Source organism: Lacticaseibacillus casei DSM 20011 = JCM 1134 = ATCC 393 (assembly GCF_000829055.1).
GTDB classification, from domain to species: domain Bacteria; phylum Bacillota; class Bacilli; order Lactobacillales; family Lactobacillaceae; genus Lacticaseibacillus; species Lacticaseibacillus casei.
In genome coordinates, this window is sequence record NZ_AP012544.1 from 2,191,517 (window position 1) to 2,249,187 (window position 57,671).

The 57,671-nt window shown below is 48.2% G+C and carries 51 protein-coding genes and 3 pseudogenes (2 of these 54 running past the window's edge); 10 read left to right on the forward strand and 44 right to left on the reverse strand.

Annotated features, from left to right (window positions below; genetic code table 11):
• The 8 genes from LBCZ_RS10575 to mgtA all read right to left on the reverse strand — a co-directional run.
• A protein-coding gene (locus tag LBCZ_RS10575) for a pectate lyase-like adhesive domain-containing protein (protein ID WP_039639314.1) crosses the window boundary here: on the reverse strand, positions 1-187 show its beginning. It extends 215 nt beyond the left edge of the window; the window shows 187 of its 402 coding nt (coding positions 1-187); the start codon lies at positions 185-187; its stop codon lies beyond the left edge, outside the window.
• A 26-nt stretch (positions 188-213) separates the two neighbouring features.
• The gene (locus LBCZ_RS14990) at positions 214-801 is read right to left on the reverse strand and encodes a KxYKxGKxW signal peptide domain-containing protein (RefSeq protein WP_025013299.1); all 588 of its coding nucleotides are present in this window, start codon (positions 799-801) and stop codon (positions 214-216) included.
• Positions 802-934: 133 nt separating this feature from the next.
• Positions 935-2,431 carry a glycosyltransferase gene (locus LBCZ_RS10585; protein ID WP_025013298.1) on the reverse strand — a complete coding sequence of 499 codons (1,497 nt, stop codon included), beginning with the start codon at positions 2,429-2,431 and terminating at the stop codon, positions 935-937.
• A complete protein-coding gene (locus LBCZ_RS10590) occupies positions 2,428-3,981 on the reverse strand; it encodes a glycosyltransferase family 4 protein (RefSeq protein WP_025013297.1) in 1,554 nt (517 codons plus the stop codon). The genes LBCZ_RS10585 and LBCZ_RS10590 overlap by 4 nt, the downstream gene beginning before the upstream one ends.
• 425 nt (positions 3,982-4,406) lie before the next feature.
• Entirely contained in the window at positions 4,407-5,780 is a 1,374-nt protein-coding gene (locus LBCZ_RS10595; protein WP_025013296.1) for an NAD-dependent succinate-semialdehyde dehydrogenase, read from the reverse strand.
• A 189-nt stretch (positions 5,781-5,969) separates the two neighbouring features.
• Positions 5,970-6,659, reverse strand: coding sequence for a 50S ribosomal protein L1 (rplA, locus tag LBCZ_RS10600; RefSeq protein ID WP_025013295.1), 690 nt, complete (start codon positions 6,657-6,659; stop codon positions 5,970-5,972).
• Positions 6,660-6,757: 98 nt separating this feature from the next.
• Complete coding sequence (gene rplK / locus LBCZ_RS10605) at positions 6,758-7,183, reverse strand: 50S ribosomal protein L11 (RefSeq protein ID WP_005688081.1); 426 nt, start codon at positions 7,181-7,183, stop codon at positions 6,758-6,760.
• Between the two features lie 171 nt (positions 7,184-7,354).
• Positions 7,355-9,985, reverse strand: coding sequence for a magnesium-translocating P-type ATPase (mgtA, locus tag LBCZ_RS10610; protein ID WP_039639381.1), 2,631 nt, complete (start codon positions 9,983-9,985; stop codon positions 7,355-7,357).
• A 424-nt stretch (positions 9,986-10,409) separates the two neighbouring features.
• Between mgtA and LBCZ_RS10615 the strand changes: the two genes are divergently transcribed.
• Entirely contained in the window at positions 10,410-11,885 is a 1,476-nt protein-coding gene (locus LBCZ_RS10615; RefSeq protein WP_025013294.1) for an amidase, read from the forward strand.
• Between the two features lie 70 nt (positions 11,886-11,955).
• On the opposite strand, the gene LBCZ_RS10620 is transcribed toward LBCZ_RS10615, so the two are convergent.
• The 13 genes and pseudogenes from LBCZ_RS10620 to pplA form a co-directional block, all read right to left on the reverse strand.
• Positions 11,956-12,507, reverse strand: a complete 552-nt coding sequence (locus LBCZ_RS10620; RefSeq protein ID WP_025013293.1) for a cob(I)yrinic acid a,c-diamide adenosyltransferase — start codon at positions 12,505-12,507, stop codon at positions 11,956-11,958.
• Positions 12,458-13,073 (reverse strand): annotated as a pseudogene (locus tag LBCZ_RS10625) (ECF transporter S component). Before LBCZ_RS10625 ends, LBCZ_RS10620 begins: the two are co-directional and overlap by 50 nt.
• On the reverse strand, positions 13,070-13,459 hold the full coding sequence (locus LBCZ_RS10630; RefSeq protein WP_025013291.1) for a DUF4430 domain-containing protein: 390 nt from the start codon (positions 13,457-13,459) through the stop codon (positions 13,070-13,072). Before LBCZ_RS10630 ends, LBCZ_RS10625 begins: the two are co-directional and overlap by 4 nt.
• Positions 13,460-13,485: 26 nt before the next feature.
• Positions 13,486-15,732 carry a ribonucleoside-triphosphate reductase, adenosylcobalamin-dependent gene (gene nrdJ, locus LBCZ_RS10635; protein ID WP_039639318.1) on the reverse strand — a complete coding sequence of 749 codons (2,247 nt, stop codon included), beginning with the start codon at positions 15,730-15,732 and terminating at the stop codon, positions 13,486-13,488.
• A 194-nt stretch (positions 15,733-15,926) separates the two neighbouring features.
• Positions 15,927-16,370, reverse strand: coding sequence for a nucleoside 2-deoxyribosyltransferase (locus LBCZ_RS10640; RefSeq protein ID WP_025013290.1), 444 nt, complete (start codon positions 16,368-16,370; stop codon positions 15,927-15,929).
• A 53-nt stretch (positions 16,371-16,423) separates the two neighbouring features.
• The gene (locus tag LBCZ_RS10645; protein ID WP_025013289.1) at positions 16,424-17,269 is read right to left on the reverse strand and encodes an alpha/beta fold hydrolase; all 846 of its coding nucleotides are present in this window, start codon (positions 17,267-17,269) and stop codon (positions 16,424-16,426) included.
• Positions 17,270-17,278: 9 nt separating this feature from the next.
• A complete protein-coding gene (gene nusG, locus LBCZ_RS10650; protein WP_025013288.1) occupies positions 17,279-17,833 on the reverse strand; it encodes a transcription termination/antitermination protein NusG in 555 nt (184 codons plus the stop codon).
• Positions 17,834-17,935: 102 nt separating this feature from the next.
• Positions 17,936-18,106, reverse strand: coding sequence for a preprotein translocase subunit SecE (gene secE / locus LBCZ_RS10655; protein WP_010492112.1), 171 nt, complete (start codon positions 18,104-18,106; stop codon positions 17,936-17,938).
• Positions 18,107-18,125: 19 nt separating this feature from the next.
• The gene (gene rpmG / locus LBCZ_RS14995; RefSeq protein WP_080769608.1) at positions 18,126-18,275 is read right to left on the reverse strand and encodes a 50S ribosomal protein L33; all 150 of its coding nucleotides are present in this window, start codon (positions 18,273-18,275) and stop codon (positions 18,126-18,128) included.
• 121 nt (positions 18,276-18,396) lie between these two features.
• Positions 18,397-19,356: a UbiA family prenyltransferase gene (locus tag LBCZ_RS10660; RefSeq protein ID WP_025013287.1), complete on the reverse strand. Its 960-nt coding sequence runs from the start codon at positions 19,354-19,356 to the stop codon at positions 18,397-18,399.
• Complete coding sequence (gene menA / locus LBCZ_RS10665) at positions 19,353-20,291, reverse strand: 1,4-dihydroxy-2-naphthoate polyprenyltransferase (protein ID WP_025013286.1); 939 nt, start codon at positions 20,289-20,291, stop codon at positions 19,353-19,355. Before menA ends, LBCZ_RS10660 begins: the two co-directional genes overlap by 4 nt.
• A gap of 96 nt (positions 20,292-20,387) precedes the next feature.
• A pseudogene (locus LBCZ_RS10670) lies at positions 20,388-21,456 on the reverse strand (FAD:protein FMN transferase).
• Positions 21,457-21,634: 178 nt separating this feature from the next.
• On the reverse strand, positions 21,635-22,546 hold the full coding sequence (gene pplA / locus LBCZ_RS10675) for an extracellular electron transfer flavoprotein PplA (RefSeq protein ID WP_025013285.1): 912 nt from the start codon (positions 22,544-22,546) through the stop codon (positions 21,635-21,637).
• 287 nt (positions 22,547-22,833) lie between these two features.
• Here pplA and LBCZ_RS10680 point away from each other — a divergent pair, with 287 nt between their 5' ends.
• The 5 genes from LBCZ_RS10680 (at position 22,834) to LBCZ_RS10705 (ending at position 28,592) form a co-directional block, all read left to right on the forward strand.
• A complete protein-coding gene (locus tag LBCZ_RS10680; protein ID WP_025013284.1) occupies positions 22,834-24,732 on the forward strand; it encodes an NAD(P)/FAD-dependent oxidoreductase in 1,899 nt (632 codons plus the stop codon).
• 186 nt (positions 24,733-24,918) lie between these two features.
• Positions 24,919-25,365: a NusG domain II-containing protein gene (locus LBCZ_RS10685; protein ID WP_025013283.1), complete on the forward strand. Its 447-nt coding sequence runs from the start codon at positions 24,919-24,921 to the stop codon at positions 25,363-25,365.
• Positions 25,362-25,928, forward strand: coding sequence for a Gx transporter family protein (locus LBCZ_RS10690; RefSeq protein WP_032958837.1), 567 nt, complete (start codon positions 25,362-25,364; stop codon positions 25,926-25,928). Before LBCZ_RS10685 ends, LBCZ_RS10690 begins: the two co-directional genes overlap by 4 nt.
• Positions 25,925-26,902, forward strand: a complete 978-nt coding sequence (locus LBCZ_RS10695) for a polyprenyl synthetase family protein (protein ID WP_039639322.1) — start codon at positions 25,925-25,927, stop codon at positions 26,900-26,902. The genes LBCZ_RS10690 and LBCZ_RS10695 overlap by 4 nt, the downstream gene beginning before the upstream one ends.
• 637 nt (positions 26,903-27,539) lie before the next feature.
• The gene (locus LBCZ_RS10705; protein ID WP_039638840.1) at positions 27,540-28,592 is read left to right on the forward strand and encodes an IS30 family transposase; all 1,053 of its coding nucleotides are present in this window, start codon (positions 27,540-27,542) and stop codon (positions 28,590-28,592) included.
• A gap of 543 nt (positions 28,593-29,135) precedes the next feature.
• Here LBCZ_RS10705 and LBCZ_RS10710 read toward each other — a convergent pair.
• From LBCZ_RS10710 to LBCZ_RS10810, 20 genes and pseudogenes are all read right to left on the reverse strand, one after another.
• On the reverse strand, positions 29,136-29,822 hold the full coding sequence (locus LBCZ_RS10710) for an NADPH-dependent F420 reductase (protein ID WP_025013919.1): 687 nt from the start codon (positions 29,820-29,822) through the stop codon (positions 29,136-29,138).
• Positions 29,819-30,874: pseudogene (locus LBCZ_RS10715) on the reverse strand (LLM class flavin-dependent oxidoreductase). Before LBCZ_RS10715 ends, LBCZ_RS10710 begins: the two are co-directional and overlap by 4 nt.
• A gap of 623 nt (positions 30,875-31,497) precedes the next feature.
• Positions 31,498-32,100: an ATP-binding cassette domain-containing protein gene (locus LBCZ_RS10725; RefSeq protein WP_025013921.1), complete on the reverse strand. Its 603-nt coding sequence runs from the start codon at positions 32,098-32,100 to the stop codon at positions 31,498-31,500.
• A 129-nt stretch (positions 32,101-32,229) separates the two neighbouring features.
• Positions 32,230-33,561: a hypothetical protein gene (locus LBCZ_RS10730; protein WP_025013922.1), complete on the reverse strand. Its 1,332-nt coding sequence runs from the start codon at positions 33,559-33,561 to the stop codon at positions 32,230-32,232.
• Between the two features lie 6 nt (positions 33,562-33,567).
• Positions 33,568-33,915, reverse strand: coding sequence for a stage II sporulation protein M (locus tag LBCZ_RS10735; RefSeq protein WP_225423326.1), 348 nt, complete (start codon positions 33,913-33,915; stop codon positions 33,568-33,570).
• A 79-nt stretch (positions 33,916-33,994) separates the two neighbouring features.
• Entirely contained in the window at positions 33,995-35,047 is a 1,053-nt protein-coding gene (locus LBCZ_RS10740; RefSeq protein WP_039639232.1) for an IS30 family transposase, read from the reverse strand.
• Positions 35,048-35,315: 268 nt separating this feature from the next.
• Entirely contained in the window at positions 35,316-36,200 is an 885-nt protein-coding gene (locus tag LBCZ_RS10745; protein WP_025013694.1) for a nucleotidyl transferase AbiEii/AbiGii toxin family protein, read from the reverse strand.
• Positions 36,200-36,796 carry a type IV toxin-antitoxin system AbiEi family antitoxin domain-containing protein gene (locus LBCZ_RS10750; protein ID WP_025013695.1) on the reverse strand — a complete coding sequence of 199 codons (597 nt, stop codon included), beginning with the start codon at positions 36,794-36,796 and terminating at the stop codon, positions 36,200-36,202. Before LBCZ_RS10750 ends, LBCZ_RS10745 begins: the two co-directional genes overlap by 1 nt.
• A gap of 649 nt (positions 36,797-37,445) precedes the next feature.
• On the reverse strand, positions 37,446-37,985 hold the full coding sequence (locus LBCZ_RS10755) for an NYN domain-containing protein (protein ID WP_010492225.1): 540 nt from the start codon (positions 37,983-37,985) through the stop codon (positions 37,446-37,448).
• A 2-nt stretch (positions 37,986-37,987) separates the two neighbouring features.
• Positions 37,988-38,770 carry a 23S rRNA (guanosine(2251)-2'-O)-methyltransferase RlmB gene (rlmB, locus tag LBCZ_RS10760; protein WP_010492226.1) on the reverse strand — a complete coding sequence of 261 codons (783 nt, stop codon included), beginning with the start codon at positions 38,768-38,770 and terminating at the stop codon, positions 37,988-37,990.
• On the reverse strand, positions 38,739-39,170 hold the full coding sequence (locus LBCZ_RS10765) for a Mini-ribonuclease 3 (RefSeq protein ID WP_025013696.1): 432 nt from the start codon (positions 39,168-39,170) through the stop codon (positions 38,739-38,741). Before LBCZ_RS10765 ends, rlmB begins: the two co-directional genes overlap by 32 nt.
• A complete protein-coding gene (gene cysS / locus LBCZ_RS10770; protein ID WP_025013697.1) occupies positions 39,167-40,573 on the reverse strand; it encodes a cysteine--tRNA ligase in 1,407 nt (468 codons plus the stop codon). Before cysS ends, LBCZ_RS10765 begins: the two co-directional genes overlap by 4 nt.
• 356 nt (positions 40,574-40,929) lie before the next feature.
• Entirely contained in the window at positions 40,930-41,190 is a 261-nt protein-coding gene (locus LBCZ_RS10775) for a helix-turn-helix domain-containing protein (RefSeq protein ID WP_025013698.1), read from the reverse strand.
• A gap of 46 nt (positions 41,191-41,236) precedes the next feature.
• The gene (locus tag LBCZ_RS10780; protein WP_025013699.1) at positions 41,237-42,631 is read right to left on the reverse strand and encodes an FAD-binding oxidoreductase; all 1,395 of its coding nucleotides are present in this window, start codon (positions 42,629-42,631) and stop codon (positions 41,237-41,239) included.
• Positions 42,632-42,802: 171 nt separating this feature from the next.
• Positions 42,803-44,296 (reverse strand): glutamate--tRNA ligase, encoded by a 1,494-nt coding sequence (gene gltX, locus LBCZ_RS10785; protein WP_039639326.1) that lies wholly within the window; start codon positions 44,294-44,296, stop codon positions 42,803-42,805.
• A gap of 146 nt (positions 44,297-44,442) precedes the next feature.
• Complete coding sequence (locus LBCZ_RS10790) at positions 44,443-45,270, reverse strand: YhfC family intramembrane metalloprotease (protein WP_025013700.1); 828 nt, start codon at positions 45,268-45,270, stop codon at positions 44,443-44,445.
• Between the two features lie 149 nt (positions 45,271-45,419).
• Positions 45,420-46,607, reverse strand: coding sequence for a MucBP domain-containing protein (locus LBCZ_RS10795; protein WP_025013701.1), 1,188 nt, complete (start codon positions 46,605-46,607; stop codon positions 45,420-45,422).
• Positions 46,608-46,830: 223 nt separating this feature from the next.
• On the reverse strand, positions 46,831-47,607 hold the full coding sequence (locus LBCZ_RS10800) for an ABC transporter permease (protein WP_025013702.1): 777 nt from the start codon (positions 47,605-47,607) through the stop codon (positions 46,831-46,833).
• Positions 47,608-47,632: 25 nt separating this feature from the next.
• Positions 47,633-48,511, reverse strand: coding sequence for an ABC transporter ATP-binding protein (locus LBCZ_RS10805; RefSeq protein ID WP_025013703.1), 879 nt, complete (start codon positions 48,509-48,511; stop codon positions 47,633-47,635).
• Positions 48,512-48,843: 332 nt separating this feature from the next.
• Positions 48,844-49,896: an IS30 family transposase gene (locus LBCZ_RS10810; RefSeq protein ID WP_010620018.1), complete on the reverse strand. Its 1,053-nt coding sequence runs from the start codon at positions 49,894-49,896 to the stop codon at positions 48,844-48,846.
• 172 nt (positions 49,897-50,068) lie between these two features.
• Here LBCZ_RS10810 and LBCZ_RS10815 point away from each other — a divergent pair, with 172 nt between their 5' ends.
• Entirely contained in the window at positions 50,069-50,959 is an 891-nt protein-coding gene (locus LBCZ_RS10815) for a helix-turn-helix domain-containing protein (protein ID WP_025013300.1), read from the forward strand.
• Positions 50,960-51,062: 103 nt separating this feature from the next.
• Here the strand turns inward: LBCZ_RS10815 and LBCZ_RS10820 are convergent, their stop codons facing one another.
• Genes LBCZ_RS10820 through LBCZ_RS10830 form a run of 3 tightly spaced genes read right to left on the reverse strand, consistent with a single transcriptional unit; the run spans position 51,063 to position 54,122 of the window.
• A complete protein-coding gene (locus LBCZ_RS10820; protein WP_025013301.1) occupies positions 51,063-52,178 on the reverse strand; it encodes a PIN/TRAM domain-containing protein in 1,116 nt (371 codons plus the stop codon).
• Between the two features lie 20 nt (positions 52,179-52,198).
• Complete coding sequence (gene radA / locus LBCZ_RS10825; RefSeq protein WP_010492253.1) at positions 52,199-53,563, reverse strand: DNA repair protein RadA; 1,365 nt, start codon at positions 53,561-53,563, stop codon at positions 52,199-52,201.
• 19 nt (positions 53,564-53,582) lie between these two features.
• The gene (locus LBCZ_RS10830) at positions 53,583-54,122 is read right to left on the reverse strand and encodes a dCTP deaminase/dUTPase family protein (RefSeq protein WP_025013302.1); all 540 of its coding nucleotides are present in this window, start codon (positions 54,120-54,122) and stop codon (positions 53,583-53,585) included.
• Between the two features lie 266 nt (positions 54,123-54,388).
• Here LBCZ_RS10830 and LBCZ_RS10835 point away from each other — a divergent pair, with 266 nt between their 5' ends.
• From LBCZ_RS10835 to LBCZ_RS10845, 3 genes are all read left to right on the forward strand, one after another.
• Entirely contained in the window at positions 54,389-54,679 is a 291-nt protein-coding gene (locus tag LBCZ_RS10835) for a GNAT family N-acetyltransferase (protein ID WP_025013303.1), read from the forward strand.
• Between the two features lie 360 nt (positions 54,680-55,039).
• Positions 55,040-56,359, forward strand: a complete 1,320-nt coding sequence (locus LBCZ_RS10840) for a C1 family peptidase (RefSeq protein WP_025013304.1) — start codon at positions 55,040-55,042, stop codon at positions 56,357-56,359.
• A gap of 130 nt (positions 56,360-56,489) precedes the next feature.
• Positions 56,490-57,671, forward strand: partial view of a C1 family peptidase gene (locus tag LBCZ_RS10845; protein ID WP_025013305.1) — the 5' portion only. 165 nt of this gene lie beyond the right edge of the window; 1,182 of the gene's 1,347 nt are visible here — the first part of the coding sequence; it begins with the start codon at positions 56,490-56,492; its stop codon lies beyond the right edge, outside the window.

Below are 57,671 nucleotides of genomic sequence, written 5' to 3' on the forward strand. Positions count from 1 at the left end.
TCGTAAGACTTTCACTCTCATTGGCCTTTGCATCTAGCTCGTACCAGTGTTTGCGAAAATCAATCGTGTTTCCGTTACCATTGATGACAAGGTTCGGGCGATAAGCATATGACTGTCGATCAGCACCTGATACGTCATCAACGAAACTAGACTTAACATTGATCTCGCTGACAGCTGAGTTCGCCATAGCCGCATTAAAATCAGAAGCCGTGCTTACGTCAACGCTGGAGCCTGAATCAGTTGCATCTGAACTTGCTGCAGTGTGCTCTGTGCAGCTTTTGCAGCACTAGCACTGCTTGCGCTGGCGCTTGATGCACTGGCAGCACTCTCAGCGGCACTTGTCAGACTGGCACTGCTGCTGTTCGCGCTATTACTGCTCTTACCATCGCTGGCAGAACTGCTGCTACCTTGACTAGCACTGCCATCGCTGGCGTTGCTCTTGCTGCTGCTTGAAGCACTGGCGCTAGCATCGCTCTTACTGCCCTGGCTGGCGCTGGCTACGCTACTGCTACCTTGACTGGCGCTCGCAACGCTTGCACTGCCTTGGCTAGAACTTGCAACGCTGCTGGTTTGGCTGCTACTGGCGCTACTTTGGCCGCTACTAGCTCCCGATGAAGACGCTTCAGTATAGACGGAACTGCTGGGCGTTTGAACATCAGCTTTAACTTCGTTTGGTTCGAAGGCTGTTCCCAACCCGACGCCAAGGAAGAAGAGTGGTGCAATTAACCACTTTTTCTTCGACTTGAACATCTTGTATCGTTTCTTCTCGACCAAAACATTCGTTCTCTTTACCTTTTTCATACTCAAGATCCTCTCAAAAATAATTGAGCAAGCTAAAAAATGCTTAGTTTCCGACCCATTCTCCTCAAAGCAGTTCCCCCTTGGCACCATCTCCTTTCCGGAATATGCTGCTCACAACTACCTGAACATTGACTTAAAGAAATTCAGAAAGCCCTGATTTCCATTCATCAACAAATGCTTTTTCTGAGTGTTGGGCTGCGGTCTTCAACGCGCCAGCCTGTAACCGGTGATACAGCTGCTCATCTTGCAATACCGAAAGTGCCGCCTTGCCCAAATTGCTTGGCGTCATGTTGTCGACGGCCAATCCGTTCTGATCATTGATCAAAAGGTTGTTCTTCAGGAAGAGGCAGCCATACGCGACAACCGGTACTCCGGCCGCCATCGCTTCAAGACTGTTCATCCCAAAAGCCTCCGACTTTGCCGCTGAAACAAACACGGTGGTTTTCGCCAAAATGTCGTGATTGTCATTGCTGTAATTGACCAAGTGAACGGCATCATCGAGCTTTTTCTTGTGAATCTTATCGGTAATCTCGTGATGGTAATCATCATCGGAGAAATAACCTTTAAGGAACAATTCGGCGTCCGGACGGGCTTGGTGGACCTGTTCGAATGCATCAATCAACTCAGCAATGTGTTTGTCTGGGAAAAGCCGACCGATATAGGTTAAATGTGGATGCTCAGGCTCTGACTGATTATCGGCTTGTACTTCAGCAAATGTGTCCGGTGATGACTTAATCGTTAAATGCGGCCACTTAGAACTCAGGCTCTTAGCCTGTTCGCGGGTGGCGAAGAAGACGGCATTGAATGGCTTTTGTTCGTCCAGTGCTTCGTCGTAAATATGGTTAGGTACTTTCTTCTTGCCTTCACCTTCACTAAACAGATCACCTTCATGAATATAAGCAATGGTCCCTGTTGCATGCGCCACCTGCTTCACGGCTGCATCAAGTGTCCGCCGATCCGAAATCATGAGTCCCGGCGTTGTCTTGGTAATTTCGTTCATGAAGAACAGGAACAAGCTGTCTTCAGAATCAAACGCGTAGTCATGACCGTGATAGTTCATTAATTTCCAGAGCGTCGGCGCCAGCTTGCCATTCTTGTTCATGTGCACGATTTCCAGCACCACATGGCCCTGCCGATCGAAGAACTTCTGGGCAGCAACCGTTTCGTCAGGATTGTAATTCTGCTCCATCGATTTGAACCCGCGCCAATCCCAGAACTCAGTCAGTTCCTTATTACCAAATCGATCAAAATAATCGATGCTGCCAACCAAGCCCACGGTTTCCGGCATAACAGCAATCTTGGCAATGGTTCGACCCAGAAGATCAATCGTTGTCAAATTGTTATCGATGCCGACAACGTGGTATTTCGTCAACGGAATGGAATCCAGCAAGCGGAGCTCCTGCTTTTTGCGTTCAAGGCCAACAACTCCTTGAAAATAGTCATACATATTGATGTAGTCATCTTTGGCCAAGCCAGCTCGGGAAGCATCGCGATATAAGAATCGGTTATAGTTTCGCACCAACAACTTTGCTTCAATCCCGTTGCGTTTAAAAGCCTTGAGCCGCTGCATCTGGGAGAATTCAGTGCCGGAGTTAAAAGTGAAGACATTTTCGCCAACCATGTAAATCATTTCGCGACACCTCCTTCCGTCTTTTCTGCGTCTTGTAGGAGATTTTGCCATTTGTGCCAAACGTTTTCTTCCGAATAGCGTTTAGCCGACTCGTAAGCGTTGGTGCTCATTTGTTGCATTTTGTCCTTATCAGCGAATAACGACTGAATCTTCTCGGCTAATGCCTTGATATCGCCATACGGAGTGACATAGCCGTTCACACCGTCCTCGACAATTTCGTTCGGGCCGTAATTGACATCATAAGTGACACCAACAACGCCGTGCGAAATGGCTTCCAGCAGGGAGAGATCAAAGCCTTCCATGATCGAGGTCAAGCCAAAAATCTGTGCCGTGTTATAAGCGCTCTCCAGGTTCTCCGTATAACCCTTGAAGGTAACGACATCTTCTAGCGACAGTTCCTTAATCGTCTTTTCGATCTTCTTCTTCTCCGCATAGTTATTTGTTGCGTCGGGGTAACCATACAGGTCAAGCGTCACTTCTGGCGTTTGTTTATGCACAATCGCAATCGCCCGGACTAAGTTATCCAGATTCTTTTCCGGTGCAATTCTGGCAACCGCAATGACCTTGCCAAAAATACGATTCTTGGACAAAATGCGTTGCCGATTGAGAACATCATCCCGAACAATACCAACCGGAATATCGAAGGACTTGGTGATATATGGAAAACGTTTCGTAACATCAACGGCTTGTTTCTTAGTTGCCGATACAAAGGCCGAATACTTAGCACCATTGACTAAGGCGTATTCGTAGTTGTTATTCATAACTGAATCCATCGGCCGCTGGGCATCGCCGGCATGTGAATTGTGCAGATGCATGACTGTATATGCCGGCTTGTCTAAGTGAATGAGGGCTTCATCCGCAAGTAACGAGCGATCTAAAATAAAGACATTCTCGCCACTTTCATTGACGTCATTGATGAAGTGCTCAAAGAACGCATCAATCGTGTCAAACTGGAAACGTTTGCCTTTACGATCGGTCAGGATCCATCCGGTTTGCTTAATTTTGCCGTCCTCACCTTTCTTGTTAAATGCCTTAATCACCGGGCGGCCATCCAATGTCAGCCACTCTTCATTGCCTATCTTGTTGTCTGGCGTGTACCACTGAATTAATGACTTGAACCCGCGTGAATCATAAAATGCAACCTGATAAAGGTTTTCAACGCCATCAAAAAGTTCAGTTGAAACAACCTGTCTAGTTTCACGGACATAGTTAATTCGCGCAGCCAACCGACCATCAGCTCGAGAAACCAAAACGCGGTTACGTTTATACTCGTCGTCGTACTTAAGATCTTTAAGACCTAAGTCAACCTCTTCAGGCAAAAGCTGAGCCTGATCAACATGACAGGTGTCCTGGTAATAATCAAACATGTTAATCAGATGTTCGTCTGTAATCCCTGCGTTAGCTGTATTTGTATGTAAATCCCGCGACCAGTCCCGCAGCAAAAAGCAGTAGGCCTCCTTGTGCTTATCAAAAAGACTCTTGCGCTTAAGTTCAGCATGCTCAATCCCGGATTTACTAGCGGGCATACCGAAGTTGATGAAATAGTTCACTCACAACCACTCCTTATTTGAAAAGCTCCTCCGTCAGTAAAAGGGCAAATACGATCAAAAAAATCTAAAAACGTGATTATATGCTCTCCTGCCAAAGGCAACGAAAGTCCTATGAAAGCCACTGGACCAATCTTTCAAAGGACTTCTTTTCATAAATATTTAAATAGTGACACACATACTACATTTATATAATACTATTATTGTCAAAAATATTAACACACCACTGTCATGAAAACGGTTCCAATTTTTGACTTTTTAACTTTCATGCTGACTTTCGCGCGTTACGAACCCGAATTTCTCTCACGGTGACAAGCAAAAACGCCATCGCAACAAAATTGCGATGGCGTTTTCTGGAAATATTTAAAAGCTTCTTTGGCTCAACCTGCCACGGTGCAATGACCACCTAACACACATGGAAATAACGATTACTTGCGCAGTGCCCGCGTAACGGTTTGTTCATTAACAAATGTAAATAGCCCCAAATCGCCAAGTTCCCGACCGTAACCGGAATTCTTGACGCCGCCAAATGGCAATTCGGCATTGTAACTCTGGCTTTGATTAGCACCGACCATACCGGTTTCAATCTGCGCGGCAACTTCTGCGGCATGATTGGTATCGCCGGCAAAGACGGCACCGCCAAGGCCATAAGGTACATCATTGGCAAGCTCAATAGCTTCCTTTTCAGAATGTACCTTGTAGACACAGGCAACTGGGCCAAATAATTCGGTGTGGTAAGCAGGGTTATCCTTGTCGATGTCTGTCAAAATTGTCGGTTGGAAGAAGGCGCCCGGCAGATCGACTGGCGTATTGCCGTAAACGACCTTGGCACCGTGCTCGATCGCCGTGTCAACCTGACCTTGAAGCTTATCCTTGGCCTTTTGACTGTTCAATGGGCCAACGTCAACTGAAGGATCGCTTGGATCGCCGATTTTGACACTTTCAAAGCCCTTCTTCAACCCGGCTACAAAATCGTCATAGTACTTATCTAGCACAATAAACCGTTTGGAACTGGTGCAGACCTGGCCACAGTTCATCAGTCGCGTCTTGACCGCTTCCGGAATGACGCTGCTAAGATCGGCGCCGTCTAAAACCAGAAAGGCATCCATCCCGCCTAATTCCATCAACGATTTCTTTAAGTATTTGCCTGCAAGCGCCGCAACATGCGAACCGGCACCTTCAGAACCCGTCAGACAAACACCGGCAACCCGCGGATCCTTGATGAAGGTCTCGGTATCATCGTGCCCGATTAAGGCAATTTGGAAAGCGCCTTTATCTGCGCCGCCTGCCAGTACGGCCTTTTCAAATTCGAGCCCGCTGGCCGGTACGTTGCTTGCTGGTTTGATGATGACGGCATTGCCAACCATGAAGTTCGGTGCAAAAACCCGCATTAACTGATAATACGGGAAGTTCCAGGGTTCGACACCAAACACGATTCCGGTAGCAACGTGATTCGTCACTGCAGCGCCAGCCGTGCTGTCAATCGGCTGCGGCTTCAACAGTGCCGGCGCCCGGTCAGCGTACATGTCCGCAATTTCAGCACAAAGTTCGACTTCACCTAAAGCCTCTTCCGTGCGTTTGCCCATTTCTTTGGTGATAATCGCAGCCATTTCATCTGCATTATCCCGGAAATAAGCGGCAACTGCGTGTAATGTTGCAGCGCGCGTTGCCGGATCAAGATTACGCTGTTCCTTATAAAACGCATGCCCGGTTGTCAGCATCTCGCCGATTTGCACAGGCGTTGTGTTCGCATAAGTCTTCTCTAAAGTGTTCGTGTTCGGATCAACGGTTTGATAAGCCACTTTTGTAAACGCTCCCTTCGTGTCCTTACTTAATCATAGCGTATTCCCTTGATAGATGCCAACTACATACCGTTCCCGCGGCCGGCAAAATTGGCAAATCCCTTGCATCCCAAGGGCATACGCCGACTTTAATTTAACGCAAAAGAAAAAGACCCGCCAGTTTCAGCGAGTCTCAAAATAATCATTATTTTAGAAGTCAGTCGGGTTAACCTTGATACCAGGCGCCATGGTGGACGTCAGGGTCAGGCTCTTGATGTAGATACCCTTCGTACTTGCTGGGCGTGCCTTCAAAACGATGTCGTTCATGGCTTTGAAGTTTTCAAGCAGCTTGTCAGCATCGAAGCTCTTCTTGCCGATTGGGGCATGGATAATACCAGCCTTGTCAACACGATAAGCAACCTGGCCGGTTTTGATATCATTGACAGCTTTGGCAGTGTCCATGGTAACGGTGCCGGTCTTCGGGTTAGGCATCAAGCCTTTCGGGCCAAGTACCCGGCCTAAACGACCAACCTGAGCCATCATCGGTGGTGTTGCAACCGCAACATCAAAGTCCAACCAGCCGTCTTGAATCTTTTGTACCAAATCTTCGGCACCGACAATGTCAGCACCGGCGTCTTCGGCAGCCTTGGCTTGGTCGCCTTGGGCAAAAACGATGACCTTCGACGTCTTACCGGTTCCGTTTGGCAGCACAACTGCGCCACGGATCTGTTGGTCAGCCTGCTTTGGGTCAACGTTTAAACGATAGGCAACTTCAACGGTTTCGTCGAACTTGGCATAGTCGATTTTCTTCAGCAGATTAACCGCTTCTTCAGGGGTGTACTGCTTGTTTGAATCAACCGCTTTAGCAGCCTCTAAATACTTTTTACCTTTTTTAGCCATTCTGGGTTTTCCTCCTTGCAAATGTGGTCACTGGGAGATCAGTTTTCTCCCTTCCACCTGATTACCTCAGTTTTCACTGAGAATCCGAACAGTGCGTCTTAGTCCTCGACTTCGAAGCCCATCGAACGAGCCGTTCCTTCAACCATGCGCATAGCCGCTTCAACATCGGCAGCGTTAAGGTCTTGCATCTTTGTTTCGGCGATTTCCTTGACCTGAGCCTTGGTTACCTTAGCAACCTTCTTAGTATTCGGTTCGCCGGAACCATGTTCAACACCAGCAGCTTTCTTCAAAAGAATTGCAGCCGGCGGGGTCTTGGTTACGAAATCAAATGAACGATCTTCATAAACCGTGATGACAACCGGGATAATCATGCCGGCTTGATCAGCCGTACGTGCATTGAAATCCTTGGTGAACCCCATAATATTGATACCGGCTTGCCCAAGTGCAGGGCCAACCGGAGGAGCTGGGGTTGCTTTCCCAGCAGGAATTTGGAGTTTGACAATGTTTGCTACTTTTTTAGCCACGAGACATACCTCCTTAAGTCCGTGATGTGGTTATGATGGCCAGAAGTTTTGGCCTCCCACGCGTATGCTGAAAACATACTTATTTAGCGTAGCACGCCCATCTATAAAAGGCAAGAGCGTTGAAAAAGAATCCCTGCAGATCCTGAACCCTTTCCGACAAGCAAACCGTGTTCATAACCATGGCCAGCCGTGCTTTAAATATAACCGTTTAACGCATTCAACAACGATTAGGTAAGTCAATACGATGAGTGCCGCCCCCGGCCAATAGCTAAGTGGCAACACCGCAAAGTCAAAGGCACGATGCAGCGGCGAGAGGATGAGGAACAACCCCACCAACAAGGCCAACATGGTCGACAGAATGACCACTGCGGATGCCGGAGACCGCCAAAACGGGGTCACCCGTGTCCGCAAAACGTGCACGACTAATGATTGGGTGAACAGGCCGACAACAAACCAACCTGCCTGAAAAACATGTTGTGCCGGCAAACTGGCCGCATGGGCACCGATTCCGAGCCCAAACCATAAGAATAGGAACGTTGTGATGTCAAACAACAAACTTAACGGCCCAAATGTCAACGTATACCGCAACAGGCCCTTAGCGCGCCATGGCGTCGGCTCGGCTAACGTTGCATCATCCACATTGTCCCAGGGAATGGTCATTTGCGACGTATCATAAATCAGATTTTGAACCAGCAGCTGAATCGCCAGCATCGGCAAAAATGGCAGAAAAATGCTGGCAACCAAAACCGAAAAGGCATTCCCAAAATTCGAGGCGATCGTCATTTTAATGTACTTCATGGCGTTGGCATAGACCCGTCGTCCTTCAAGAATGCCATCTTCAAGCACCAGCAGACTTTTTTCCAGCAAAATAATGCCGCTTGCGTCTTTGGTGATATCTGCAGCCGTATCCACACTGATGCTGACGTCGGCTTCGCGCAGTGCGGCGGTGTCATTGATACCATCGCCCATGTACCCAACCGTATGTCCGGCAGCCCGCATGGTTTTAATAATCCGCGCTTTTTGCAGCGGGCTCAGCTTCACAAACAGATCCGTCGACTCGACAGCCTGCTGTAATGCCTTATCGTCCATGGCCTCGACATCATTTTCCGTGACAACAAGCTGATTGGCAATGCCCACTTCTTCGGCAACATGTTGCGTAATAATGGCGTTATCACCGGTCAAAACTTTCACCCGGACGCCGTGGTTCCGCAATAAGCCAACCGCCTCTTTGGCATCTGGCTTGGCTGGATCCAGAAAGCCCAGAAAACCGGCGATCACCATATGCTGTTCGTCAGCGGTTGTATAAATTTCCTGTTGATGGACGTCTTGCCGGTAAGCCACCACAATCATCCGCATCCCCTGACCTCTCATGGCCGCGTTCGTATGTTGAAGTTGCTTGAGCCGCTCCGGGGTGATCGGCAGCACTTCACCATGCAGCTCGACCCGATCACACACCGCCAGCATTTCCTCAAATGCCCCTTTGGTGATCATCCACTGGTGGTCCTCATTGGCGACGACGACCGTCAGCCGCCGCCGCTCAAAATCAAACGGAATTTCATCGATTTTGGTTAATCCCGCGGGCAAGTCCGCCAAAATTGCCTCGTGCTCGTGCGCGTAATTCACCACTGCCGTATCCATCAGGTTGTGCCAGCCGGTCTGATAATTGGCATTCATATACGCCATCCGCAGCACCGCCGGATCAGTGGCCCCAGTCGCGTCGACATACCGCATCACGACCACGCGATCTTCGGTGATTGCCCCGGTTTTGTCGGTGAAAAGGGTATCGATGGCCCCGAGATTTTGGATCGCATGCAGTCGTTTCACAATAACTTTTCGTTTCGACGTGGCAAGCGCGCCTTTTGCCAGGTTGCTATTGACGATCATCGGCAGCATTTCCGGCGTCAGCCCCACCGCGACCGCAATCGCAAAAAAGAACGCCTGGGACCAATCCTGCTTGGTGATACCGTTGATCACGAACACCACCGGCACCAACACCAGCATCATACTGATCAAAACCCGGCTGATGGCCCGCATCCCTTGTTCAAAACTTGTCGGCGCGGGTTTATGGCCGATTTGATTCGCCATATCGCCAAAATAAGTGGCATCCCCGGTTTTCAAAATCACCGCGGTACCGGAACCTGAAATCACGTCCGTTCCCATAAAGACCAGATTCGGCGCATCAAAAAGGCTTTGATCCGTTTCTAAAGTGGCTTTGCCGGCCGTTTTCTCCACCGGCATCGCTTCACCGGTAAAAGACGATTGATTGACGAACAAATCGTGCGTCGCAATCAAATAAGCATCAGCCGGAATCATATCTCCCGTCGCCAGTTGGACAATATCGCCCGGCACGACTTCATCCATCGGCCGCTCCTGCGTTTGCCCGTCACGCGTCACCGCTGTCGTATTGGCAATCAAGGCAGCCAGCGCATGGCTTTCTTTTTGCGACCGATACTCCTGCCAAAAGTGAATCGAAACAGAGAGCGTAATCATCAGCCCCATCATTCGAGCGCCGTCATAATCCGCTGTCATGATGGAAACGATGCATAATAAAAGCAGCACCCAGACAAACAGTTCATTAAATGCTGCAAATAAAATCAAATACCACGGCCGCGGATGTTGGGTCACGACGGTGTTGGATCCCGTTTCTTCCAGACGATCGGCGGCCTCGGCAGGCATCAGACCTGCTTCACGGGTTCTCAGTGTCGCCAGAACCTCATGTGGCTGATGCTGGCTATACTGCATCAGCGCCGCCGTTTTTTCCTGCGTGGAAGCGTTATGCCTTGTTATGGTTTTCTTGAACATCATCTCTTATTATATAAAATGTGGAAGTATGCCGCTTTGGCATCAATAAACTTTTATATAGTTCCTTTCTTGATTGAGTGGCTGTCTTCATTAAGCCTCGTGATGACGCAAGGCCGGCCAGCGGACAGATGGTTTCCAGAAAACATTTGTCAGCTAGTCATGAATACATTTCGCTATTTTCACGATGATAACCACATGAGCCCCTTCCACTTAATTATTGCGTTCATGTCTTCGTGGGTGCCTCGTCACTATTATCTTGTTCCATAAGCCGCTTGTTTTCACCCCTTTTTGTATACCTAGCAAAAAAATCATGAATCATTGCAGGCAATTAGCTTTACTCAAAGAATAACTTGACAGTAAGATGGTTGTCAAAGATAACTAAAGTAGCATTGTTGTCAGGAAGACCTTATTGGAGGAAAAATTAATGATTTCCTCAGCATTAGCCCAAGCTGCCGCGATTCGTGCCGGCGCCATTACAAGCGCTGACTTAATCGATACGGCGGCCAATAAAATTGCCAAGCTCAATCCCAAACTGAATGCCATCACCTGGACAAGGTTTGCGGCTGCCAAACACGATGCCGCGCAACTGAAAGACACCGGCCAACCATTCTTGGGTGTGCCGCTGGTCTTGAAAGGTCTGGGGCAAAACTTCGCCGGCGCACCGGCCACAGCCGGCAGTCGGCTATTCAAAGATGCCAAAGCTACCAGCACCAACAACTTTGTCAAGGCATTACAGGCACTGGGTTTTGTGATCATCGGTCAAAGTAATGTACCGGAGTTCGGCTTCAAAAATATCACTGATGCTACGCTTTACGGTCCGGCTCGGAATCCATGGAATCTGGACTATTCGCCAGGTGGCTCTTCCGGCGGCGCGGCGGCGTTGGTCTCGGCTGGCATCAGTTTGCTTGCTACCGGATCTGACGGTGGCGATTCGATTCGGATCCCCGCTTCTTTTTCCGGCTTAATCGGCTTAAAACCTACCCGTGGTCGCGTGCCGACCGGGCCTGGTGAGTGGCGCGGGTGGCAAGGTGCCTCCATTAACTTTGCCTTGACCCGCACCATGGCCGATACCGAAGCCTTGTTACGTGGACTTGCAACGACCCAGTTAGCCGCACCGTTTAACGCGCCACCGTTGCACCTCGAAGACGTTAATGATCCTCGGCCGTTAAAAATCGCCTACACCACGCAATCGCCTGTCGGTACGCCGGTTACCGCCACGGCAGTCAAGGCAGTCAAGTTAGCCGTGGATGACTTGCGCGCGGCTGGCCACACTGTTGTTGAAGCGCAGCCGGATGTGGATGGCACAGCCTTGATGAAGGCTTATTATTTGATGAACGGCGGCGAAACCGCGGCCATGTTCCAAGCCTATACCGAGCAATCCGGCCGCGCGGTCACTGCGGAAGACGTCGAACCCGTCACGTGGGCCATTTATCAAGCCGGATTGCACACAACGGCCGCTGATTACAGCCGTTCGCTGGGCGTCTGGGATCAGGCAGCCGAAGCTTACAGTCATTTCCACGACAGCTATGATCTGCTGTTAACGCCAACGACAGCCAAAACGACGCCGCGCATTGATGCCGAGTTACAATCACCTGCCATCGTCGACAAAATGAAACACGCAGCCGATCTTGCGCCGGATGAGCAAAAGCAGCTCGTCTGGGATTTATTTGAGCCCAGCCTCGCATACTCGCCGTTCACGCAACAAGCCAACTTAACCGGCGCCCCGGCCATTAGCCTCCCCACCGCTATATCATCGGATGGTCTACCACTGGGCATCCAGTTTGTGGCTGCTAAGGGTCGCGAAGATCAGTTACTGCGGCTTGGCTATTGGTTCGAGCAGCACAACCTGTTACAAATGTATCCACTAACCGAGTCCAACGACATTTCACACTCCGAATAAACCATTCTCAATGACAATTTGCGTGCAAACGAAAAGCCTTAGTCCAGCGAAAACCGGATTAAGGCCCTTTCTATCCCTTATGTGCTTTCTTACTCTTCACTTCAGGAACGCCTGCCTTGAAATTGACGTAACGAGCTAATGCGAAAAGGTAATCAGATAGCCGATTGCTGTATTGCAAAACCACCGCAGTGACCGTCTTGTCTCCCTCAGCCAGCAGATCCAGCGAACGTTCCGCTCGGCGTGCCACGGCGCGGCCATATTGCAACGCTGCTGCCAGCGGATGGCCGCCGGGTAACACAAAAGCGGTGATGCGCGGCACCTGTGCCATCATGTCATCAATCGCATCTTCCAGTGCCTTGACATGCGCTTCGGTAATCGTTTGATGCCGCGGCACCGCAACGTCTGTCAGTAACTCATAAAGCTCCCGCTGCCGGTCTTCCAACGCCTGCGCAAGCCAATCAAACCCCGGCGTCGCCGTTGCCTGCGAAGCGACATAGCCAAGCCATGAATCAAGCTCGTCCAAATCGCCCAGCGCGATAATCTGCGGATCATATTTCGGCACTTTCTTACCATTAATTTGTTTCGTGGCACCGTGATCGCCGACTTTTGTGTAAAGTTTCATGACTAGTCCTCTTTTCCGTAAGCGCGTTATCCGCGGTTAAACCGTTTCAACCCTTGCTGTAACACCACCAGAACGATTGGGTAAAAAACAAGATTCCCGATTGCGTGATAAGTGTCAAACAACAAACCACTGATATAATACGCCCAAAAGCCGAGTCCATTCAAACTGCCAATGACCGCCATCCCCAGACTGACAACAAACCCATAAAGATAGCCCAGCAACCCGGCCAAGCCGATTTGGAGCCAGAGCTGGCGCCGGACGACCGGCAACATCAGCACAATCGCCTGCAACACGAGCATGCAAATCATATAAGCCGCGATTTGCGGCAGCGTCCACAAGCCGAACCCTAAGACAAGGTTGGAGACCACCAGCGTACTGACAGTTAAACCGAGTCCCCAACGCAGTCCGAGTAACAACGTCACGACCATCAAAATATCCGTCACTGACTGAACGTTGGGAATCGGCACCTTAACGATTCGCAAAACCGTGCACAAAGCCGTCAATAGACCAAGCAAAGCCACCGCCCGAACAGGCGATGGCTTTTTGGCTGACGTTGGCAGCTTCATTTGGTAACACTCAGGTCAAAAACAACTTTATCGTGGTTCTTGACCGGTTGCGTTGTGGCACCTTTTTTCGCCATCTTGCCGTTGATGGTGTATAGCCAGTAAGTCTTCTTGGCAACATTTTGCTTCTTGCCGGCAATCTCAGTGATAAACCCTTTCGAAGCCTTGACCGACCAACCTTTTTTCAGACCGGTCATCACCACTGACTTTTTCGGTTGGGTAATTTTTTTCTTGGCAAACGCCTTGCCATTTTGCTTCAGCTGATAAGTGACCACAATCTGATTCGGCTTGCTGCTGGATTTGGCAGCGCTGCTCGAACTGTTGCTGCACCCAGCCAGCACAAACATTGCTGCAAAAAAGACAACCAGTGAACGTAAAGCTTTCTTCAACATAACCTTCAATTTCCTCCGCATTTTTACTTAATCGGGCAAGCGCCGCCAGCACAATCCGTCTGGTCAACTAATTCCAGATCCTTTTGATCATGATTGGCATTTTGGGCGGCAAAAACAGCTGCGACCGATCCGTGAATCTTGGCGCACTTTTGCGTATAGGTGTCAGCATCAATCGGCTCTTTTGGCGCCTGCTTGAAACCTGAACCAACGTACGGCAACATGGATGTTGACTTGATTACGTGCCGATACTGTGACAACAAGCCGGCAATCTGATCGGCTTCTTCCGGCTGGAAGGTGACCGTGCAGCTGACCGCATTATCAGACCAGTATGTCTGCAAGAATGCCTGGGTCGCAATCTGTTCGGCAATCGAAACCGTTCCGGCTGAAGCAAATGCCGGATCGTCAGCGTGCGCCGCGCGAATCGGGAACTCGACGACCATCGTGTTCTTGGTGTAAACATCCGGCTCAATATGATAACCGCATGCTTTCAAGGCAGGCAGCAACGGGTCGTTGGCCTGGAACCGAATGCGCTGAATCAGGTAGCCGGCATAATGGAAATGCATGCCTTCTGAAACACCTGCCAGCTTAGCGACGGTTCCCGATGGCTTAACGGTGGTGTGTTTGCGGGAAGGCTCACAGCCCAATGCATCGGAATAAGCCTGATCCGCATCAACAACCGCGTGATACAGGCCATCCACCGCTTGCTTGATTTCCGGATTATAAATCGGCTTCTCAAGCATTTTGCCCGTGTGCGGATCCACAACCGGTTCAAACCCGGACACGACACGATGACCGAAATCATCCAGGAACCAATCCTGAATTCCGGACATCGAAATGCCGATGCGGCGATTCTTCCTAATAATATCACGGGAAACCTGCCAGTCGTAATTGCTGAAGGTTACTCGCTTGGCATAACGCGTTGCCAACGCAAAGGCCTGCTTCAATTTCCAACCTTGTTGCACCGCAACGACCGGAAAGAGTTCAAACAAGTTGCATGGTTCACCATTGGCCAACGAAATCTCTCCACATGGGTTGGTGCCTTCCACATCCGGATCGTTAGCTGCATTTTCACCATCGACAATCCGGCCGAAGCGGCGTGATAAATCGAGGTTCACAACGCCCGGTTCACCGTTTTTGGCAATGGCTGTCGCAATCGGTGCGTAAGCGTCAAACTGCGTATCAATCGCGACACTGTTGTTAGATGCCCAGCGGTGATGATAAAGCTTTTTTTGATCCTGCTTCATCGTGATGAACGCGTCATCATCGGCCGAGCCTAACGACATTTCCGCGGAACGCCGCACATTGCCGGCCACCACTGTCTTGCCGATCAAGTTGCCGATATCCGTAGCGTCAACCGCGGTCAACCGCTGGCCAACCCGCGCATTGAGCACCTTGTTGATATCCAGCAACATCTCGACTAATGGCATCGGGCCGGAAGCCGTGCCGCCAAAGCCATGAATCCGGGCGCCTTTTGGCCGAATCCGACTGATATCCAGCACCAGTTTGGTCTGACCACTAGGATTAGTCGTCGCAAAATGATGATCAATCACCTTGGCGTTGGCTAAAACCCAGCCTTCACGGGTATCCGGCAAAACGTAGCGGTCATTGTGCTCGGCCGCATGCGCCTGTTCCCAGGCTTCCCGATCAACTGCGCCCATTTTCAGTGATTCCGCATAGCTGGCACTGCTGTGATCAATCACAATCGTCAAGTCAACGGCGTTTGCGACCGGCGGCAACTTGGCAATGTTGTCTTTGGTCACGGAAAAACCGACGCCACCGCCTTTCATCAATTCGTCAAACATAAAGGAATACGGCATCGAGACAGCAGGTTGGTCAGCCGAAAAATCCGTTGGCACGATATGCGACTCACCATAGGGTTGCGGGCGAATGGCAATAAACCAGCAATTATTCAAGGCATCGCCATTACGCTTTTGATAATCGGTTCCGGAAATCCACAGATTGCGGCCAGATGGCGTGCCGGCCAACCCGTAAATAAGCTTGAAAAGATTCCGTGCCTCTTTTTGCAGTTCGTCCACGACTTCTGAATCAGGATTGGCTGTATGTAACCGCGGATCAAGGTTAATATTTCCCTCAACCACTCGTTTGACGGTTTCATCCCAATTCTCGGTACGTTGTTGATCCGGCAACCACCGGGCATAAGTCCGCTTATACGTGACCCACCCCAGTCCGCCCCAGTGTGGCTTAATTTCTTTCTTGACCTCGGCAATAAAATCAGGTGCCAAGGTGATCGGTTTCATCATAACTTGCATAGCCGTCCCTCCCGTATACAAGATATGGTATAGCCAAACGAGCCCAATATCAAGATATAGATTAATCAATAACAAATTGTTAACGATGGCAACCGCCTGGCCAACGCGGGATGCACGGCTTTTTAAAAATAATGACGAAATTAAAAAATCGCCAGCGCAAGAAAACGCTGGCGACATCTGATCTATTCGTGGATTTAAAAGACCGGTCCGACATACGGCCGCACTAACACATGGTCCAAATCAATGCTTTTAAGCTCAGCCAGATCATTCACAAAGCAGGTAATCGACCCTGCCAGCATCAGATTCATTTTCATCTCGCCAAGCTGAAGCGCCACGATTGGCATGTGGTGCGCATAGGCGTACCCGATCTCAAACGCCGTTCCCGGGTCGGGATTCTCACCGACATAATCCAGAATGGCGACTAAGACCGTCGAGCGGTGCAGACCCTGAATGTCTTCACCAAACACCTGCCGCTGCCACCCTGGTGAGTTCGGCGTCAATCCCGCTTTGTTCGTGTCATCGCGCGGTGAAAAAATCGCGGTGACCGATTCATTTGCATGCAAAGCTGCTAAAACTTGATCAAGCCGCTCAACTTGAGCAGGATCAAAAAACGGTGCAGCCAAATATACTTCTGCCATATTCGTTTACTCCTTGAGCGGCTTCTGTCCGCAAAACTTTAACTCAGCAGCACCTAAAAATCGCGTTGGCGCTGCCATAAATATTCGGCGATATCATGATCCACTAACCGATTCTCGTGCAATAGACTATGGGCTGCCCGCGGTCCGCGAATCACAACCTCGGTATAGTCTTTGATCCGATCCTTCACCAAATACCGCACGGCAAAGCTGCTGCTGATCGCCATCTCACCATCGTGGCGCCCACCTAACATCAAATCGCCGGCAATATTCAACCACCGTAAGTCTGTCGGCAAGTTGGCAATCGAACGTTGAAAATATTGATAGATCGGCGCTGTATGCTCCGGTCCTTGACGGGTCAACGGCCAATTAAGAATCGGCGAACGCCGCGCAATCTCCACATCATTCATTGGTGCGGCAATCGTCACCAGATTCGCCACCGGAACAGCAGGTTGGCTCAAAAAATACAGTGCTGCTGTTACGCCGCCCATCGAATGCGCGACCAAATTAACCCGGGTAAACGCCTGCTGTTCCTGCAAAGCGACAATCACATGCTTTAACCCGCGCAACTGGGCAGCGGGCCGCACCGTTTTGTCCGTATACAACACCTGAACGGCAGCGTGATGATTTAAATTCAACTGCCCGCGCAAATGAACGCTGCTATCCGGGGCGACAATGGCCACGACATCTTTGCTCAAGCCATAACGTCGCTGCATACGCCACAACATATGGCCAAACGAATACCGTGTTCCCAGATGTCCGGGAATAAACAACGTCGGTGTCGGATCCATCACGAGCGGCACCGGCGCATAGCCAGTCCGCGCCAATAGAAAATAGTCGGTCATCACGCCAACAACGACAATCACGCCCAGCGTCACAAGAATCCAGAACCAGCCGCTCATAGGCGTTACCTACAGCTTATCGACTTGATCAAAGTCCAATTCGGCGGTCACTTCACGGTCAAACATTTCCGTAACAACTTTCAACTTCATCTTATCTTTATCAACCGCCGTCACCTTACCATGCATACCGGTAAAGGCACCGTCGATAATCGTCACCGGCTCGCCCACATCAAACTCAACGTTCTGATGGCGCGTGCTCATGCCCATCGAGTGCAGCACACTGGCAACTTCTTCCGGCAGCAAAGGCGCTGGTTTTGAACCGGCCCCATGCGAACCGACAAACCCCGTAACTCCCGGCGTATTCCGAACCACAAACCAAGACTGGTCAGTCATCACCATTTCAACCAACACATAGCCAGGAAAAGTCTTTTTCATCTCAACTTTATCCTTACCATTCTTTTGTTCATGTTCCTCTTCTTCAGGAACAACCACCCGAAAAATATAATCATCCATATTCATACTGGTCGTCCGCTGTTCAAGGTTCGTCTTCACCTTATTCTCATAACCGGAATAAGTGTGCAACACGTACCAATGCTTCTCTGCCGATGTTACTGTTTCAGCCATAATGCGTCTCCTTTTTGTGTTTTGAGTCAAAATAAAAAACCGTCATCGAAGGCGGTTTTGCGCTGCTCATAGTATAGCAAAGATGAAGCGGTTTGTCAGGCTTTAATACAAGAACGCCTGAAAGATCATGTTAATGACCCAATCAACCGCCGCAAAATAAATGGCAAAGATAATGGAAGTCATGATGACGGTAAACGTATCACGCCGTGTCTGTTTCGCGGTCGGCCACGTAACAGCCTTCATTTCCGCAAAAACACTTTTGATAAATTTCATCAGTCTGCTCCTTCCACTATTACTTGGTTTCTTGGTGAACCGTTACCCGACCACAATGTTTACAAAATTTTCTTAAAGTTAACCGTTCCGTTCGCTTCGGGTTTTCGGGAACAAAATAATTCCGTTGCCCACAAGCCGAACAAGCTAAAGCAACTTTCTTTACTGACATCTTGTTCCCTCCAGTCACGTCCAATATGATACCAAGGTTGTCCATGAATAGCAAGCGTCAGCAAACAAAGACGGCACTAGTGCCATTAATATTTCGTTATTATAAGCATCTGAGGTCATTTTTAAAAAAGTATCCCCAACCACAACGTCACCAACAACATCCCACCAAAGCTTAGGAGCGAACGAATAGTGAAAATAAAAGTTTTGTCTTTACTAGGTGAAGTGGTATATGTCCTTGTGTTGTGGAGCACCAGCGGCCATGTCGCCAGTACCAGCAAACTCCAAATCGGCAGGATGCCCGTCACGATGCCGATTAATAAGGTGACAAAGGTGGTAAACGGAATCAGCCGGTACCAACGCAAGGCGCGCTGTTTCCCGAGGTAATAGGGCAGTGTGTAGCGTTCATTTTTCACGTCTTGTTCCAGATCGGCGATGTTGTCGGCAAACATGACTGCCGCGTTCAGGATGACAATCGGGAGAACGGCGATGAATAACTGTAACAACCACCCGAGATTCAGTGAAAACGCAAATGTGCAGCGGCCCAAAGCGAGATCCAAAGGTTGCGGTGCCTGCATGTTGATCAGCACGGCAATCGTGAATGTGCCAAAGCCTTCGACTAACCCGGCCAGCAATTCGCCAAGTGGGAGCCGGGATAAGGGAATCGGACCAAACGTATATAGAATGGCGATCCCGACACCAATGGCACCGATGACCAGAAGGCTGAGATTCGTGCGCATCACAAGAAGCAGGCCGAGAACGACACTCACTAATAGCATCAGAATCGTCAACGCCAACATCCCCCAAGGAGAAAGATGCTCGCGGCCGATGATATTTTGTTGTTGCTGATAACTATGGTCCTTGGCTTTGAAGTAGTCTTGCACGTTGTTGAAGCCAGTGACAAAAAAAGCAATGGCGAGCTGGGCCAGACCATAAAGCAGGCTGTTGACCCAGGAAAATTGTTGAAAAGCCCATGCGGCGTAACTAATACCTAGCGCATACGGCAGCATGCTCGCTGCTTTTGCCGGTAAGCGAATAAATTCAAGGAACAGTGGCCAGGTTAGGTGTTTGTAAGGTTGCGTCATAACAAAACCCCCATTCCCAAGCCGAAGGTTAATAAACCATTTTCCAAAACCAGGTTCACGACGGCGGTGTGGAACGTTCGCGGCTTGCTTGGGTCGCGAATAAAACGATGGACGTTGCGAATGACCAGTGGCCACGCCAACTCAATCAGCAATGCCCAGCTCGGCAAAGCGCCAAACACAACTGCTAACAAGACCGCGAGGAAACCGACGTAGGCTAACAAGGCGTAAACCCGCGGCGCCCACCAGTGACCCAGGTACATGGGCAACGTATGCCGGTGGTTCCGCTCATCTTCCTCCAAGTCAGCCATGTTGTTGGCTAGCATGACGTTGGCAATGGTGGCCATTGGCGTAATGCAGGTCAAGCCTAAAGCGATGATGGCAATAAAATCGCCGCGCAAGACAATCGTCGGCCATCCCCAGTCCAGTGCGATCAATTTTCCAGAGACAATATTAATATAAGTGGCAATCACCGGAATGCCCAAGCCCATCACGACACCGGAAAAAATTTCTCCCAGTGGCAACCGCGACAATGGCAACGGCCCCCAAGTATATAAGATGCCGATTGCAAAACAGGCCATCCCCATCAACAACACAAGCCAATCAGTCCGCACAACCAAAATAATTCCAAGCACCGAGGCGCCTGCCAGCATCCCGATAATGATTCGGCTGACTAACTTCGGATTTAACTTTTCCCGCCCGATTACATTAACAGCTTGCTGGTAGTGTTCATCTTTGGCTTTGCGATAATCCATCAAGTTGTTCAGCGCGGTGGTCATCATGTCAAAAAGCAACATCGCCACCAGGAATAACCCCGTGTTCACAGCATTAAAGCCGTGAAAGTAACTCACTGCAAATAACGTACCAATCGCAAACGGCAAAATGCTTGCCAGCTTCGTGCGAATTTCCACCAATTCCAAGAAAATCGGCAGCGTCATCGACTTCCCCCTTTAAACGCGCTCGCGTGGCCAGAACCGGAGCCATCACGCCTAAGGCCACTTATACTCCGACTTCTAACCGCGCCAGTTCACGCTCTACTTTTTTATAGTCGCCAGCGTGTATCCGGAATTTTTGAACAGTTTGAAACTGTCTTTCAATCCCGAGCTGAGATAAACTTTTTTGTCTTTGGTGACAAAAATGGCATCGGCATATTTCAACTTTTCGATATATGCCATCCCATCAACTAGCCCCTTATCAAACGTCGCGGTTGACAGAGCATCGCCATCGACACTTTTGTTGGTGACGATCGACACGCCCATCAACTCATTGTCAAATGGGTAGCCTTTTTTGGGATTCATAAGGTGCATATAAACTTTACCATTAACTTTGAGATAGCGCTCGTAGATTCCGGAGGTTACAACCGTTTTGTTACTGGCAGGCAAGGTGCCAATGGCCGTCCCCCGTGGCTTTTTCGGATCCTGAATGCCGACATTCCAGTCTTTCTTCGCATCCTTGGGGCTCTTGCCCATGACGAAAATATTCCCGCCTAAGTCAATAATAGCCGTGGTAACATGTTGTTTCTTCAGCGTTTTGACGACTTCATCGGTGATGAACCCTTTCGCGATGCCGCCAAGATCAATGGCCATGCCTTTTTTTCTTCAGGTAAACGGTCTGTTGCTTCTTATTAAGAACGACATCTTGGTAATGTACCAACGGCAGCTTGGCATCAATTTCGCTTTGGGCCGGTTTGCGGGCATCGGCAAAGCCAATGTGCCACAGACTGGTGATCGGCCCAATTGCCAAATCAAACGAGCCATTGGAATTCTCGCTGTAGTGTTTGGCCGCCGCGATCACGCGATAAACACTCGGCGTCACGTGAACCGGCTTGATCCCGGCGTTTTGGTTAATCTTATCAACTTCCGACCCCTTTTGATTGACCGTCAGCTGATCGGCCAACTGTTGAACCCGGGAAAAAGCAGCATCTAACGCCCCTTGCTTGCCCTTGTCGTATATTTTAACCGTGACAACCGTACCCATCAAAAACTGGGTATCCGAATAAGGGTCGCCTTCGACCAACGTGCGTTTCGCTGCAGGCTTGCCGGAACAGGCAGTCGCTACCAATGCCAGCAACATCAGTAAAACGACGACAACTCTTTTCTTCATCTATATATTCCTCCAAAAGTGAGCGTAAACCGGCGCAATCATCCGGCTGCAGAGCCATTATACGGATTTTTGTAGGCATAAGAAAAGAACCTGCTCAGAAGAAGTATTCCGAACAAGTCCTTACTTAAGCTACTAGACTGACAATCAGCCCAACCGCTTCGATCGTGAAACCAACAAATTAGTTGTTGTAAACAATGTTGTCAACTTCGATCTTGTTCGTGTTGCCATTTTGTGCAGCATTGACCAGTTGATCAGCATATAAGATGAAGGTATCGGAACTGTGGGTCGCACCGGAAACCACATCAACCTTGGCTGGTGACTGCTTGGCAACCAACGACTTATTCAGTTCTGGAATGTATTCCTTCGGGCCGACTTTGTTGACTTTCTTCATATTAGCTTCGTACTTGGTGTCAAGCGTCTTGGACTTGCCATCTTTATTGACGTTGTCATAGTTACTTTGCGTAATCTTGCCGTCCTTAACGGTGATGGAGAAGGTAACCCGATAGCCATTGAAGTAGTTCTTTTCTTCAAGGGTGTAGGTCCCGTCTTTCATCTTGCCGGTATTGTTCACTTCAATCGGCTTGGTGTCACCGGCTTGGGCAGCCTGAATCAATTGTTGTGCATAGTTCTTAAAGGTCAGGCTGGAATCAGTCGCACCTGAGATGACATCAATTGCCCCAACGTTTGTTCCGTTCTTCTGGAACGACTTGTTCAACTCAGGAATATATTCTTTTGGCCCAACTTTGACCTTGGACTTCATTGACTTTTCATAAGCAGCGTCCTTGGTCTTGGATTTACCATTCTTGTCAACGTAGTCATACTTAGTAGAAGTAATCTTCCCGTCTTTGACTGTCATGGCCATTTCGACTTTATAGCCATGGTCATAGCCGGTTTCATTCAGCTTGTAAGTACCATCCTTCAGCGGACCGCCGGCAACTTGCTTTTGGGCTGATGACTTCTTCACCACTTTGCTGCTGGAAGCCTTACTGCTGGACGAATTTTTGCTGCTTGAACTACTGCTGCATGCACTTAAAACCAAAGTGGACAGTGCAACAACGGCTGTCCCCGTCACAACTTTACTTAACTTCATGACATTTACCCCTTTTGCAGTTCATTACTGTGATATTGTGTTCTCAATCACATATTTAGTTTAGCCAGTCAAGTCAAAAAAATCAACTAAACTCAGGTATTATAAGCGCTTTCTCATTTTCTTAGATTTGTTTCGAAAGCGTATTTTTGTGTCTTTTTACACAAAAATGTCCGGATTTGGAAAAAGAGAGCTAGAACGTTAGACATTAAGCGAAATTAAAGGCTATAATGACTTGGATACATACTTCACAAAAGTATGGATATTGCAAATGGTAAGGAGTGTTATGCATGGCGAAAACCAATATCGTCGTGGTTGGCGCGGGGTTTGCTGGGGTTTATGCGACAAAGCACCTGGCCAAGCACTACAAACGCAACAAAGACGTGACGATCACGCTGATCGATCGCCACTCGTACTTCACTTATGTCACCGAACTGCACGAAATCGCAGCGGATCGTGTTCCGGAAGATGCGATTCAATACGATTTGCAGCGTTTATTCAATCGACGTAAGAACGTCAAGATTGTCACCGATAACGTGACAGGTATTGACCGCGACAAGAAGGAAGTGGTTACGGAAAACGGTCGCTTCCCTTACGACTATGTGATCTTGGGGATCGGATCACAACCAAATGATTTCGGAACACCAGGCGTTGCCGAACACGGTTTCACTTTGGGTAAGTGGGAAGACGCGATTCGGTTGAAACGCCACATTGAAGACGTTGTGCGGCGTGGTTCCGAAGAACACGATCCGGCTAAGCGCAAAGCTCTTTTGTCAATCGTCATTGTCGGTTCCGGCTTTACCGGTACCGAAACGATTGGCGAGTTGCGTGACTGGCGCGATACCCTCGCCAAACAGTACAAGCTAGATCCGAACGAAATCCAGTTTAGCCTGATGGAAATGGCGCCGACGATCATGAATATGCTGGATCGTTCAGACGCGAACAAAGCCGAACGTTACATGGAAAAACGCGGCATCAAGGTCATGAAGAATACCGGCGTTGTCGGCGTTCATGAAGACCATGTCGATCTGAAAGACGGCTCCACTTTCCCAACCTGCACGCTGGTTTGGACAGCAGGGGTCAAGGCAACGGATCAAGCCAAAGACTTTGGCTTGAAACAAGGACGCGCTGGCCGAATCCTGGTTAAGAACAACATGGAATCGCAAGACGATCCAAGTATTTACGTTGTTGGTGATGTCTCACTGGTTGATCAAGACGGCACTGGCCGCGGCCAACCGCAAATCGTTCAAGGGGCCGAAGCAACCGCGCATACTGCCTTGACGAACATTGAAGCCAAGCTGGAAAACAAGGAACAGATTGAATATAAAGCCAACTATTCTGGCTTCATGGTCAGCTTGGGTTCCAAATATGGTGTTGCCAACATTATGGGCTGGCTGCATCTCTCCGGTTTCTTTGCGATGTTGATGAAGCACTTAGTCAACATGCTCTACTTCATCCAAATTTATTCCGGTTATTATTTATTCCAATACTTCATGCACGAATTCTTCCGGACCCGCAACGAACGTAATATGTTCCGCGGCCATCTTTCCCGTCAAGGCAACGTACTATGGACGGTGCCTGCCCGGCTCACGTTAGGCGCGATGTGGCTGATCGATTGCTGGCCGAAGATTCAAGGCAAGGAGTCATGGTTCATTGATAAGCTGCGCCTGCCATTTAGTTGGCTGCAGCCAGCCGCAACCAGCGGTGCTTCTGCCGCCGGTGCCGATGCTACCAGTGCCGCTTCCGGTGCGGCAGCCGGCGCGGCCAAGGCCACCAAGACTGTCTTTTCACTTTCCTATCAGTATGGGAATGATCCGATGATGGTCTTTGATAAGATGCCGAACTGGTATTACAGCATTACCAAGACCTTGATTCCTAACCAGCAAGTGGCGTTCTTCATGCAAAAAGCAATGACGATCATGGAAATCCTGATTGGCCTCGCTTTGATCGCAGGCTTGTTCACTTGGTTAACCTCGGCAGCCACCATTGCTTTTGTCGGCGTGTTCTGCCTGAGTGGCATGTTCTACTGGGTCAACATTTGGATGATTCCGATGGCCTTTGCCTGCATGAACGGCTCCGGCCGCGCGTTCGGGCTTGATAAATGGGTTGTCCCTTATCTCCAGAAAGTCTTTGGCAAATGGCGCTATGGAACACCGCAATCACTTTACGGTACCGATGCACTCAAATAATTGTCACGATAACGCGTTTACCGGCGCAGAAGACTCTGGGTGGATTTTGCCTAGAGTCTTTTTTCAAGAGCGGGAAGCTGCTGCGGCCATGTTCTGTGGCGCAACTGCTCCCCGTCCTTGACGTTCACGTCCATCTTTTCATTGACCGATGCGAACAATTGATTTTTGTTAGATTGGAGCTTGACTATGAAACGGCCGAATACGTTCAAACGCTATCTTAAAATGATTCGCCCTTTTGACTGGATCATTGTCGGCGGCCTGTTTCTTGCAGCCTTCATCCCCTACCTCATCTTTGGCATTCAGGAAAATCAGCAGCAACAAGAAGCCTCGCAGCGCGTTTTAACAGCCGTGGTCACTCATGATGGCCATGAGGTTTATCGAAAAAGGTTAACCGGCCACACCGGCACGACCCAATTCACTTATCGGGCCAAAGACGGTGACTGGAATAAGATCGAAGTTCAAGGCGCCGGCATTGCGATTACCGAAGCTAACTGTCAGGATCAGGTTTGCGTCCGCCGCGGCCGAATCACCAAACCCGGACAAACCATTGTCTGCCTGCCGCACAAGTTGTTGATTGAAATCAAATCCAACAAAGGCGGCAGTAACAACACGGGAGGTATGGTGACCGAATGAGCATTTATAAAGCCGACCGCACCCGGCAATATATTTATATTGCCTTGCTCTGTGCCCAAGGCGTCATTATCGGCTTACTGGAGCGCATGATTCCCTTCCCGCTTGCGTTTGCGCCCGGTGCCAAACTAGGCTTAGCCAACCTCATCACCATCATCTCACTGTTCACGATGTCCATTTCGGATAGCTTCGTCTTGCTGTGGCTGCGCCTTTTACTCACCACTTTGCTAGGCGGAACCCTGTCAACGTTCTTGTACAGCGGGGCCGGGGCACTCCTGTCTTGGCTGGGGATGCTGCTCATCAAACAACTGGGTGAAAAACGCGTCAGCATGATCGGCATCTCGGCCGCGGGTGGCATTTTGCACAATGTCGGCCAGCTGCTGGTGGCATCGTTGATCGCCCAAAGCTGGACGGTGATGCTCTACCTGCCGATCCTGGCATTTATGGGCATTCTCGCCGGCATCGCAGTCGGCATTGCGGCTAATTTCCTTTTTGAACACATTGATATCTTACGTCGCCTGCGCTACGACCGAAGCAAGCGACGTAAAAAAGGAGCGACTTCATGAAAATTCATCCCATGTGGCATGAATACCCGACGTTGGCGCCTGAATTATCCTCAGCACTAACGTTAATTGAAAAACAGATTACCACCAACAATACGCCAGTGGCTGAAGCTATCCTGGAAATGATCAACGGCGGCGGCAAGCTGTTGCGTCCAGCCTATTGTCTGCTCTTTTCGCGTTTTCAGGATACGGATCGGGAGAAAATGATCGCCTTGGCAGCAGCGATCGAGACCTTGCACACGGCAACGCTTATTCACGATGACATCATCGACAAATCGCCAACCCGCCGAAACCAGATCACGATTCAAAAACAATTTGGCCCGGAAACCGCGGTTTATGCCGGCGACTATCTCTTCGTAGTCTGCTTCAAGCTCCTGGCCCATTACGCCTCCAGCCTCCGCAGCATTCAACAAGACAGCGGTAGCATGGAGAAGATTCTCAAAGGCGAACTGGACCAAATGGCCACCCGCTACCAAACCGACATCACCATTGATGACTACCTCAAACAGGTTTCCGGCAAGACCGGTCAGCTTTTTGCCTTAAGCTGCTTTGTCGGGGCCTACGAAAGCGGCGGTAGTACCAACTTCGCCAAAGCTGCCGAAAAAATCGGCATGGACATCGGCATTGCCTTTCAATTGCTCGATGACATCCTCGACTACACAAGCAGCGGCGACACCCTTGGCAAGCCGGTTTGCGAGGACGTCCGCAGCGGGGTGTATTCTGCTCCGTTAATTCTAGCCATGCAGCGCGATCGCCAAGCCTTTTTGCCGTTGTTGGCCAAAAAGGACCAAATCGCCGATGCGGAAATGGATACGCTCCGCAATTTGGTCATCCAATATGAAGGTGTCAAGCAAGCCTATGCCATGGCCCGACAACATACCGATCAAGCCATCGCCGGTTTAAAGAAGTTGCCGGCCGGACCGGCGCAGGATGATCTGATCCGCTTGACAGGAAGCTTGCTGAACCGGAAAGCTTAGACATGTTTGATTGAACGCAAAAAAAGAAAACCCACGGTACTTTCTCACCATGCCAATTGGCAGATGAGGAAGCGCTGTGGGTTTTTGTTCGAAGCTTCGATCAATCTACTAGTAAGATTGTAACCGGTTAGAACGTTAGGCAATTGGTAACGCAGAGGTAGGCTATCAGGTAGAATTTCGTTTAGCTAGCAAAGCTTAAGAGACTAACAGCTTTTTCCATGGGAACATTTAAGGCCACAGACCCAAGATTTGACCGATGCCGCTTATGACACAAACAATTCCTAGACTAATAAGACCAAGCCTCCGTTGTTTGATCATCTCCGGGCGTCTCCGATACTTTAACCAAGCTGCGTCAATAACCCCGAGAATGGTAAACACAATCACCATAATTAAGGTGAAAAGGACAATTCTGACGGCGAGGGTAAGTTCATTAGTTTCTTCCTCCATGCAAGGCTTAACGTCTCTACAAGTAGGCTACTACATGAACTGCAAGAATAGCCAAGTTAAAAATTAATCGCGCATTTTAGAATCAAGTTAGCCACTGTCTCAAAATTTTTTGGACAATAAAAAACATCAAGAACAGATATCCTGTATCATTGAAGTTCCTACACAAACAATGGAAGAGGATATTGTCTTGATGCAGAAACAGGATAGCACACACCGCCAAAAAGGTCAGCACTTAACATCACTCGAGCGCGGAAAAGTGGCCGGATTCCACCAAGCTGGGAAGTCCAATCGTTGGATTGCTGCTGAAATTGGCGTCTGCCCGCAGACCATTAATAATGAAATCAAGCGAGGTACAGTAGATCAGGTCAAGAAGAGTAATGGCAAGCGCGTCTACCATCGACAATACCTGCCAGAGGCTGCTCAGGCACGTTACGAGACTGCACGCTTGAGCTGCCATCGTCCTGACAAGTTCGCCAGCGTACAGGTCTTCTTAGCCTGGTACGTACAGCGAGCTAAGCAGGACAAATGGTCGCCGGATGCTTCAATCGGCTATGCCAAGCGACACAAGCTGTTTACTCCTGAAGAGCTTGTTTGTGCCTCGACTTTGTACCAGTACATTGACGACCAACGCCTAGAGATTCGAAATATCGACCTGTTGGAGAAGACTAAGCGGAAGACCTCTCACCAGCACCACACCAAGGCTAAGCGCCTGGCTGGCCGCAGTATCGAGGAACGGCCTAAGGTCGTTGAACGACGCAGGCAGTTCGGTCACTGGGAGATGGATACCATTGTCGGTAAACGCAATGGCAAGGAGAGCGTCATCTTGACTCTGATTGAGCGCAAGACCCGTTGCCAACTTCTCCGCTTGATCGAAGGACGAGATGCAGACTCTGTGAGCTATGCATTGCGTGGAATCAAGCGCGAATGGGGAGCTTGCATCAAGACCATCACAGCCGACAACGGACCCGAGTTCACCGCCTTAAATACTGCTTTTGCTGGGACGGAAACTGAGATCTTCTACGCCCATCCTTACACGTCCTGCGACCGTGGCACCAACGAGGCACATAACCGGATGATCCGCCAGGACTTCCCTAAGGGCATGTCCCTAGATGACATTAGCCCTAGTCAAGTGCAGGCCACGCAAGACCGCTTGAATCAGTTGCCTCGCAAACAACAGGGCTACTGCACACCCCAGCAAAACTTTGAGGCCGAAGCTCGGCGCGTTCGCCGCATGGCCCAGTAGTCTCTCTAGCGCCACAACTTCTATTTGATAACGGCCTGTTCTGGGATTGTCCTCAACGACTGGCTAACTTGTTCTTGCAATTTACGGTTAACGTTGCTTATGTGCCATAAAACGTTTGTTATTCTACTCAGTACATTTGATGTTCTTTATACCAGCAATCGCAGATCAAAAAAGCACACAGGCTTATACCTATACTGAATTACTGCGATATAGGGATAAGACTGTGTACTTCTTATGAATATAAAATCGTTTACTTAAAAATTACCCGTAACAAATCTTGGATAATTGGTAAAGTTATCAAGCCAACAACAATACCGCCTAGGAAAAGCGAAATATAAACAGCCGTCTTATTGGTTGATCTCTTGTTTTTCATTCTTCCTCCTCCAACACAGTAGACACCCCAGACATCCAAAGATCTTGCTTGTTATTGTCAGTCTAACAATTGCATTTCATTTAAACATTCAGTTATAGAAGCAAAAAGCAAGGCATCTCAGCCTTCAAGAAGCTGCATGCCTTGCTTTTATACCAAACTCCCGTCACCTATTAATGACTATGAACTTTCGCCGCTATCCGCTTACCGAACTCGGTCTGATCAAAGTGATCGATAATGTTCTTAACCTCGGCGTAACGCAGGCTGGCGCCGAATAGAGGACTGCCCGGCTCGGTCATGATGCCATCTGCCAGATTGTTGTGGACAACCGTGTCGAAGCCCATTGTATCGACAAAAGCAGCCACTGTGGCGACAGCGTCAGGATCGTTGCCGGTGACGAAAAGTGCCTTCCGTCTCGGGTCGCCTTTTGGCCGCGCCTCTTCTTGCAGATTGTGGTAACCCATGTGATTGAACGTTTTGACAATTTTGGCATCTTTGAAATAAGCCTGAACCTGTTCGCTGGAAGTCGTGTCCGGATCTAAGACTTCTTCGCGAATGCCGTCCGTTTCCCACCAGTAGTTCATGGCATCGATGACCAGTTTACCCTTCAGTAAGTCAGCATCGATGTTCTTGTAGCGACTAAGTGGAATCGCCAGCAAAATGATATCGCTATTGGCAACGACATCCGCATTCTCTGACGCAATGGCGCCGGGAACTAAGGTTTTAATGGTTAAGGCGATTTTCTTGACGGATCCCGAACCGGAAAATCGCACTGTGTAGCCGGCATCCAGCGCCAAACCAGCCAGCACGATGCCGACTTTTCCTGCGCCAATAATACCTACGCGTTGAATGACCATTATTTCACCGCCGCCTTTTCTGCCAAAATTTCTTTAACCCGCGGAATGACTTTCGTACCATACAACTCAATCATCCGCTCGCGCTGCGCTGCCGTCTGGTTGCCGGCACCATAGACGAGGTCGAAGCGGCCGAGATCGAGCAGGTCAATTGTTTCGGCCATGCGCCGCGCAACGGTTTCGGGATTGCCGACGTAGAATGAACCCACCTTGGTTTCGCCGTCAAACTGTTCACGACTCATCGGTGCCCAGCCACGAGTCAACCCAATGCGATCAAAGTTGGCTTTGATATTTTTAAACGCTACCTCAACAGCTTCATTCTCGTCATCAGCAATGAACCCATGCGAGTGCACGGCAATTGGGAATTCCGGCTTGCCGAGTTCTTTAGCAGCTGCGTGATATAGCTCAATATACGGCTTGAACCGGCTGGCTTGCCCGCCAATGATCGCAATGATCACTTTGTAACCGAACTTAACCGCGCGAATCACAGATTCCGGCGAGCCGCCAATGCCAATATAAGTCTCAAGTTTACCGTTTTCGGTCTTCGGATAGACTTCCTGATTTTTCAAAGCCGCACGGAACTTGCCCGACCAGGTCACTGCCTTTTCATTGCGCAAGGCGTCGTATAACCCCAATTTCTCATTGAATAGGTCGTCATAATCGGTTAAGTCATAGCCGAATAAAGGAAAAGACTCGGTGAACGAGCCGCGTCCCAGCATGACCTGCGCCCGCCCATTGGACAACGCATCCAAAGTCGCGAACCGCTAATAAACGCGCACAGGATCATCGGAGCTGAGCACGGTGACCGCCGTTGCCAACTTGATCTGCTTGGTCACTGCTGAAATTGCCGCCAAAACCGTTTCCGGACTCGAAACACTATAGTCCGGCCGATGATGTTCGCCAACCCCGAAGACCTGAATGCCCAAGTCATCGGCCAGCTCACCTTCGCGCACAATCTGGCGAATGGATGCAGCAGCGGTCTGCAAGCTGCCGTCTTCATTTGCCACAATGTCACCAAAAGTTTCAAGCCCAAACTGTAAATGCTCAATGTCTACCATCGAAAATGCCTCCCATGCGTGTTACTTACTTTTTGTAAGCTAGTAACGACATCATAGAATATTTTGGGCGAGAAAGCAACCAAGAGATTTTATCAGGTCCCCCAATAGCAACTTTTGAAAAGTCAAAATATAGCATATCGAATGACACGCTAAATATTACAATTTGAGGCTAAGCTTTATCCCATTTCAAACAGAAAAGACGACGAAATTGCGGTTCCGCTGTCTTTTCTCCTTAAGTTATTGAAAGATTGTTGATACGACTTAGCTGCCCAGCGATTGGGCTGGCAACGCATTGCTAAACCGAAGAAGCACGGCATTAACTCCGCCAAGTTCGTAGTTTTAAACGCGTCCCTGGTGCAAACCAAGCAACTCACCGCGTGGACTACTTGGTTTTGGAAAAATAAATTCTTCCCAATATGACAGCAATGAGGAGCCATCCAGTCATCTTTAAATACTCGTCCCATATTAAATATCCGTATAGAACGCGATCCATGAGCATGTTGAAAAGAATGACGAGTGCCCAAACCGCGACGCCAAACAGAAAAGCCTTACCTTTTTTTGTGATACTTACCACCCCTAATGCGTCTAGCCAAGAGAAACATAACCAACTTGTCAATCGACCTTTACTCGCAGATTTGCACTGGATGATAATCTAATAAATCAGCATTCTGGTTAACATGAGTAACGAAGAGAATAACTGAGCCTTCTGTAGCCATTTCATTTATCAAGTCTACAATGCATCGCATGCCACTCGTATCAATTCCAGAAAAGAACTCATCAAGCATCAACATTTTGGGCTCTTGAAGCCAAAACAAAAGAAATGTTAATTTCATAACTGTGCCTAGCGACAGCGCCGACGTTAGTTCGTTGTAATATGCTTCAAGTTTCATCTTTTCCAGTAAATACGGTAATTTTGCCAGCCTTTGTCGATTGACTTTATTAAAGGAAATCAAAAAATCCACATGTTCTTTGGCGCTTAAGTTGGGATCCAGTATATTCCCGTCATGAAGATAAACGATCTCCTCTCGCATTAAATCAGTGTCGATTACCCCTTCGTTTGGCAATAGGTCAAACGCGAGTAACTTAAGGAGCGTTGTCTTCCCAACCCCGTTCGACCCCATGATTCTATATATGCTTCCCGAGGAAAAATGCAAAGAAAGGTCTCGAAATAGTACATTATCATCGTAAGAAAAGCTAACGTTCTTTACCCGAACCTGATTGCCCATATCTTCCCCTCTTTATACATAATGAGACTACTGTTAGCAGAATTAAGACACTCAGCGTTGCAATGAGCGACATTGCAGTTTCCAAAATGATGAATAGTTGTATATTGATTCTGTCGACAACAAGTAGCGTCAACGGCAAGGCGCAACAAAAGCCAAAGAGATACCCTCAATAATCGTTCTGAAAGATTTTACACGAAGCTGCTCTCTAATTTCAAAAGCATTGGTATCATGATTTCTCGTATATCCCAGTAAACCCGTCAATTGATAAACCACTGCCATTAAGTAAGAGATACTAAGGGTGGCCAGAATTTGTAATCCCACTTCCAAAAATGAAAGTCCTTTAATCCAGCTGAAAAGTAGGATCAAAAAGACTAAGGGCATTAATTTAACGGTAAGGTACACCAGGAAGGAACATAGACACCGACGTACAAGCATCTCTAAGTGATTATTCCAGATAAATATTTGTTTATGAACATTTATTTCAAAATAACCCGGAAGATTATTAATGGTCGTCTGATACAGAACCATGGTGCTGTAATAAATTGTGATAAACACGACCAACAACGAGTATCTTTCATCTACGCTGCTCATTAGAAGTGCAAGCCCACTACTGCTGATAAAGTAAAACCATGTGCCAATCTGTCCAGTATCTTTGATCGCTAAGAAAATGGCATTTTTCACTGGATCCTTCATGTAAGACCACTTGAAACTGATTGGCTTACGATATTTGTAAAGTCCAAAAAAGACTATCAAAATCAATACTAAAAATAGCACGTACTGCGGTTCAAAACTGAAAAAGGATGCAGCAGTTAAAATTTTTTCGTTTAAAAAAATTCTTATAAACTCGACGCATAAACTTTTCCCCACACTTGCTGTGAATACAAATGCAAAAATAAGTACAAGTATATTCTTTACAAGCTCGTTCCTCAGCCACTTCTCCAATGAAAAGTGCATAAAAGTAATGAGAGCAATGCCCAATCTCGCCAGAAAAAGACTGCAAGAAAGCCAACGAACGCCGCGAAGATTTTCTATAGTCAGCGTTATAAGAAAGAGCAAAAAAGGTATTCGCGTAATGGAGATAATCGCTCTTATACAAAATACAGCCTTCAACAGACTTAAGGAAATGCCCGAACGCATTCCGAATCTTATTATCGGTTGATTCAAGGACATAAGACAAAGTGACTTTAAATCCTGATAATAAATGACGGCATTGGCCGCGACAAGAACTCCAAGTATTTCAGGAACATTTAAAGTGAACCCAGACCACACCATCATAATTTTCTTGATATCGTCAAGAAGGACTCCTGATATCAAGATTTCTCTAAGAATAATTATTGAAGCGGCCAAGCCGGCTAAGTTGATCATTCCCCAAAACCAAACTGTCTTTCTAGCGGAGAGTGTATCAACAAAAGGAACACCAGAAAGACCTCTTTTTAACGAAACCGCCAATACTTCAATCATTTTAGGTCATCTCCAAAACAAGGGCGTTACAAACGTTTCTAGGCTGGCTGAAATAATGAGTAATATCAGTATGAGCACTATTGTATTTCTAAGTGCCAACCTCTGTGTCCGAGTCTTGAGATTAATTCGCTGAAATCCTATATTTGCCGCAATCATTAGCGCACCCAGTTCAACTAATCCGTGAATACTTATCAGACCAAGAAAGTACCAGACTTCACCAGTTGTATAGATATTCAGCGTTAGCAAGAAGGAAATGGACACTGCGTTTGCTAACAATACAATCACTGTTGATACCTTATACAAGAAGAACCCACTTATTAATAAGAGTGAAACGAAAATATTTTTTACGTAAATTGCAAGAACAAGTTAGCCAGTCGTTGAGGACAATCCCAGAACAGGCCGTTATCAAATAGAAGTTGTGGCGCTAGAGAGACTACTGGGCCATGCGGCGAACGCGCCGAGCTTCGGCCTCAAAGTTTTGCTGGGGTGTGCAGTAGCCCTGTTGTTTGCGAGGCAACTGATTCAAGCGGTCTTGCGTGGCCTGCACTTGACTAGGGCTAATGTCATCTAGGGACATGCCCTTAGGGAAGTCCTGGCGAATCATCCGGTTATGTGCCTCGTTGGTGCCACGGTCGCAGGACGTGTAAGGATGGGCGTAGAAGATCTCAGTTTCCGTCCCAGCAAAAGCAGTATTTAAGGCGGTGAACTCGGGTCCGTTGTCGGCTGTGATGGTCTTGATGCAAGCTCCCCATTCGCGCTTGATTCCACGCAATGCATAGCTCACAGAGTCTGCATCTCGTCCTTCGATCAAGCGGAGAAGTTGGCAACGGGTCTTGCGCTCAATCAGAGTCAAGATGACGCTCTCCTTGCCATTGCGTTTACCGACAATGGTATCCATCTCCCAGTGACCGAACTGCCTGCGTCGTTCAACGACCTTAGGCCGTTCCTCGATACTGCGGCCAGCCAGGCGCTTAGCCTTGGTGTGGTGCTGGTGAGAGGTCTTCCGCTTAGTCTTCTCCAACAGGTCGATATTTCGAATCTCTAGGCGTTGGTCGTCAATGTACTGGTACAAAGTCGAGGCACAAACAAGCTCTTCAGGAGTAAACAGCTTGTGTCGCTTGGCATAGCCGATTGAAGCATCCGGCGACCATTTGTCCTGCTTAGCTCGCTGTACGTACCAGGCTAAGAAGACCTGTACGCTGGCGAACTTGTCAGGACGATGACAGCTCAAGCGTGCAGTCTCGTAACGTGCCTGAGCAGCCTCTGGCAGGTATTGTCGATGGTAGACGCGCTTGCCATTACTCTTCTTGACCTGATCTACTGTACCTCGCTTCATTTCATTATTAATGGTCTGCGGGCAGACGCCAATTTCAGCAGCAATCCAACGATTGGACTTCCCAGCTTGGCGGAATCCGGCCACTTTTCCGCGCTCGAGTGATGTTAAGTGCTGACCTTTTTGGCGGTGTGTGCTATCCTGTTTCTGCATCAAGACAATATCCTCTTCCATTGTTTGTGTAGGAACTTCAATGATACAGGATATCTGTTCTTGATGTTTTTTATTGTCCAAAAAATTTTGAGACAGTGGCTAACTTGATTCTAAAATGCGCGATCTCATTTTCTGTCCTTTTCCTTGGCATGATTTTTCTTTATATGCAAAAAAGCTCCAAATTCGGAGCTTTTTTAGTAAACAGGTTGTGCCTAGTGACCCTTAAGACCAAATTGTCTTTGAACCCATGCATGCCTGTCAGCCCAATTTACGTGTGAATTGAATTAAAAGTATTATCATTAAAAATATTTTTAAGCTGTTCGCTTGCATTGTCTAAAGCCTGATTTAATTCAATACCACGCGCAAATTCCTTAGTTTCTTGGTATCCTTGCCAAGAGCGCACCATATCAGGTCTGGTCTTTAGCTGATCAATGATTTCTTTACCCTGTCTCAGACTAATGTCACTGATTCCTTTCGCTTTTGCCGTTTTTTTAAATGCCTCAACCAGCGTGCTTTGATCCAAATCTGCTAAAGTTGTCATGCCCAGCACCCAAATATCATAAAAGTCCTTTTCCCGAGTATTTCTAATGCTTTTTTGATAAATGGTTACCAACTTATCGGTCATAATTTGTTCTAGCGGAAATGCGTTCATCATAAATTTATCGGTGGAATCAATAAAATTTGTATGTGTCAATCTCATTGGCTTTGGATATACCACATCTCCTGTTGATACATCAATGTTCAACTTAGAACGTGTCTTCCCCATTGTACCGAGAACACCAACACGAAAACCCGGATATTCATGCTCATTCATTTCTGATTTAATGCGTGTCACGGTGAAATGAATAGGACTTTGTGCATGATCAAAAATAGTCGTCAACACTTTTTTGAGGTTGTCTGGATTTAAGTCTTGGTTATTCATTGTCGTATCAAGATCTATCGTAGTTCGTCTTGACACCCCAACAATCATGGCTACTTCAAACCCGCCTTTGAAAATGAAGTTATCTTGGTAAGCCGATTCGGAAATCTGCCGTAATAATTCTTGCAATCTGAAAAGCAGCTGCATATTTTGTCGCGGAACCCCAAGCGCATCAGCTGCTTCATTAATTCGATTGGCAATTTTGTGAGGCGAAAGATTTGCATAAGGGTTCATCAGACAAGTACCTCTAAAAGTTTTGTTAAGTCGCTGTGTGGATACAGTTGCTTTTTAAGCTTTAAAAGGCGCTCAAACGACGCATTGTTTTGCCCATATTCATCAAAGTAATTCTTAAACGCTTCATTACGAGTGTAAGGAGCAACATCAGGTCGTTCCCATACATCTAATAAAGTGCGTTCAACTGAATAGGTTCGTACAAAATTCATATTGGGCGTTTCGACTGTGGTAATGCCTGGAAAGTATCGATTAGGCACATAATAAATTGGCACAATCCAATGCTCTGATAACCGAGGATTACGATACCCACGCGGAAAAGCCATAATAAATCGATCTGGGATCTGGTCAGTTAGCCCATATAAGAATAAAGCGGTATCAAGTGCAAACACACCTCTGCTATAGCGTTGTGAAAGGATTGCAAAGTCGTCCCATGTGTAGCCATTTTCGACATAGACACCACGTGCTTCGCGTGAAATTCGCCCCTCTCTAATAGCATTGGTTAGCATTGAAGAAGAAACACCGTACTGAGCCGCTGTGCCGCTAACAAAGGTGTGATAGTCTGCCAGTAACGAATCGAGTCCCTTGTTTTTGCCCATAAAGATCCTCCCGTTTAATTTCGTTTGTAACTACGCCTTTAGTCTATTATACGTTGTACATAACAACATATCAACTTTTAAGATTAAACCGTATCAATGTCTCCACGAAGCTTTACGAAATACAAGAATAGTTAAATTCTGGCAAGCATTATTGGTCGCTATCTCCCCAAGCTCTTCAATAGATATCGCCATGGTTACGTGCAAGAAATATCATTTCGAAATATTGCTGGTTGTCGAAAACTGCAACTGGCTATTTTCTAACAGCTTAACCCAAGGGGAGCAGTCGCACGATTAATTTTTTAAAATGATTCCTCTTTGGCATTAAGATATCTTTCACTTTTTCAAACGCATTTGTCAGTTACTGGCAGAGTATAACAAAGACGGCTCTCAAGAGGAGAGCCGTCCAAGATGAAAGATTTATTCTTCAACACTACTTAACGCAAAACTATTTTTCAGGCTTTGTTATAACAGATTGCTGGGGGAGTTATTTCAGCAAAACCCAGTTTCTTGAACTCTTTTAAGCTCGTTGGGCTACAAACTTATTTTAAGCTGTTCTTCGTTTCCGATAGTCGTAAACTGTCATTGCAATCCCCATCATGAGCACGAGAACAGCAGTCTAAAGTAAACCTGGCACGGGAGTCAAAACATCCTACTCCTTCGGCTTCGGCCGCCGCTCCAAATGCCGGCGCATTTTATCCAACAGAAATAACTGGTCATTATTCCAAGGACTGTTGCGGCGGGCGAGATGAGCAGCATAGTTGGCTGTATCATGGTTAAATTCACGATCAGAACGCTGAACCTCTTTGAGGAAATCGCGCGAACTGATGCGGAGCGCGCCGCGGGAGAAAACGGTCCACTGTTCCGCCTGATCGCTGGTGACGACCACCAGCTGCACGAGAGGCGAGTTCATTTCCTGGGCTAACCGTTCGATGTAACTATCCGCAGTTTCGTCTTCTTTGGTGAAGACTACTTGCAGATCCCACTTCGCATAGCTTTTGCCGATACCAGGTACATACATGGCATCGAAGACAACAATGATTTTGGCGTTTTCGTGGCTGCGGTATTCTGCCAGGATGTCCAACAGTCGATCGCGGGCAACATCGAAGTGGTCTTCCGCTTTCAATTTGGCCAGCTCCGGCCAGTTTCCAATGACGTTATAGCCGTCGACAATCAAAATGTGTTCGCGCATGATTATTTGCCCTCGTGACGGCTAGCAAATGCTTGATACATCAAGATGCCGGCCGCAACACTGGCGTTTAAGCTTTGCACGTGGCCGACCATTGGAATGGCAATCGTGGCGTCCATGAGTTTGGCAATTCCGGGCGAAATTCCTTTGCCTTCGTTGCCAATCACAAGCGCCGTACTGCCTTTTGCATCCCACTGGCGATAATCCTGACCATCCATCGCGGTGCCAAAGACCCACATGCCGCGGTCTTTTAACTGTTTGATGGTCTGCGCCAGATTAGTGACCCGGGCAACCGGAACGTATTCGATTGCACCGGTGCTGACTTTGGCAACCGCACTGGTGAGACCCACGGCGCGATGTTTGGGAATGATAATCCCATGTACGCCGCTAGCATCAGCAGTTCGCAGAATCGAGCCCAGATTGTGCGGATCTTCTAAGTTGTCCAACAACAAGAAAAACGGATCTTCGCCTTTATCCGCTGCATGTTGAAAAAGATCATCCACACTCGCGTAAGCATAGGGCGTCATTGCCAGCAAAACGCCTTGATGATTGCCATGGTCACTCATGAGGTCGAGTTTTTGTTTCGGTGCGGTAGCGACCAGAATTTTCTTTTTTTGCGCGATGCCGATTAAATGCTGAATCGGCTCGCTTTTTAGATCGGTTTGAACAAAAAGTTTGTTAATAGTTGCGGCGGTGCCGGCTTTGAGTGCAGCTTCAACGGCATGGCGGCCAAAGACAAACTCATCCGGATCGTGTTCATTTGGTGCTGCTTGCGGCTGTTTTGCCATGACCCGTCTTCCCTTCTTCAACGTACTGAATACACCATGCGGCTAATTCGGCAACCCGCTTGTCGTGCTTTTCGAGATGCAGATAGCCAAATAAGGCCTCAAAGCCGGTCGAAACGCGATACGTGACGACATCGGTATTCTTGGCATGCGTGTAACTTTTGGCATTACGCCCATGTTTGAAAACCGCGACCTCTTCGTCGTTAAGCAAGTGCTCGTCTTCCATCCCCGCGATTAAGGCCGCCTGCGCTTTGGCAGAAACAAAATCTTTGGCGGCGCGCTGTAAGGCAGCCGGGCGCACCAACCCGCGTTTGAGAAGATGTTCCCGAACGTAGACCTCATAAACCGCATCGCCCATATAGGCCAATGCGATGCCGTTCAATTGTTTTGGATCAAATGTCATTTTCTGCGCCACCGCGTTCCTTGAGGAGTGTCTTCCAAAATAATACCTTGCGCTGCCAGCTGATCACGAATCTGATCACTTTTGGCAAAGTCTTTCGCTGCCCGGGCAACATCGCGCGCTTTCACTAACGCATCAATATCGGCATCGAGATTGGTCTGATCGGCAAAAACCACGCCGAAGATCTGCAGCCACGCATCATAAAGATTCAGTAAGTCGTCGAGGCTTTCACGATTAACCGTATTTTCGTTGGCATATTCGTTCAGTAATTTAGCCAAGTCAAAAAGGACGGTCAACCCGTTTTGGACGTTTACATCATCATCCATGGCGGTGATAAATTGGTCTTTCAACGTTTGTAATTGTTCAGTGATCTTGGGATCAACGCCTGGGACGGCATTATCGCGGCGATAAACCAGATTTTCACGGGCGATTTTTAGGCGATTAAGGCTGTTCGCTGCGTTCTTGAGGTTGGCATCGGAGTAACGTATTGGCATCCGGTATTGAGTGCCGGCCATGAAGAACCGCAGAACTTGCGGATCGACTGTTTTCAAAATGTCATGAACCGTAATGAAGTTACCAAGCGATTTGCTCATTTTTTCATCATCTTCGCCAATGGTCACAAAGCCATTGTGCATCCAATAGCGGACGAACTGCTTGCCGGTTTTGGCTTCACTCTGGGCGATTTCATTTTCGTGATGCGGGAACTCAAGATCCTGACCGCCGCCGTGAATGTCAAACGTATCGCCGAGAAGTTGGGTGCTCATGACCGAGCATTCGATGTGCCACCCTGGTCGGCCTTTGCCCCAAGGAGAGTCCCAGCTGATTTCACCGGGCTTGGCAGCTTTCCACAATGCAAAATCAATCGGATCTTCTTTTTTAGCCAGTTCTTCTTGCGTAATGTGCTGACTGGCGCCTTCTTCGAGTTCGTCGACATTTTGATGGCTTAACTCGCCATAATGTTTGAACTTGCGCGCCCGATAATACACGTCCCCATCGACGGCGTAAGCATAGCCTTTTGCGACCAAGTCCTGAACAAAATCAATAATGTCCGGAATCATTTGACTCGCGCGTGGATGGGCAGTCGCTGGTTCGATTCCCAACGCCGTGGTATCTTCCATGAAGGCATCAATAAACCGCTGCGCCAAATCGAGCGGTGCTTCGCCGGTTTTATGCGCGGCATTGATGATTTTATCGTCAACATCCGTGAAATTCGAAACATAAGTGACATGATAACCGCGGTATTCAAAATAGCGGCGAATCGTATCAAACGCAATCGCACTGCGCGTATTACCGATGTGGATATAATTATAGACAGTCGGTCCGCAGACGTACATCCGAATCTCTCCAGGGTGCAGTGGCGTGAACGGCTCTTTTTGCCGGGACATCGTATTATATAACGTTAACATCGGCTCATTTCCTTCCTGTAGCGTCTTAACTGCATTTTACAGGAAAAGCTTCCGTTTATAAAGGAAAGAGCGTGAGCAGGGCCGGTTAGAAACCGGAGCATAAGTGGCCTCAAGCTTAAATGGCCAAAGACCAGCCATTTAAGCTTGAGGTCCTTATGTGTAGGTTTCTGGCCCAGCGAACGCGTTTGGGAACCGGATTGCCTCCCAATCTTTACTGTTTCAACCTAACAAGTACCCAACCTTAGCCATCACGCTAAGGTCCTTACCCACCGACTTCCGGCCCCAGTTTACTCGCCGCATAGAACCAAAAAGACTCCTTACATACCAGCAAGGAAGCCGAAAATCTCCACTCGTTGTTAACGCGTCACGATCGATAAACGAATCCCTTTTCCAAGTCCCTTAGCATACCGTGACAATGTCGTCAGCGACGGAACAGAGTCTAAGCGCTCAATCTTTGCAAGCTGCGGCTGCTTCATGCCAATTGTTTCGGCGAATTGCTTTTGTGAGATCCCGCGGCGAATCCGTTCCGCTTCAAGTTCAGTTAATGCATCGATGATGGTCAATGCTTCGTCAGGAATAGAATCAATTTTACCCTTAACTTCATTCCAAGTGGACACAGAACTGCCCCCTTCTTTTTAACCCATCATCTCAATTTTTTAACCTTTAATCAATCTTCCGCTTCGGATTCAAGATATTCAGCGGATCAAACAAGTCCTTGATTTGATGCTGAATTTCATCAACATCAAAGCCGAGCTCCTCGTTGTTCCACTGATTCTTGCTCATCCCCACGGCGTGCTCGCCGGAAATCGTGCCGCCCAACGCCAGTGCTTTGCGGAACATCATGCGAATGGCTTGGAGCGCTTCTTTTGGCGGTTCCGTCTGGTCGGCTGGCCAGATAACCGTTGGATGCACATTGCCGTCACCGGCATGGCCGGCAGTGTAGATTTCAACGTTCAAATCTTTGGCAATCTCGGCAATGTAGTCCATCATCTCCGGCAGCTTGGATAGCGGCACGGCCATATCTTCCATAATGTGTTGACCATTCGCGAAGACCGCTGGTAACATATCCTGCCGCAGTTTGATGATGGCGCCTGCTTCATCAGGATCGCTGGTTACCTTGATATTCTTGGCGTGATCAGCCGTTAAAATCTGTTCTGCCATTTTCAGACTGGCTTCACCACCCGCATCCAGCCGGAAAATGAGCATTGCCTCGGCACCTTCTGCATAGTGTGTGCCTTTATACCGATCCAACGCCGCAACGGTCAAGCCGTCCAGTGCTTCGAGGGTCACCGGATAAATCCCCGACAACCGCAAATCTTCGACCCCTTTGGCCAAGGCCGTCATGTTATCAAAATAAGCCACCCCGACCACAGGCGTCCCGATCGGAATCGGATTCAACTTAACGGTGATTTCCGTAATAATGCCTAATGTGCCTTCAGATCCCACAAAAAAATGGGTCAAGTCATAGCTAAAGGCATGCTTATAAGTGCGACCGCCGAGTTTGATTTCTCTGCCATCTGCAAGCACGACTTTCAAGCCCAGCACATTGTCCGTTGTTGCGCCGTACTTGACCGTACTCATCCCACCGGCATTGGTCGCTGCGTTACCGCCGATACTGGAAATCGGCTTAGAACCCGGATCAGGCGCATAGAACAAGCCTTGCTTGCGGGCTTCTTTATCCAAGTCACCGTTAATCACGCCCGGTTCTACAACCGCCAACAAGTCACCTTTGCTGATTTCCTTAATCCGATTCATGCGCACCGTTGATATGATAATGCTGCCATTGAGGCCATCCGCCCCGATAACGGTACTGGTATCCGCGCCTTGAGGAACGACCGGAATGTGATATTGCCGCGCTATTTTCAAAACACCTTGAATATCCGCAACATCGCCAGCCGCGACATAGGCCAAAATTCTGCCGTCAATCTCCAGCTGAGCATTGCCATTGGCGCTATGTTTGCGCGCAACCTGATCATCTGTATGAATCTCCGCGTGCGGTGCGGCGGCACGTAAAGCTGCAAGGATCTCCGCATTGTCATAAGCAGTAAAAATTGCCATTATCCAGACCTCCATTGCTTTGATTGCTGGGTTCATTATAAAAATCCTTATCCTCATTATGAACCTATTTTCAAAAGGCTGGGTTGATTTAGTCTGGAAAACGCGATCTCTCCTCATTCAACGTGGCAGCACACAAAAAATCCGCGACATTGCGCGGATTTTTTCTGCTAATTAAAGTTGTGATGTGACCAAATCAACGTTCTTCAACACCTGATCGCGCCCCATGAGCTCAATCGTTTCAGCCAGTTGTGGGCCATGCATCCGCAGCGTTGCGGCAATGCGGATCGGCATGTACAACTTGCGGCCTTTAACCTGGGTTTCTTGCTTGACTTCGTTGACAATGCGGCCAACGGAATACGCGTCGAAGGTGTCCAATGCTCGGATTTTTTTAGCGAATGCTTCGATAACCGGCTTGGCATTGTCGTCAGCCAGCTCCTTACGCTCGTCATCCGTCAGATCGGTTGCCTTGTCGAAGAAAATATCGGCAAGTTTGCTAATCTGCGCGGTATAACTCATCTGATCGGTGTACAAGCTGATCAGTTGACGGGCCCACTCGATGGTTTTTGGATCCGGATCGCTATGAATCAAGCCATCTTCAATCAGGTTTGCCAGCGACATGCTCATTAACTCGTTCGGATTCGTCTTTTGCTTAGCTTTAATATACTGGTTGTTAACCCATTCCAGCTTCTTCTGGTCGAAGCGTGCCGGACTCTTGGATAAGCGCTTCGGATCGAACTGCTTGATGAATTCCTTTTTGGTGAAAATCTCATCTTCGCCAACCGGTGACCAGCCTAACAGCGTGATGAAGTTAAACATCGCTTCCGGCAAGTAGCCGAGTTCACGATATTGTTCGATGAACTGTAAGACAGTTTCATCACGTTTGGACAGCTTTTTGCCGGTTGCGCCATTGATGATCAAGGTCATATGGCCAAAAATCGGTGGTTTCCAGCCAAAAGCGTCATAAATCGCCAGCTGCTTAGGCGTGTTGGCAATGTGGTCATCGCCGCGCAGCACGTGGCTGATTTCCATGAGATGGTCATCAACCACCACCGCAAAGTTATACGTCGGCATGCCGTCGCGCTTCTGAATGACAAAATCGCCACCAAGCGTATTGGCATCAATCGAAATCTTGCCTTTGACAATGTCATCCCATTCGTAAGTCTTATCGGTCGGGATGTGGAACCGGATAACCGGCTGTAACCCCTTGGCTTTCGCCGCAGCAATGGCCTCTGCCTTTTCGGCTTCACTCATACCTTCATATTCGTATTCATAATGGGGCATTTCGTGACGGGCCTTTTGGGCTTCGCGATCGGCTTTCAGTTCCTCTTCGGTCCGATAAGATTCATAAGCAAAGCCCTTATCGACAAGTTGTTTGATCAGCTTGTCATAAATGTCTTTACGCTCAGACTGGCGGTAAGGGCCAAAGTCCCCACCTTTGTCAGGGCCTTCATCCCAATCAATCCCAAGCCAGTGGAGATTCTCCATTTGACTCTTCTCGCCATCTGCAACGTTCCGCTTTGTATCGGTATCTTCAATCCGCAGCACCAACGTTCCCTTGTTGTGCCGTGCGAACAAATAATTGAACAGTGCCGTCCGTGCATTGCCAATATGCAAATGCCCGGTCGGACTAGGTGCATAACGCACCCGAATTGGTCGATCTGCCAATGTCTTAGCCTCCATTTTCTGTAAACATGCAATGCTAGTGTACCACAGAAGGGCAAGCGGTGGACGGCAACGCCTCAAGGTCATCAGGTTTTTCGTTTCGACGGGAAAAGCCCCATCCTTAATGAACCAATCTGTTCATTGAGTCATTATGCGCTGACAGTGCTGCTCGGCTTTTCTCGCCGCCAGAGCCAGTAGACAAACGCCACAACGATCACTGTTTGCACCACCAACAGCAGCTCTGTCACAGTGAGGCTCAAAGCTCCTGCTTGACTCAATCCAGCCGGAAAATCAATAAAAGCATGCAAGCCAACTGGCAGTAACATCCAGAACCACTGCTTGCGGTTGACCACAATCAACCAAACAACCAGCGAAAGGGCAATCTGAATGGTCAAGGCTAACAGTCGCTCAAGCAAGCTTAGTGACACCGTCCAACCGTTCATCCCAGTCAACTGCTTCACCGCGGTGATAATGCCAGCACGCGCGCTTGCCGGGGTTTTGGTCATTAATTTAGCCAACGCGCCACTGTTGATGGTCGTTGCAAAAAGCACATTACTGAACATTGCCAAGCCACCACCCAGCATCATTTCAAGGCCGCCATGCCCTAAACCATACAAAAACGGGGTCTCGGGTGTCTTGGCTTTTTGGGGAATACGCTTTTGAATCCATTTGAAACCAAACCACCGACCGACTTCTTCAAAAACGCCTGCCAGCAGTGCGCCATAAAGTGCGTAAAGCCACGGCGTATGTTGAAATTGCCGAGCAATGCCGCGAAACGGTCCTTCTAGAATACCGGCAAAAAGAATGAAAATGGCCATACCGATAAAGAACACTGGCGTTGCTCCTTTTTTCGGATGACTTCGCCGTTGAATGATCCACACGGCTAAAGCCACCGGCAAAACCAAGCAAACAATGATCTCGATGACCATCATCACGATGGCTGCTTGACTGACAGTGCTGTTCACAATTTTTGACATACGCGCGACCTCACATTCGATTGTTCAGAAAACGATCTGTTGTGATCGTTTTCAATTCTTTAGGTATAAAAAGAGCATCATTTAAAGTGGATGATGCTCTTTTCCATTCCATTTTTCAACTCAATTTACACAATTGAAAATGGCGCGATTTAATTTTTATGACTTGCTTTTTTCGTTTGCCGGCGCCAACGAATACCCAGAAAGCCTGCCACAGCTAGGAGGATGACGCCAAGTGCGGTTAAGCCAATTTGTTGTGCTTCGTGCGTCCGCGGCAATGTGTGCTTAGCTTTATTAGTTGGCGTTATGATCGTTATTGTCGAGCCATTGTTACCACCTGTTGATGGCAAATTGCTTGGCGGATTTGGCGTGGATGGATTTGTCGGCGTGCTTGGTGTGACTGGCGTACTTGGCGTGACCGGCGTGCTTGTCTTTGCATAAACAAAGGTGACATTTAACGTTCCATTGGTGAATGTGCCTGAATCAGCCGCGCTGTTTAGCGCCATGCGCAGATACTGATATCCCGCAATAGTTGTTGGCGTTGTGGTATAAGGTGTTCCTGCGTTTCCAGTCAAAACTTTGTCTGGCGCAAGTGCGTTCCCATTTTCGTCAACATAATGAACGTTAACGGTTCCTTGGGCCGTTGGATTCTTGCTATAAACAAAGGTCACAGTCAAAGTGCCGGTACTAAAGGTCCCGTTTTCCGGTGCGCTGTCTGGCGCAAGACTGGTGAATTGGTAATTTGCAATATCAATCGGACGGGCTTCATAAGGATCGCCGGGCTGGCCGGTGAGCACTTTATCAGGTGCAAGCGTGTTGCCTGCATCATCGACGTACTTCACGTTAACGCTGCCTTGAGGAATTGGCGTCTTGGTGTAAACCATGGTGACAGTGACGGTGCCATCAGTGTACGTGCCGGTTGCCGGAGCGCTATTCGTAGCTAAATGGGCGTATTGGTAATCTTTGATGCTGATTGGCGAGATGGTATACGGATCGCCGACTTTGCCACTAAACGTCTGATCCGGGGCAAGTTGATTGCCTTGGTCATCGACAAATTTGATATCAACGGTTCTTTGTGTAGCAGGATCTTCAGCAGCTTTTCCTGTCTCTGTAATTGGTGAGACAACGGGATTACTCAAATACTTTTTTTGTTGACGAGTCAATGCTGCATTGACTCTCGATCGTTGTGCCAATTGAGAGGTCTCATTGATGGACTTGGCCGCCACTTTATGCACGGAACTCGTACCACCCATCAAGAAGAAGCCGATCAGCATCACCACCCACAACTTGCCATCTTTATACAGTTTGCTATGAACTTTTTCTTCTCCAATTGGTCTCAATGCAATTGCTCCCTTCAGAAACCAAGCCAAAAGCCCTTCAACCAAATCTTGTTAAAATAATTATTTTAATTTACACACAAATTATAACACGTGGTATTGGTATAAAAACTTTCGAATGGATTCTCAAGCTGAGAAAAGATCCACTTTGAAGCACTTGGATAAATGACTTGGACGCAGAAAATGACACCTAAACAGGCGTTTTATTTTTCGTGAATACCATCATCTACCGCAAATTGCGCCTGCGGAAGACAATCAGGCCAAGTATCAAGAAGATACTGCCATAAGCAATGTAGCCGATCATCATCTGGTTGATGCCTAGGTGAGTCAGACTCGAAAGTTTTGGTGAATTCAGTTGTGCTCCAAAGTTCAACATATTCACCGGGTTCCATTTGAGCCAATCGTGTTGATCAATCAGCACAAACATTAACTGGTTAAAAACCGAGACAACAAAGTAGGCACTAATGCCGACGATGATCGCAGGCGTTGAGTTGTCAAATAAGGTGGCCAGCAGCAACACAAAAGCAGCCAGAAAAAGTAAGGTCAAAAACTCGCTGACAGTATTCATCAACATGGCCTGCCAAATCGGCTGATGCGTGCTAACTTGCAAAGTCAGACTAAATTTATTTTGGAAAAAGATCACTTTTAAAAGAAAAGTCATCACGAAGCTGCTGCCATAGAAGCAAAGTGCACAGCCTAGCAGGGTTAACCACTTACTAACCAAAACTTTGCTACTTGAATACTGTCGATAAAGTAGTGCTTTTAAGGTGCCATACTGATTTTCTGATGACAGCTGCGTACTACCAACTGCAATAATATAAAAGACAATTAACACTGGTGCATAAAAATCGTTGAGGAACAAGTTCTCAGGCTGAAACGTCTGTGGATAAGCTTTTCCGAAAATCGCCATTGCCAGTTGAAACACAATGAGAAATAACCAGAAAATGGTGAACGATGGTCTTTTTAAGAGTTTGTAGGTTTCCTGTTTAAGTAGTATTAACAAAATAAAATCCTCCGTATCCTCGCGATCACTCAATGATGCCTAAAAGTGAGTTTTCTAAGTCATCCTGTTGTTCGTGAATGTCGTTGATCGCAATATTCTGATCCAGCACCGCACGCAACAAAACCGTCATATTTTGAATTGAGTTTCTGGCAATCTTAACGCTGCCTTCTTCAACCGCAGCTTGATAACCTTTTTGCGCTAAAAGTTGAGCCACGCGGTCGTTCTGATCCGTTCTCAGCAAGAGATAACTTTCATTTCTGGCTAACACCGCGTCCATGGTATTGTTTGTGACAAGATGGCCGTGATTGATGATCACAACATCGTCAGCGACTTTTTGCAACTCGCTCAAGATATGGCTTGAAATCAGGAATGAAGTGCCTTCTGCTTTTTTCTGAAGGATCAGTTCACGCAGTTCTCTTGTTGCCTTGGGATCAAGTCCATTCATCGGCTCGTCAAGGATCACCAGACTTGGCTGGTTCACCAGTGCAAGCGCAATTCCAAGTTTCTGCTTCATCCCTAACGAATAATGCTTGGCTTTTGCATCTGCATAGGCAGTCAAGTGCATCTCTTCAATCACTTTGTCCACTTTGGCTTGCCGATCAGCGCCTCTCGTAAAAAGGTGAAGCTGTTCCCGGCCGGTTAAATAAGGATACAAACCCGGATACTCAATCAAAGCACCCACATCTTTTAAAGCATCATGACTGTCAACGGTGATCTTCTGATCATTCAGCCGAATGTCGCCGGTAAAACTCGAAATGCCCAGAATGGTTTTCATAATGGTTGTTTTACCTGCCCCATTTGCCCCAATCAGGCCGACAATCCGTCCCGATTTGATTTCAAATGAAATTTGGTGCAAAGCTTGTTTCTTCCCGAACCATTTATCGAGGTTATTAACTGTTAGCATTAAGGCATACCACAACTTTCTTGATGAGATTGATGAGTGTCAGCTTCATTTGTTCTTTGTTTATTTTGTAGTACCAATAAAAAAATATATATGCATCAATTACAGCAATATCAAAAACTCTAGGTGATATCTGAACTCAATCGCAAGACCTGATTTTGATACTCTTTAAGTAGTACTAACTTACCAGACCAAACCGATCAATCCGTGTTTTTTGACAAAAGCGATATTTTCATCACATAATTGGGTCGTAAATTGCAAGAACAAGTTAGCCAGTCGTTGAGGACAATCCCAGAACAGGCCGTTATCAAATAGAAGTTGTGGCGCTAGAGAGACTACTGGGCCATGCGGCGAACGCGCCGAGCTTCGGCCTCAAAGTTTTGCTGGGGTGTGCAGTAGCCCTGTTGTTTGCGAGGCAACTGATTCAAGCGGTCTTGCGTGGCCTGCACTTGACTAGGGCTAATGTCATCTAGGGACATGCCCTTAGGGAAGTCCTGGCGGATCATCCGGTTATGTGCCTCGTTGGTGCCACGGTCGCAGGACGTGTAAGGATGGGCGTAGAAGATCTCAGTTTCCGTCCCAGCAAAAGCAGTATTTAAGGCGGTGAACTCGGGTCCGTTGTCGGCTGTGATGGTCTTGATGCAAGCTCCCCATTCGCGCTTGATTCCACGCAATGCATAGCTCACAGAGTCTGCATCTCGTCCTTCGATCAAGCGGAGAAGTTGGCAACGGGTCTTGCGCTCAATCAGAGTCAAGATGACGCTCTCCTTGCCATTGCGTTTACCGACAATGGTATCCATCTCCCAGTGACCGAACTGCCTGCGTCGTTCAACGACCTTAGGCCGTTCCTCGATACTGCGGCCAGCCAGGCGCTTAGCCTTGGTGTGGTGCTGGTGAGAGGTCTTCCGCTTAGTCTTCTCCAACAGGTCGATATTTCGAATCTCTAGGCGTTGGTCGTCAATGTACTGGTACAAAGTCGAGGCACAAACAAGCTCTTCAGGAGTAAACAGCTTGTGTCGCTTGGCATAGCCGATTGAAGCATCCGGCGACCATTTGTCCTGCTTAGCTCGCTGTACGTACCAGGCTAAGAAGACCTGTACGCTGGCGAACTTGTCAGGACGATGGCAGCTCAAGCGTGCAGTCTCGTAACGTGCCTGAGCAGCCTCTGGCAGGTATTGTCGATGGTAGACGCGCTTGCCATTACTCTTCTTGACCTGATCTACTGTACCTCGCTTGATTTCATTATTAATGGTCTGCGGGCAGACGCCAATTTCAGCAGCAATCCAACGATTGGACTTCCCAGCTTGGCGGAATCCGGCCACTTTTCCGCGCTCGAGTGATGTTAAGTGCTGACCTTTTTGGCGGTGTGTGCTATCCTGTTTCTGCATCAAGACAATATCCTCTTCCATTGTTTGTGTAGGAACTTCAATGATACAGGATATCTGTTCTTGATGTTTTTTATTGTCCAAAAAATTTTGAGACAGTGGCTAACTTGATTCTAAAATGCGCGCACATAATTGGGTTTAAGTTGCTTATAGGAAAATTGGAGGAGACCGCTTCATGCAATCACATAACATTGGTGCTTTGTTTAAAGAGCTGCGTGTAGAACGAGGTCTGAGAATCGCTGATGTAGCCGGTGAACTCAGCGTAAGCACTGTTTCAAAGTTCGAAAACGGATTATCGGATATTTCAGTTGAGAAACTCTGTTTGCTATTAAGCAACCTTGGCATGGATGCACCAGAGTTTTTTGAAATTCTCAATCAAGATCAGAACGGCGACTCAAATATTGTCGATTCCAGTTTAGACGCTCTGAATCAGCGCTTGTGGAAACTTTCGGTTTCACAGGATGCTTCTGGATTCAAAAAGTTGCACCATGATTTTCTTGAAAAGTTTAAAGCCACCCACGACAAATTTTATAAGTTGAAAGGCATTATGGTTTTGTCCATTTTCATCGACATCCAAGAAAGCCACGAGCTACTGTCCAAAGCTGATTCCAAGTATGTGGCCGACTACCTAATGGAGCGTGATGCTTGGTACAAATTTGAATACTCACTTTATGGCGACTGTGTAGCATTTTTACAACCCCAAGATTTTGATCGCTTGTACGCAAAGTTTCTCACGATCCATTTTGCGTTACATCAACGGCGAAATTACCTTGATCTCTTTTTCCAGACATTTTATAATATTGCCGCTTCGCTTTATTACCGTGGACAATATGCATCGGCTGTCCAAACGTTGGAGCATTTGCAGCAACAAAAAATCCCTGATAATTACTTTTTCATTCGTCTTCAATTGCATATGTTGAAACTGCTCTGCCAGTATAAAATTTCCAGTGATCAGGAGACCCTGGCTGATCTCGAATCGATTCTAAAGGTTATTACGAAGATCAGTCCGGTTTATAGTCGTAGATGGAAAGCGGACTTCAAGTTTAAAGAGTCACTCCTTCAGTAACCAAGACGTCGCTAAGTCCCTACCGCTGACGAAATTCACTGTTCCACTTCTTAAAAAAGGCGCTGCCCCAACTCGGGACAACGCCTTTTCACATCCACAATATTTACTTTTCCTTATCCCGGATCGCCTTTTGCTGGTGTGCCGGCTTCGCGAAGATCATGCGCCCCGCGGCCGTTTGCAGCGCACTGGTGACGATGACTTCCAGCGGTTTGTTCATGTAGAACTTACCGTCTTCGACCACCACCATCGTGCCATCGTCGAGATAAGCGACGCCTTGTTGCCGTTCGGAGCCGGATTTGATGACGGTGACCGTCATGTTTTCTCCGGGGATCACATCGGGCTTCAGGGCATTGGCTAGCGCGTTGATGTTGAGCACCGGGACATTTTGAAATTGTGCGACCTTGTTGAGGTTAAAGTCATTTGTCATGACGATGCCATCGAGCAATTTAGCGAGCTTTAGCAGCTTGCTGTCGACTTCGGTTAAATCGTCAAAATCGCCTTCGTACATCTCAATATGAATGTCTTTATCCTTTTGCATGGCATTCAAAATGTCCAATCCGCGGCGGCCGCGCATTCTTTTCATCGAATCCGCCGAGTCTGAAATCAGTTGCAGTTCATGCAAAACAAAGTTCGGAACCAGCATCGTGCCTTCGATAAAGCCGGTCTTGGCAATGGCCTGAACCCGGCCGTCAATGATGACACTGGTGTCGAGCAGCTTGTATTTGCGAAAATGATCGCCGACTTTACGCTCGAGGACCTGGTCGTTATCCGTATCTGCTGTCCGGCGGTTGCGGAAATTCAATAGCCGCCGCCATTCTTCGCTGCGTGTCGTACCCACCCGAAAACCCAAGTAACCGAATAATAGCATGATGATGAGTGGTAGGAAGATATTCAGCGGTGCGATGAACCGATACAACGGAATTGAAATAATCGCGGCCAGAATCAAGCTGATCGTGGTCGACAGGCTACCGAATAGTAAATAGCTTGGTGATTTGGTATTCAGCGTCTTTTCCAGCACTTTTAACCGTCCCAGAATCCAGTTGACGCTGAGACTGGCCAGTAGCAGGAAAATGATGGCGCCGATTAACCCGTTCGTCAGCAGGTTGTTGACAATCAGGTGATGCTGCCAACCAATGGCTTCCCAAAGCGCCGGTAATGCGCCCATGCCGACCCCGATGCCGATCAGGCCGAAAATCAAATAAACAATTCGTTTCTTCATGGTTTGCCTCCTCTCTTCTTCTAATTAAAAACCTTATGCAACGCTTCGGCAATGCTTGTAACCCCAATGACTTGAATATCTTTGGGTGCGTGCCAGCCTTGCAAGTTGTTGCGCGGTACGAAAATCCGCTTAAAACCCAGCTTGGCCGCCTCTTTGACCCGATCTTCAATGCGGTTCACCCGCCGCACTTCACCGGTTAAGCCGATTTCACCGACAAAACAATCAGTCGGTGGAATCTCTTTATCGCGATATGACGAGGCAATCGCAACCGCCATCGCTAAGTCAATCGCCGGCTCATCCAACTTAACGCCGCCAGTGGCTTTCAGGTAAGCGTCCTGATTCTGCAGCATGAGATTGGCGCGCTTTTCCAGCACCGCCATAATTAAGCTGACGCGATTATGATCCAATCCGCTGCTAGTACGTTTGGCATTGCCGTACATTGTGGGGCTGATCAGGGCCTGGATTTCCACCAAAATCGGTCGCGTGCCTTCCATCGATACCACCACCGCCGAACCGGTCGCCCCAGCCAGCCGTTCCTCTAAGAAGATTTCCGAGGGATTGGCGACTTCCTGCAGGCCATTTTGGTGCATCTCAAAAATGCCGATTTCATTGGTAGAGCCGAATCGATTCTTAACCGACCGTAAAATCCGGTAAGTGTGGTGCATGTCGCCTTCAAAATAAAGCACGGTGTCGACCATATGCTCAAGAATTTTAGGCCCGGCAATCGCGCCTTCCTTGGTGACGTGGCCAACGATGAAGATTGTCACGCCTTTAGATTTGGCAATACGCATCAGTTCGGCCGTGACTTCGCGAATCTGGGCAACCGAACCGACTGCCGAATTCATATCCGGCACATTCATGGTTTGAACCGAATCAATCACGACATAATCCGGCTGCATCTGATCAATAACGCCTTCAATGCTGGGCATGTCGGTTTCCGGATACAGGTACATCCCCGAATTGGCAACCCCTAAGCGGCCAGCACGCATTTTGATCTGACTGGCACTTTCTTCGCCTGACACGTATAAAACGGTGCCGCCAGTGCTCGCCAACTGCCCGGACACCTGCAATAGCAAGGTCGATTTACCGATGCCAGGATCCCCGCCAATCAAAACCAGCGATCCCGGCACCACGCCGCCACCAAGCACACGGTTTAATTCCGCCAAACCGGTCTTAACCCGCGTTTCCTTGGCAACCGTCACTTCATCCATCCGCATCGGCTTGACTTTACTGCCTGCCCGCGTCTGCCGCGGTGCCGACTTGGTTGAACTGACGGTTTCTTCAACCAACGTATTCCAACCACCGCAATTCGGACAGCGCCCTAAATAAGTGGCGGAAATATAACCACAATTTTGACATACGTACTGTGTTTTTGCTTTCGCCATATTATCCCTTCAATATTAATTAGTGATCGGTTGACCCAAAACCGCTCTGCCGCTGAGCCAGCCCGCCTTGATCACCATCGGCCAGTAAAAATGGCATGAAGATACCTTGGCCGATGCGGTCGCCTTTTTTAATCATCACGTCGCGGGGGAAGAAATTCAGTAGCTGAATATAGATTTCGCCTTCGTTGTCCGGATTGTCATAATAGTCGGCATCAATCACGCCAATCCCATTCGGCAACGTCAGGCCATGCTTGAGCGGGTTGCTGGAGCGATTAGCCAGAACCAGCACCTCATTAGGTTGCATATACGCCTTTATCCCAGTCGGCACCAAATACGGTTTCAAGATCTGCTCAGCCCGTTCGAAATCCTTGTTGGTCAGCGGACGTTCATTTTTAATCAGCCGGAAAAGCCGAATAAAATCATACCGCCAGATGCTTTTCAACAAGAAATCCTCACGCGCGTAAAAATCATACCCTGCCGCCTGCTTGGTTTGGCGCGTTGGCAAGGTCAGATCGTCATCCTGATACTTTGAAACAATTTCAAAACCACGGGTCTTCATAATGAACCTCCATATAAGTAGTGTCCAAGGTATCATAACACGCGGCACCAGCTGACAACCATGCTGAAAAGGCTTTCCTTCTTGTAATTATACCGTTTTCTTGCTAAATTTGGAGTGCGGACGCGGCTGGTCAATCGCATTAACAAAATTGACCCGAGCGTCACGGTGACTGGATTCGGTAAAAGCGGCGCTGACGGTGCGATGCGTTGGATGCTCAACCATAACACGCCAGTTCAGGCTCACGCACTTTTACCAAGGAGGTTAATATGGAATTTCAACACGAACCGGGCCGGATTTTCAATACCGACTGGGATGGCCGACTGCTGGCCGAATTAACGTATCAATCAATTGACGACGGCCAAGCATGGGCGGTCGATCATACTTTTGTTGACGAAAGCCTTCGCGGTCAAGGCATCGCCGGCCAACTCATCGAAGCGGTCGTTGCCGCCGCCCGTCAAGAAGGCAAAACCATTGAACCACTTTGCTCATACGCAGTGCATGCCTTTCACAATCATCCGGAATATGCTGATGTCTTGCGGCCGGTGAAGGATAACTGAATACTGAGTGAGACCAGAGCGTAACTCACGGCCAAAACTTATAGAAGCGAACGTACTACCGATTATCAAGTATTGGCAGTACGTTTTCTTTTCGTTTCGGGTGAATAGATGATTCAAGTTTTAAAAATCCTAGTGCCAAAGCGGAGCAATCGTAGGCCAGATGGGGCTCAGCTGTGCCCTCCGCTCTAGCTTCGCGTCGCCAGCCCCAAACCGCCGGAGACTGCGTAGTTTGGCACGGCAAGAAAACTCTCAGCCTAACTTTCCTGAGTACGGCAAATTTAATTACATCCCCCTTCCATCTTTAAATTCTAATTAAATTGAGGTAAGGTTTCTTTAATGCACTAAGGAAAGGGGCTCGCTATGTCAGAAATTACATTTGATCAGATTAAGGCGTTTCAAGAGCGGCTCGCGCATCATCCCGCCGCCGCTGCCCGCAGTCGCGCGGTCCAAAACGTTGGACCACAGGCGGCTAGTCGCGAAGCCATCGACGGCGAGGACATGAAGCCAGTATTCTCGCTCGACCTTGACACCGGCAGTGTTGCCAACCAGAAGAAAAGCGGCCGCTGCTGGCTATTTGCCACATTAAACACGGTTCGCCACGGCATTGCAGATGAATTCGGCCTGAAAGATTTCGAATTCTCGCAAAACTACAATGCCTTTTTCGACCGGTTGGAGAAAGCCAACTTATTCTATGAAAATATTTTAGCAACGGCCGACAAGCCACTCGACGATCGTGAAGTCGCTACCTACCTCAGCGAGCCGGATCAAGACGGCGGCCACTACGACCAGGCTGCCGCGCTCATCGAAAAGTATGGCTTGGTTCCAAAATCCGTCATGCCCGAAACATACAACAGCGACAAAACGGCAGAATTAAACAGTGTCTTGAACGAGAAATTGCGCAAAGACGCCAAAGTATTACGCACGCTGAAGCAGCAACATGCCAGTGAAGACGCGATTGCCGCTAAAAAACGTGAACTACTCAGTGTGGTTTATCGCATCCTGGCCTATACTTTCGGCAACCCACCGACGATGTTCGATTTCGAATATCGCGATGACAAGAAACAATATCACCGCGATACCGGCTTGACCCCGCAAACTTTCTTCAAAAAGTACGTCAAGTGGCATTTTGATGATTACATCGTGGTTGCCAGCGATCCTGAGCCAAGCAAAAAATATCAACAGCTCTATGCCATCAAAGCGGCCAATACCGTGGTTGAAGGGCATCCTTTAACGATCCTGAACCTCCCACCTGAACGCCTGGAGCAACTGGCATTGGCACAGCTGCAAGCCGGTGAAGTCGTGTGGTTCGGTAATGATGTCTTGGCCGATATGGACCGAAAATCCGGTACGCTCAAAGGTGGCCTTTTCAATTACAACGACTTGTTCGACGTTGATTTTCACGTGGACAAAGCAGATCGAATCGTGACCACCGAAGCCGAAATGTCGCACGCCATGACGTTCACCGGTGCAGATGTCGTTGATGGCAAGGTAACAAAATGGAAAGTCGAAAATTCGTGGGGCAAAGACAACGGCCATGACGGTTACTTTGTTGCCGATGCGAGTTGGTTTGACCAGTACGTCTATGAAGTCGTCGTTCGCAAGAGCCTCCTGACCGATGCGGAGCAAGCCGCCCTTCAAACCACGCCGATCAACCTGCCTGTGTGGGATTTTCTGAATTAAACACGGGTTATATGCTAGACTATGCTTGTCGCTTCATTCGGGCGGCAAGGGCAGCCAACTGGATATTGCAACCTTTTGACTGCCGACTGCCTCATCATCAAATGTTTAATAAAAAGGAGTGTCTATCTTAATGTCTGCAGAAATTACTTCTGGCGATCTGGATCAGTTCAAACAGGATCTGCAAGCCACACCCGGTGCCGCTGCCTTACAAAAAGCGGTTATGAACAATGGCATCAACGCCACGGCCGAAAACACCGACAGCAAAGTGGCCATGACGCCGACCTTCTCGATCGAACTTGAGACCGGCGCCGTTGCCAACCAAAAGCAAAGCGGCCGCTGCTGGATGTTTGCCGCGCTCAATACGATGCGCCACGGCATCCAGGCCCAGTTCAAGATCAAAGACTTTGAACTTTCCCAAAACTATACCAACTTCTGGGATAAATTTGAAAAGTCCAATTATTTTTATGAAAATGTTTTAAAAACCGCTGATCAACCACTGGACAGCCGTAAAGTCGCGTTCCTCTTGGCCACCCCGCAACAAGACGGCGGCCAATGGGACATGTTGTCCGCATTGATTGAAAAATACGGCATCGTGCCGAAGTCAGTGATGCCGGAAACATACAACTCAAACAAGAGTAACGAATTAAACGGCTTGCTCAACCTGAAGTTGCGCAAAGACGCGGTTAAACTGCGCAAGTTAGTGGCTGACAAAGCCAGCGATGCCGATATCGAAACAGCTAAGCAAAAGATGTTGGCAGAAGACTACCGGATTTTGGCTTACGCTTTAGGCAACCCGCCAACTAAATTCGACTTTGAATATCGCGACGATGATAAAAACTACCATATCGATCGCGAACTGACCCCACAAACTTTCTTCAAGAAGTATGTTGGCTGGAACCTTGACGACTATCAAAGTATTATCAATGCACCGACGGCAGACAAGCCATACAACCACCTTTATACCGTTGAGATGCTTGGTAACGTGGTCGGCGGTCGCGAAGTCCGCCATCTGAACCTCGACATCGATACTTTCAAGGCTTTGGCCATCAAGCAGCTCAAGGCTGGCGAGTCCGTCTGGTTTGGTTCCGACGTCGGGCAAAGTTCTAATCGTCAACTCGGTATTCTGGACACCAACATCTACAAGAAAGATGACCTCTTCAACACCGACTTCACCATGACAAAAGCAGAACGCCTCGACTATGGCGAAAGTCTCATGACCCACGCCATGGTTCTGACTGGCGTTGACATTGTTGATGGCAAGCCAACCAAATGGAAGGTCGAAAACTCTTGGGGTGACAAGGTCGGCGAAAAA

Excerpts from the sequence above, each read along its gene's own strand:
- LBCZ_RS14990 (WP_025013299.1), bottom strand. The coding sequence starts at position 801 with ATGAAAAAGGTAAAGAGAACGAATGTTTTGGTCGAGAAGAAACGATAC.
- LBCZ_RS10585 (WP_025013298.1), bottom strand. The coding sequence starts at position 2,431 with ATGATTTACATGGTTGGCGAAAATGTCTTCACTTTTAACTCCGGCACT.
- rplA (WP_025013295.1), bottom strand. The coding sequence starts at position 6,659 with ATGGCTAAAAAAGGTAAAAAGTATTTAGAGGCTGCTAAAGCGGTTGAT.
- mgtA (WP_039639381.1), bottom strand. The coding sequence starts at position 9,985 with ATGTTCAAGAAAACCATAACAAGGCATAACGCTTCCACGCAGGAAAAA.
- LBCZ_RS10615 (WP_025013294.1), top strand. The coding sequence starts at position 10,410 with ATGATTTCCTCAGCATTAGCCCAAGCTGCCGCGATTCGTGCCGGCGCC.
- LBCZ_RS10620 (WP_025013293.1), bottom strand. The coding sequence starts at position 12,507 with ATGAAACTTTACACAAAAGTCGGCGATCACGGTGCCACGAAACAAATT.
- nrdJ (WP_039639318.1), bottom strand. The coding sequence starts at position 15,732 with ATGCAAGTTATGATGAAACCGATCACCTTGGCACCTGATTTTATTGCC.
- LBCZ_RS10640 (WP_025013290.1), bottom strand. The coding sequence starts at position 16,370 with ATGGCAGAAGTATATTTGGCTGCACCGTTTTTTGATCCTGCTCAAGTT.
- LBCZ_RS10645 (WP_025013289.1), bottom strand. The coding sequence starts at position 17,269 with ATGAGCGGCTGGTTCTGGATTCTTGTGACGCTGGGCGTGATTGTCGTT.
- nusG (WP_025013288.1), bottom strand. The coding sequence starts at position 17,833 with ATGGCTGAAACAGTAACATCGGCAGAGAAGCATTGGTACGTGTTGCAC.
- secE (WP_010492112.1), bottom strand. The coding sequence starts at position 18,106 with ATGAAATTTATCAAAAGTGTTTTTGCGGAAATGAAGGCTGTTACGTGG.
- rpmG (WP_080769608.1), bottom strand. The coding sequence starts at position 18,275 with ATGTCAGTAAAGAAAGTTGCTTTAGCTTGTTCGGCTTGTGGGCAACGG.
- LBCZ_RS10660 (WP_025013287.1), bottom strand. The coding sequence starts at position 19,356 with ATGACGCAACCTTACAAACACCTAACCTGGCCACTGTTCCTTGAATTT.
- menA (WP_025013286.1), bottom strand. The coding sequence starts at position 20,291 with ATGACGCTGCCGATTTTCTTGGAATTGGTGGAAATTCGCACGAAGCTG.
- pplA (WP_025013285.1), bottom strand. The coding sequence starts at position 22,546 with ATGAAGTTAAGTAAAGTTGTGACGGGGACAGCCGTTGTTGCACTGTCC.
- LBCZ_RS10680 (WP_025013284.1), top strand. The coding sequence starts at position 22,834 with ATGGCGAAAACCAATATCGTCGTGGTTGGCGCGGGGTTTGCTGGGGTT.
- LBCZ_RS10685 (WP_025013283.1), top strand. The coding sequence starts at position 24,919 with ATGAAACGGCCGAATACGTTCAAACGCTATCTTAAAATGATTCGCCCT.
- LBCZ_RS10690 (WP_032958837.1), top strand. The coding sequence starts at position 25,362 with ATGAGCATTTATAAAGCCGACCGCACCCGGCAATATATTTATATTGCC.
- LBCZ_RS10695 (WP_039639322.1), top strand. The coding sequence starts at position 25,925 with ATGAAAATTCATCCCATGTGGCATGAATACCCGACGTTGGCGCCTGAA.
- LBCZ_RS10705 (WP_039638840.1), top strand. The coding sequence starts at position 27,540 with ATGCAGAAACAGGATAGCACACACCGCCAAAAAGGTCAGCACTTAACA.
- LBCZ_RS10725 (WP_025013921.1), bottom strand. The coding sequence starts at position 32,100 with ATGGGCAATCAGGTTCGGGTAAAGAACGTTAGCTTTTCTTACGATGAT.
- LBCZ_RS10730 (WP_025013922.1), bottom strand. The coding sequence starts at position 33,561 with ATGATTGAAGTATTGGCGGTTTCGTTAAAAAGAGGTCTTTCTGGTGTT.
- LBCZ_RS10740 (WP_039639232.1), bottom strand. The coding sequence starts at position 35,047 with ATGCAGAAACAGGATAGCACACACCGCCAAAAAGGTCAGCACTTAACA.
- LBCZ_RS10745 (WP_025013694.1), bottom strand. The coding sequence starts at position 36,200 with ATGAACCCTTATGCAAATCTTTCGCCTCACAAAATTGCCAATCGAATT.
- LBCZ_RS10750 (WP_025013695.1), bottom strand. The coding sequence starts at position 36,796 with ATGGGCAAAAACAAGGGACTCGATTCGTTACTGGCAGACTATCACACC.
- LBCZ_RS10755 (WP_010492225.1), bottom strand. The coding sequence starts at position 37,985 with ATGCGCGAACACATTTTGATTGTCGACGGCTATAACGTCATTGGAAAC.
- rlmB (WP_010492226.1), bottom strand. The coding sequence starts at position 38,770 with ATGGCAAAACAGCCGCAAGCAGCACCAAATGAACACGATCCGGATGAG.
- LBCZ_RS10765 (WP_025013696.1), bottom strand. The coding sequence starts at position 39,170 with ATGACATTTGATCCAAAACAATTGAACGGCATCGCATTGGCCTATATG.
- cysS (WP_025013697.1), bottom strand. The coding sequence starts at position 40,573 with ATGTTAACGTTATATAATACGATGTCCCGGCAAAAAGAGCCGTTCACG.
- LBCZ_RS10780 (WP_025013699.1), bottom strand. The coding sequence starts at position 42,631 with ATGGCAATTTTTACTGCTTATGACAATGCGGAGATCCTTGCAGCTTTA.
- LBCZ_RS10790 (WP_025013700.1), bottom strand. The coding sequence starts at position 45,270 with ATGTCAAAAATTGTGAACAGCACTGTCAGTCAAGCAGCCATCGTGATG.
- LBCZ_RS10805 (WP_025013703.1), bottom strand. The coding sequence starts at position 48,511 with ATGCTAACAGTTAATAACCTCGATAAATGGTTCGGGAAGAAACAAGCT.
- LBCZ_RS10810 (WP_010620018.1), bottom strand. The coding sequence starts at position 49,896 with ATGCAGAAACAGGATAGCACACACCGCCAAAAAGGTCAGCACTTAACA.
- LBCZ_RS10815 (WP_025013300.1), top strand. The coding sequence starts at position 50,069 with ATGCAATCACATAACATTGGTGCTTTGTTTAAAGAGCTGCGTGTAGAA.
- LBCZ_RS10820 (WP_025013301.1), bottom strand. The coding sequence starts at position 52,178 with ATGAAGAAACGAATTGTTTATTTGATTTTCGGCCTGATCGGCATCGGG.
- radA (WP_010492253.1), bottom strand. The coding sequence starts at position 53,563 with ATGGCGAAAGCAAAAACACAGTACGTATGTCAAAATTGTGGTTATATT.
- LBCZ_RS10830 (WP_025013302.1), bottom strand. The coding sequence starts at position 54,122 with ATGAAGACCCGTGGTTTTGAAATTGTTTCAAAGTATCAGGATGACGAT.
- LBCZ_RS10835 (WP_025013303.1), top strand. The coding sequence starts at position 54,389 with ATGGAATTTCAACACGAACCGGGCCGGATTTTCAATACCGACTGGGAT.
- LBCZ_RS10840 (WP_025013304.1), top strand. The coding sequence starts at position 55,040 with ATGTCAGAAATTACATTTGATCAGATTAAGGCGTTTCAAGAGCGGCTC.